The sequence below is a fragment of the Shewanella sp. 5S214 genome, assembly GCF_041439795.1.
GTDB lineage: Bacteria > Pseudomonadota > Gammaproteobacteria > Enterobacterales > Shewanellaceae > Shewanella > Shewanella vesiculosa.
This window is the reverse complement of the sequence record NZ_JBGOOV010000011.1, coordinates 57,672-115,342: the sequence shown is the minus strand read 5'-3', so window position 1 is coordinate 115,342 and position 57,671 is coordinate 57,672. Positions and strand designations below refer to the sequence as shown.

Below are 57,671 nucleotides of genomic sequence, written 5' to 3'. Positions count from 1 at the left end.
CAACATGGCATTAAAACCCTTCAATAAAAAAATTGGCCCAGATCCAGCAACATTAGCCTCGGCTCAAATTGCGGGTATGGTAGCAAACAACGCATCTGGTATGTGTTGTGGTACGGCTCAAAACAGTTATCAAACAATTAAGTCTGCCAAGTTAATGTTCGCCGATGGAACTGAACTCGATACGGGTTGCCCAGATTCTAAAGCGGCATTTAGTCAATCGCATTCAATGTTACTTGCAGCATTAACCGATTTAGCACAACTCACACAGAATAATCCAACCTTATCAGCCAGAATCCGTAAGAAGTTCTCAATTAAAAATACCACGGGTTATAGCATTAACGCACTGGTGGATTTTAGTGACCCATTCGATTTAATTAATCACTTAATTGTTGGCTCGGAAGGTACACTCGCGTTTGTCAATGAAGTGACTTATCACACAGTTGAAGAAGCGCAATTTAAGGCTTCTGCCATGGCAGTATTTTTTAATATGGAAGACGCCGCCAGAGCGGTTCCCCCTATTAAAGGCGATAGTGTTGCCGCAGCAGAATTGCTTGACTGGGCCTCAATTAAGTCGGTTACCGGAAAAACCGGTATGCCGAAGTGGTTAAGTGATTTACCTGAAGGTTCGGCTATTTTATTGATTGAGTGTCGCGCTAATGATCCACAAACATTAGTGAAATACACTGAAGATGTTATTCAAAAAATTGCCCATATTGACACCGAGCGCCCAACAGAATTTAGTAATGATCCAGTGGTATTTGGCCAGTATTGGGCAATGCGCTCAGGTTTATTCCCTATTATTGGTGGTGCAAGACCAAAAGGTACATCCGTCATTATTGAAGATGTAGCATTCGAATTACAGCATTTAGCCAGTGCAGCGTCAGACTTAACCGCCTTGTTCCATAAGCACGGTTACCCTGAAGGGGTAATTTATGGTCATGCCTTAGCCGGTAACTTCCACTTTATTATCACGCCTACATTTGCCTCACAAGATGACATCAATCGCTTCCAAGGCTTTATGAAAGATGTCGCTGACATGGTCATCAATAAGTACGACGGTTCGATGAAAGCAGAACATGGAACCGGTCGCGCTGTAGCCCCGTTTGTTGAAATGGAATGGGGTACTGACGCTTACACGTTAATGAAGCAAATCAAACAAATATTCGACCCAAGTAAACTGTTAAATCCAGGAGTTATCCTTAACGATGATAGCTTGGTACATGTTAAAAACATCAAACCTTGCCCTATTGTTGATGATTTCGTCGACAAATGTATTGAGTGTGGTTTTTGCGAGAAAACATGTCCGACTTCGGCACTCAACTTCTCTCCACGACAACGAATTGCGGTACTACGTGAAATTGAACGTTTAGAGCAATCTGGTGATAAAAAAGCCGCAGCCGAAATGCGTGCCAGTGCTAAATATGATGTTGTTGATACGTGTGCAGCATGTCAGTTATGTACTATTGCCTGCCCAGTAGATAACAGTATGGGTCAGTTAGTACGTAAACTGCGTACCCCCTACATCACTACCACAGAGCAAAAAGTACTCGACTTCCAAGCTAAACATTTTGGCGCAGTAAACCAAGTGATCAGTACTGGTTTCGATATTTTAGGCATTGTGCACAAAATAACCGGCGATAGCATTACTAACTCCTTGATGAAAGCAGGTCGCTTGATTTCCAAAGAAGTGCCATATTGGAACCCTGACTTCCCTAAAGGCGGTAAAGTTACAAAACCATCGGCTCACAAACCAGGTCAGAAAACAGTTTTATACTTCCCAGCATGCGGTGGCAGAACCTTTGGTCCAACACCAAAAGATCCTGATAACCGCACCTTACCTGAGGTCGTTATCACTTTGCTCGAACGGGCTGGCTACAATGTGATCATCCCAGAAAACACCCGCCATTTATGTTGCGGTCAGATGTGGGAATCAAAAGGTGATTTTAAAAACGCCGATGCTAAGCGTGATGAACTGATTGATGCACTGAGTAAACAGTCTGATAATGGCAAGGTGCCTATTATTGTTGATGCCTTGTCTTGTACCTATCGTACCTTAACCGGTAATCCTAAGGTCAAAATAACCGATTTAGTCGAGTTTATGCACGACGAGATGCTACCTAAGATGACCATAACCAAGAAATCTAATGTCACTTTACACCAAGGGTGTAGTGCCCGTAAGATGAAATTAGAACCTAAACAACAGGCAATTGCTGATGCGTGTGCTAACCACGTCGTGTTACCAGCAGACATTACTTGTTGTGGTTATGCTGGTGAGAAAGGGCTTTATAAGCCTGAAATTAATGCCAGCGCATTGCGTAACATTAAAAAGCTTATTCCTGCTGAAACTAAAGAAGGTTACTACGCCAACAGAATGTGTGAGGTAGGCTTAACCCAACACAGTGGTATTTCATACCGCCATTTAGCGTATTTACTAGAAGAATGTACCCGTTAAATTAACCGGCCATCAGAGTAAATAGCGAAAATAATAAGGGCATTGATATCATATCAATGCCCTTAATTTTTGTTACCATACTTAACGCTAATTTCCGAACTCAAGGTTAATTGGCGTCATGAAACAAACTATCCACCCCAATCAAGTTGTCCTATCAACGCTAATTTAATAAACGCTAATTTAATAAAGTTAGTTCAATAAACACGCCAGTAACTGTTGCTGCAACTTTTCATGTTCAAGTGGTATATCACTAATAATTTCTACCCGTGAGTCTAGAGTATCATCAAGCTCATTTAGCGCTAACGAGCCATCAACCATATTGACCCCTAATACTCCGTCGCTAGTGATCACTATCGCTTTTAACCTCAATACATTATCTATTTTAACCGTGTCAATCCAGGCCATAAAGCGCTCAAACTGAAAACAATGCACCGCGGAGAATATCCACCCACTGCTGTAGCAGCCCTCACCTTGATTGGTTTTGTGGATAAAGCCACTAGCAGAAACCTCAGCGGCATCAATATCACTCAGTGGTGGCTCGCTCGAAAACCAATTGTCTGCAAGCGATTTTCGGCCCAATAAGCGTTGTGCCGTTGTTGGACAATGATACTTTGTCGGAACATTTAAGTGCGCCAAAATCTGCTGGATCAAGTCAATATCAGTGAAGTGATTAGCGACTGTGATAAGTGGCGTGTGTTGTAAGTATAACTTGCTGAGGAATTGCTGCAGTTGCAGATGATCGTTTGCGGTGTAATGCTGTGCTTTGTTAGCAAGTAGCACATCTGCCAGCTGTAATTGCTGTGTAAACGTATCATGGTTTTGATAGCGTGGATCGCCAACTTTGCGGGCATCCACTAGGCAGATACTGGTTTGTAGCTTAATAACATGCTGATAATATTCAGATGTTAACAACTTAGCAATTTCGGCTGGATGACCTAACCCTGTGGGTTCTATGAGTAATCGATCCGGTTTTGTTTGTTGGATAAGCTTATTTATCGCCACTTGTGTTGGCAAGCCAGACACGCAACAAAGACAACCACCGGGTACTTCTTTTATCACCACAGCAGGCTGTTTTTTTGATGATTCAGATGCGTGATTATCACCGACAGTGGCATTTAACAATCCACCATCTATGCCTATTTCGCCAAACTCATTCACCAGCACAGCCCACACTTCATCTTTGGGTTTATGCGCTAATAACTGGCTAATGAGTGTGGTTTTACCCACGCCCAGAAAACCGGTAATGATATTGGTATTAATCGGTTTAGTGATCATTTTTTCGCTTTAGAATATTTACCTTTACGAGTCGGCTTAGCACCAGTTTGCGATGGCTTGCCCCGTTTATACTTAAGTACTTTTTTAGGTTTCTCAATCGCCACATCACGATATCTAGCTGGTAGTGGCGCCCCTTCTTCATATCCGACTGGCACCTGTAACGGTAAAGACTGTCCAATAAGCAGTTCAATTGCGGCAAGTAACTCAAGCTCTTGCGGGCTGACCAGCGAAATCGCTTCACCGCCTAATCCCGCACGGCCAGTGCGCCCTATACGATGAACATAATCTTCACATTCTTCAGGCAATTCAAAGTTAATCACTCTTGGTAACGCTTGAATATCAAGCCCTCGAGCGGCCAAGTCGGTAGCGATTAACACGCGTAATTGACCAGTTTTAAACTCTTCTAGGGCGCGGTTGCGTGCACCTTGACTTTTATCACCGTGAAATACCGATGACTTAATACCGTCTAGGCTTAACTCGCGATATAAATGATCGGCGGTTTCTTTGCGACTGGTAAACACCATCACTTGCTGCCAGTTATGCTTGCCAATCAATTCAGATAACAACTCGGCTTTACGACGGGTGTCGACTTGATACACCTGCTGGACAACATTAGCCGCTGTGGTTTGGGTTTCAACATGAACATATTCAGGATTGTTTAGCATTTTAGCTGCTAGGGTTTTAACTTCTTCAGAAAAAGTAGCAGAAAACATCATGGTTTGATGTTGTCTGGCAATTAAGCGCTTCACTTTTTCAATATCTTTCACAAAGCCAAGATCGAGCATACGGTCTGCTTCATCAATCACTAAATGAGTGACAAAAGATAAATCCAATTCATGTTGACCAATAATGTCAAACAAACGCCCTGGGGTAGCGACCAATATGTCGACACCTTGCTCTAATGCTTTGCGCTGAGGATTTATACTCGCGCCGCCATACACAGCTAAGCTAATCAGGTTAATAAATTGGCTGTATTTAACTAAATTTTGTTCAATCTGAATCGCTAACTCACGGGTCGGTGTCATGATTAATGCACGTAAACGATGTGATGATAGTAAATCCGCATCATCTTGCGTCATTAAATGGCTGAGTAACGGTAAAGCAAAAGCGGCTGTTTTTCCGGTACCGGTTTCGGCACTGGCCAACACATCTCGGCCATCTAGCGCTAGTGGGATCACAGCTTGTTGGACAGGAGTAGCAGTTTGATACCCAGATTGATTCACCGCATCTAATAATAGTGGCGATAACCCTAGCGACGTAAATGACATAACAGACTCAGTAAAAACAAATAAAAATAGGTCGCTATTGTATACTAATCTAAACACCATTAACTATTACATTAATGGTGTTAGCAACCATTTATCACGGTGGATGATGCAGGTGTTGAGTGTGTCGCGATGACATTAACGTGACATGACCTTAGTCAATTTGAGTTGTGTTACTTTATTAACTAAATACTTTTGCTCAAAATCGTGTCGACACAAGGCATGCGAGAAAATATATCCTTGAGCATAATCACAACCAGCAAGCTCCATTAACTGTCGTTGATTTTCAGTTTCAATACCTTCGGCAATCACTTCAATACCAAGCTTATGGGCCATGGCAATAATCGCTTCGCACAAATACTTTTCATTACTTTCTGCAGACAAACTATTGACTAAACCTTTGTCAATTTTAAGGTAATTAATGTTAAATTTCTTTAAATAGGCCAACGATGAATAACCTGAGCCAAAATCATCAAGCGAGATTTGTATACCAGCATCAGCATAAGCTAATAATTTAGCCTCAACATTAGGTTCAATTTCAAGCAATAAGCTTTCAATGATTTCAATGCAGATACTACTGGTCGGTAATGCGAGCGAATGCATGTAGTTGAGCCAGTCTTCAACCTGAGTCGACTCATCTTTAAACTGCACAGAAGACATATTAATACTGATTTGAACGTCTGCATTAAACTGTGCTTTCCATTTCTTTGCTTGCTCACAAGCCTGATAAAAGACCCAATTACCAATATCGACTACCATGCCAGTCTCTTCGGCAATAGAGATAAAGTCTGCCGGCGGAATAACGCCAACGGTAGGATGATGCCAACGAATTAACGCTTCAGCTTTGATCACCTGCTGACAACTTAAATCAACAATGGGTTGGTAATACAGTTCAAATTGCTGTTGAGTAATGGCAACTTTGAGATCCCGGATCAGTAGCATCCGCTTTTGGGCACTATCTTGCATTGCCGAGGTAAAATAATTAAATCGATTACGCCCAAGCTTTTTAGCTGAATACATAGCTTGATCGGCATTCTTTAACAATCCTTCCGTTGTTTTTGCGTCGTCAGGAAATAGAGTGATACCAATACTGGCGCTAATATAAGCCGTTTGCTCACCTAATAAATAAGGTTTTGACAGTTGTTTGAGTATTTGCTGTGCGACGCGATCGACACCATGAGTATCTTCAAGATTGGCCAGTACTATGGTAAATTCATCGCCACCAAGACGAGCAACAACATCAGTTTCTCGAATGCATTGCTTTAGACGAGCCGCCGTTTCAAGCAACAATACATCGCCCATATCATGGCCCAATGTGTCGTTAATCTCTTTAAAATAATCTAAATCTAAAAACATCAATGCAAAATGATTATGCTTACGGTCACTTAATAAAACCTCTTGATTCAAAAATGTTAGTAACATCCTCCGATTAGGTAATCCGGTGAGTGCATCATAATTGGCCTGGCGCCATATCAACTCTTGCGTTTGTTTTTTCTCAGTAACATCAGAAAATAACGCAACAAATCGATCTGCCTGCGACTTCTTGCTCACGATTGAATTAATCGTTAACAAGATAAGGTAACTTTCACCATTTTTACGCCGCATCCACACTTCACCATGCCAATGCCCCTGTTGGCTAAGCTGCTGTGTTAACTGCTGATAAAAGTGTTTAGGCTGCAGATCTGTTTCAAACATACTCAAATGCTGATTTTGTATATCTTCCTGAGTAAATCCTGTGATAAAAGAAAATGCCGGATTTGAATCAATAATAATGCCATTAGCAGTAAACACACTCATGGCTTCACTGGAGTTTTGATACACAGATGAGGCAATACTTAACGAATCTTCAACCTGTTTAATATCAGTAATATCACTATGAGTGCCAAACACTCTTAGAGGTTTACCTTTAGCATCAACATCAACAACGCTGCCGGTTTGTAAAATCCAGCGCCACACACCTTGAGAATCAATTAATTGATATTCCACACGCTGACTAATGCTGCGGCCTGTTATAATTTCATTAATACTGCGCAAAAACTTAAATTTATCTTTTGCATGTATTGCATCTATCCATCGCTCTGGCTGCAAATTAAGCTCGTCCATGGTACAGCCCAAAATCTCAGCACTGTATCGATTAGTGCTAATACGATGACTAACGACATCCCAGTCCCAGACGCCTAATTCACTACTATCGAGTACCAAAGCGAGTTGTTCTTTACTGTGTAATAAAGCTTGCTCCGCTTGCTTTCGTTCGGTGATGTCTAGAAAAGCTGCAATCACCAAAAAAGTATCGTCTTGAATATGACGACGACATGTAATGGTCATATGGGTATAAACAACCGAACCATCTTTGGCGATAAAACGTTTATCAATTTCGTATTCGTTGAGTTGGCCTTTAAGCATTTCCTCATAGAGTAATAAATCTTTATTCAAATCATCTGGATGAGTTAATGCTTGCCAGGTTAGCGATGTTAATTCTTTTTCGCTGTAACCAAACATACGACATAAATAAGGATTAACTCGCAGCCAATATTTATTTTTTGTACTAATGGAAATACCAATATTGCCAATATCAAATTGATTTTTAAATAGAAAATCGTCTTGAAGTTTAACTTGTATATCGTTTTTACTGGATACTATTTGGCTAAGAAAATGACCAATGATCAGCGTCAGTAACGGTAATACCGTCATGATAGGCAGTGACATAAGAGTGAAAATGGCTAACGCTTGTTCGGAAGGTAATAAAAATAACCAATTCAGTAATACCGCATGCACTGCTACACCGAAAAGGTAAAACTCAAGATAGCTAATTTGATCTAATTTATCCATCCGAAATCGGCGCCAAATTAGCCCTATCATAGCGCTGCTAATCAAGATAAATATGCCCACCGCGACCGCTTCACCGCCCAAGAAAAAGCGGTATAGCGCCATAATAATGATGGCGATAGCAGTAGGAATAGTACCAAAGAATAATCCACTTAAACTGATCGCTACTGAGCTTGCATTAAACAATATTGGCTGTTGTTCAACTAGTGGAAACATCATGATAATGATGCCAATAACACCGACAAGTGCACCAATATAAAATGGCCACAGGGCAGGATCCACTTTACGTTGATACAAAGGAGAGAGTGAGCAAACATAAACTAGCGCCAGAAGTAGCGCTGAATTTTCTAAAATTGAGAAAAAAACATTTAGATTCAACATCTATATATTTCCCTTATCTATCCTTAATAAGCACATTAGCATCCAAGCTATCTCGATCTAGTCATGTAAAAACAATCTAAAACCATGGTCCCTTCATGTTTTACCGTGAATCATTCTATATATAAACAAGATAATATTCATCTAAAATTTTCTGCAACTCTTGATATAAACAGTAAGAAAAATCAGATCAATAATTGTTTTTAATCGCCGTTAATCAGATTCAGATCACATAATATTGTTGGTGTTATTGCTACGTTTACCACAGAGAATATTCAATCTTATATAAAGGACAATCAATATGGCGACTAAATTTTTTATTCCAAGCGTCAACATTCTGGGTCAAGGTAGCGTAGATGAAGCCATTAAAGACATCAACGCATTTGGATTTACCAAAGCACTAATTGTTACCGACAAACCACTAGTGAGTATTGGTTTAGTGGCTAAGGTGACTAAAAAGCTCAATGCTAATGGGATTGAAGTGGTTATTTTTGATGGTGTTCAACCCAACCCTACTACAGGTAATGTTGCCGCTGGCCTTGAGCTATTAACAAGTCATAAGTGTGATTTTATTATTTCATTAGGCGGTGGCTCGCCTCATGATTGCGCTAAAGGCATAGCGCTTGTTGCCACTAATGGCGGCAACATTAAAGATTATGAAGGTGTAGATGTCTCAATTAAGGCACAAATGCCATTAGTGGCCATTAATACCACTGCCGGCACGGCAAGCGAAATGACCCGTTTTTGTATTATTACCGATGAAGCAAGGCACATTAAAATGGCCATTGTCGATAAAAATACCACCCCAATACTTTCTGTAAATGATCCAGAACTGATGCTTGAAAAGCCAGCATCACTGACAGCAGCCACAGGTATGGATGCATTAACGCATGCCATTGAAGCCTATGTTTCTATTGCTGCCAATCCGATCACCGATGCATGTGCAATAAAAGCCATTGAGCTTATTCAAGCTAACTTAATCAATGCTGTAAAACACGGCGATGACATCCAAGCTCGTGAAAATATGGCCTATGCCCAATTTCTCGCGGGTATGGCATTTAATAATGCCAGCCTAGGTTATGTCCATGCGATGGCACATCAACTGGGTGGTTTTTATGATTTACCACACGGCGTATGTAACGCATTGCTTCTGCCGCATGTTCAAACATATAACGCTCAAGTCGTACCTGCACGCTTAGCTGACGTAGCCAAAACAATGGGCATCGACATCACAGCAATGTCAGACGATCAAGGCGCTAAAGCAGCAATCGATGCCATTAAGCAACTGTCTACAGCAGTAAACATCCCTGCAAATTTAACTGAATTAGGTGTTAAAGCTGAAGACATTCCTACCCTAGCAGATAATGCCCTTAAGGATGCTTGTGGTTTTACAAATCCAAAACAGGCTACACACGCAGAAATTTGCCAAATTTTCACTAACGCGCTATAAAATTCAATAACAAAACATAAACCAATATAAAGGGATGAGTATGTCAACTTTAGCTAACTTATCTCTGAGGTCGAATTAAGGTTAATTCATTTAGTTAAGCAGCCCCAAGCCCGTATTTATTTACGGGCTTTTTTAGCTGGTGTTTAATGTAAAAAACCAACAATGACAACAGCTTATTTTTAATTTAGTAAAAAGTGATGCTTAGATCTAAGTTCTTGAAATAAGGATTGACCAATACAAAAAATAAGGTCTATGATGAAAACACTTAGATAGCGAATAGGTAGGTAAACAATGACAGCGATTACTCATATATATAATTACACCGTTCGATGCCCGCACTATAAAGAAAACGAACAAACGGCAACATGGCTCAACCATATCGAAGTAAACCAATCTTGTGAAATTGCTCTAGACCGTATCACTAAATGGCACAACCTCTCAGGCACCAAATCATTTGAACTAGACGATTTTGTGGTTCGAAAAGCCGATAATGAAGAAGCCTATTTTGCCATGCAAAGTAGCCGCCTTAAGCATGATGGCCATGCCCTTGTCACATTTAAAATCTATTTAGACAACTGCTGCCAAGATGCTTCTCCAAATCAAATAATGGAGCATTTAATCAATGATTATCAACAGCGTATCGCTAAAGTCGAGTAATACACTAAGTCTATTTACCATCAATATTAAGGAGCTATCATAGCTCCTTATTTTTTGCTGTTTATCTTCAGCTCAATCAACATAAACGCAACCCTACTGTGAGTAATAGAACAACTAAGCCGCATTGGCTCGCATACCGTGTGGAATAGGCAAACCATTTTCATTTACGTTAACAAATACCATTTTATCAATAAAGGCAATCGGTGCATGATTCACTTTATTGCGTATTTTACAACGCACAGTCACTGAACTTTGACCTAAACTCACTAACTCAAAACCAAACTCAATGATGTCACCAGTTTGTGCTGGCGCCATAAAACTAATTTCCGAGATAACTTTAGCGATGTGGAATTGACTGCGCATTTGGCAACTGGCAAAAATAGTCGCTTCCTCGTTGACCCAACTTAACAATTGACCACAGCATAAGCTTTTAGTGCTATTGAGATGGACAGGCATGATGATATGACGTGAGAAATATTTCATAGTGACCTCATTATCTAACTGATTAATTTTGCGTCGTTAGGCGCATACCCTTAAACAATTAGCAATGATTAAGCCAAGTATATTATTATATAAAAATCATATAGATAAAATATAACCTTAATAAATATATGATTAAAATGCCCAAAATAAATGCAACCACGCACCAAAAAAGGTAAAGGCCACGCTGAGTGTGACCTTTACCTGATAATGAACCGCAGATGATTAACGACTAATGATTAACGAATAATTTGCTTTAGCGTGTTCACAAAAACACTAATGTCATTCGCGCTGATGTCTTTATGAGTCACTAGGCGTAACTGCCTGTTAGGGCTAATGATAATACCTTTATTAGCGAGTTTTAGCGCAAGCGCTTTAGGATCAATATGTTCAGCCAATGTAGCAAAGACAATATTGGTCTGCACAGCGCTCACATCAACAGTAAATTCATCCATGTCTGCCAACAATAAAGCTAAAGTACTCGCGTTGTGATGATCATCCGCTAAACGGTCAACCTGCTCAGTTAACGCTAGCTTAGCCGCTGCCGCAATAATACCTGCTTGTCGCATTCCGCCACCGAGCATTTTACGCCAGCGTGTCGCTTTACTGATTAAGCGCTCATCACCCAACAGAATCGAGCCTATCGGTGCACACAAGCCTTTTGATAAACAAATCGATACAGAGTCAAAGTATTGAGTAATATCGGCGATACCAATGCCTTGTGCAACCGCAGCATTGGCCACACGAGCACCATCTAAATGAATTTTAAGACCGCGATTAAACGCCAAGCTTTGTGCTTGGGCTAAATAGTCTTGGCTTAATATCTTACCGCCAATAGTGTTTTCTAAACTCAATAATCGAGTTTGAGCAAAATGAACATCATCAGGCTTAATTGCGGCTTCAATATCTTGCAATAAAATGCTGCCATCGGCTTGATTATTCAGCGGCTGAGGTTGAATACTGCCTAATACTGCCGCTCCTCCACCTTCAAACTTATAGTTATGAGCTTGTTGACCGCAAAGATACTCATCGCCACGTTCACAATGGGACATTAAAGCTAATAAATTAGCTTGGGTACCAGAGCTCACAAACAAGGCACCATCAAAACCAAACATCTCGGCTGCCATGTCTTGTAAACTATTCACGGTCGGATCATCACCATAAACATCGTCACCAACTTCAGCATTCGACATAGCTAAGCGCATTGCTTGTGTCGGTTTAGTCACTGTATCACTTCGAAAATCAATCATACTGCGTCTCTATCCTCATTCACTCAGCCATTACTTAGCGAGTGACGATATTTCTGTTAATGCCGCTAAAGCTGCATCATAGTTTGGGTGCTCGCTGACTTCTGTTACTAGCTCTTGGTACTTTAAAATACCCTGAGGATCAATAATAAAAATAGAACGAGCCAATAAACCATGGTCTTTAATTAACAAACCATATTTATCACCAAAGTCACGCCATACTGAATCTGATAACACTTTAATTTTATCTACATTTTCAGTTTGGCAAAAACGCTTTTGGGCAAATGGTAAGTCTTCACTGATGGTTAGCATGACAACATCAGCATCATATTGAGAAAATTCTTTGTTAAACCGCTTGGTTTGCAACGCACATACGCCAGTGTCTAAGCTTGGTACAGCACTAATCAGTACTGTTTTGCCTTTAAAATCACTTAAGCTTACTGGGTTAAACTTATCATCAACCACTGTAAATGATGGTGCAGTCTTATTTAAGCTCGGCATCTTACCCTCTAAAGCAACCGGGTTACCGCCCATGGTAATCATGGTTTTTTCGCCAGCAAAACTGTGAGCGCTTATAACAGATGAGGATAATAGTGTGATCGCTGCAAAGGTTGAAAATAGCTTCATGGAAAAACTCCTTGTATAAAAAAACCAGCAAATGCTGGTTTTTAAAATATTAAATTGCCTGCAATATTATTTTGCTGGAACTTCTTTGACATGTAAATCCATTTGTGGAAATGGAATTTCAATTTCAGCTGCATCTAGTGCATTCTTGATTTGCTCAAGCAATTCAAAACGTACAGGCCAATAGTCTGATGTTTTAACCCATGGACGAACCACAAAGTTAATTGAACTGTCAGCGAGTTCTGCTAGGCCGATGGTATAAGCTGGATCTTTTAATACCAGTGGATTGTTATCAAGAATATCTGCTAATACTTTCTTGGTTTTAGCGATATCAGCAGTATACGAAACACCGATAATTAAATCGATACGACGCTTTTCTAATGCCGAGTAATTGGTAATCGTGCCGTTCATAATCGAAGAGTTAGGCGCGATGATAACTTTGTTATCACCAGTACGTAAACGGGTAGAGAAAATCGTTATCTCATCAACTACGCCAGCAACACCAGCCGCTTCAATAAAGTCACCAACACGACATGGGCGGAAAAGCACCATTAATACGCCTGATGCAAAGTTTGAAAGAGAACCTTGTAATGCTAAACCAACCGCTAAACCCGCAGCACCGATAACCGCAACGAGTGAAGCTGTTTGCACGCCAACCTGACCAAGTGTAGCGACAATTGTAAATACAAAGACTAACATCCACGCTAAGTTTGCCACAAACGAAACAACTGTTGCATCCACTTTGCGGCTTGTCAGTAATTTGGTTGTTATGCGTTTTGCTACACCGGAAAAATACTTACCGATGACAAAAATAACAATAGCAGCTAGCGCTTTAAGACCATAAGTCATCAAAAACTCAGGTGCCTGCTCCACTAAAGCATCTAAACCTTCTATGTTTTCCATTCCCTTCTCCCTTTAAATAGCAGTATTATTCTGCCGATATAATAAACTCTACACGTCGATTACGCTGCCGCCCTTCTACAGTGGCGTTATCAGCGACCGGATTTTTGTTACTCATTCCAACAATCCCAATCGACGTTGGCTGAAATTGGTATTCATTAACCAGCAAATTTTTAATCGTGGCAGCACGTTTAAGTGACAGCGCCTGGTTGACAGCATCACTACCAATACTATCGGTATGCCCTTCTAAACGGATGACAACCTCAGGGTGTTGCTCAATATATTGTTGCACTCTCACTAAGGTTGGTCGTTGAGTTAACAATACCTTTGATTTATCGAAATCAAAATATACTGGTTGAAGAATAGACCCAAAACAATCAACAGCCACAGAGAGATCTCGCTGTTGACGACATTGTTCAGCGATAAGAGCTGCATTATTAGTAACTGTTGCGCCTAGCTCCGCATCAAAAGCGCTATCATCTTCGGCATCTTCATCGACAATCAACAACTCAGTATCAATACAGCCATTTACCATAACAACACTATTAGCAGGTGTATCATTACATGCATCTTTTTTGTCTGGTACCCCGTCAAAATCAGTATCAACCCAAGCATGGGCTGTGAAGATAAAACACCCCATTAAGATCAATGTCAACGTACGAATGATAGCCATAAATACCCCTTCGACATGACATCGAAATATGTTAATGAGACGTATTTTACCTGTTTATAAGTTAAATTAAAAGACAACACTTTATAATCAATACCTTGCTAGATAGGCTTCACGCTAATGTCACTTAAGCATGATAAGGATATCGGCGCCAGCTTAGAAAACCTTATCAGCCTAGGTGCTATTATCGCGCAAGCTTAAAAACAATCCCTTAACATTCAAGCACGTTAACAGTCTACTTGGACACAATTGATAACAAGCTTAACCTCTCTGTTCCCCGCATTAACATTGACTTTGTCGCCTCTTAAAGGGTATATAAGGTTAGCTTTTTGATGTTTGGTCAGCTTTTAGCATCAAAATGACATTATTTATTATAAAAAATAGACAATAAAGTTGCTCAGTATTGCTTTATCACATTCAAATACCCGCTATTTCAGGTGTTCGTGGAAAAGTCAGTCATAGACAACTCTTGCAAACAATTATTTCTGTGACGATATTTTTCTCACAGGCAATCACAAGCTTAAGGTGGAAGACTTAATGAGTGACGCAAAACCTCAAGGTACATTGTTTGGGCACCCTAAGGGGTTGTTCTTACTTTTTACAACAGAACTATGGGAACGTTTTAGTTATTACGCCATGCGTGCAATTTTAGTACTTTATCTCGTCGATAAAGTGCAAAGCGATCAAGCAGGTGGCGGCTTAGGCTGGACCCAAGCAGACGCACTATCACTATATGGTACTTTTACTGGTTTAGTTTACTTGACACCATTAATTGGTGGCTGGCTAGCTGATAACGTATTAGGTCAACGTAAAGCCATTTATATTGGTGGCTTCTTAATGGCAGCAGGTCAATTTACACTTGCAGCACCGCATAGCTGGATGCCAGGCCTAGAAACCACTGTGTTTTATATTGGTTTAGGAACGCTAATTTTAGGTAACGGTCTATTTAAACCCAATATCTCTACCATGGTAGGTGATTTATATCCTGCTGGTGATCACCGTCGTGACGGTGCATTTACGATATTTTACATGGGGATCAACCTAGGTGCGGCCTTATCAGGCTTTATCGTTGCCTGGGCTTACACTTCATTTGGTCATGACGTTGTTATCGATGGTAAAGACGTGTTCATCAACAACTGGCAAGCAGGTTTCTTCTGCGCTGGTGTTGGTATGATTTTATCCTTAATTATTCAATTTTTCTTTGCTCAAAAATTACTTGGCGATATCGGTACTGAACCGGCTGCAAGAGTAGAACAAAGAAAAAATGAAGCCAAAGGTGAGATCAGAAGTGAGCCACTGACCAAGATTGAACGTGACCGCATTAAAGTGATTATGGTAATGGGTTTATTTACCATTATCTTCTGGGCGGGATTCGAGCAAGCTGGTGGCTTAATGAACTTGTTCACCAACAATTTCACCGACCGTATGATTGGCTCATGGGAAGTGCCTACCACTTATTTCCAATCACTCAATGCTATTTTCATTGTTGTTTTTGCTCCCGTGATTGCCTCAATTTGGATTCGTCTTGGTAAAAGTGAACCCAACTCACCAATTAAGTTTGCTATAGGCTTATTCTTATTGGCGATTGGTTTCCTATTTATGATGGGCGCTGTATTCGAAATGGGTGGCGACGCTTCGGTTAAATCAAGCATGTGGTGGTTAGTTGGAGCTTACTTCTTCCACACCATGGGAGAATTATGTTTATCACCTATTGGTTTATCAATGGTAACCAAACTGGCTCCACTGCGCATCGCTTCGTTAATGATGGGTGCATGGTTCCTATTTATCGCTGCAGCCAATAAAATTGGTGGCCTAGTCGGTTCATTGATTGGTCATGGCGGTGAAGTAGAAGAGCAGCTAGCAAACGCGATGGCTATTTTTGCTGGTATCGGTATTACTGCGGTTATTTCAGGTATTATTTTGTACTTCATGTCAAACAAATTGGTTGACTGGATGCACGGTGCTGAAAGTAAAAATGACACTGAAGAAGAAGTGTTAGAAGAAGAGATTGCAGTCACAGCTGAACACGAAGGTATTCAACGTTAATTCGTGTTGACGTAATTGTTACTCTTAATAATATCCCCTCCAAGTTTTCTTGTGAGGGGATTTTTTATATACCCACATCAAGGGCTGCTAGGATCTAGAGCGGACTTCGTCCTACTAAAATCGCTTCGCTATGCTGTTTGCTTTTATAGCCTCTAGCCGCGAAGCGTCCTAGCAGCGCAGCGCTCTAGGTTTCTAGTGTCTAGATAGCCTCTAACAATGATCAGCGACACGCTAACTGCATAAAGCCACCCGCTTTAATATCTGACTGATACACTAAGCCTGTAAATCGATTATCAAGCAATTGTTGTTTATGCTCATAAAAATGTGTACCAATACAAATCTGTTCATCTCTTAGTAAAGTTCTAACTTGCATACTGGGCTTATCCCACATCGCGCTACCAAGCGGCGCTGATTCGGGCAAAGCTAAGGGTGTGAGTATATTGCCATTGCGTAAATAACACCGCAGGCCCTTACCTGATTGGCCTATTGATAACAAATACTGGCTCAAATCGATACACACATAAATAATATCGGTATGAATATGTAACCCTGACTTAACCATACGTTCATTAAGATACGTCAGCATATTCTTGGGTTCAATTAAGGTATTACTTAGGCCATTTCTAAACAGCTTAAGTTTTTGATTGATAAAACTGCGGAGTAATACACAGCCAAAAGCAGCACTATTATCCTCTGGCGAAAAGTGGGCCATATACATAACTAAATGATGATCGCCAACCATAGTAGAGTCAATAAAATAGGCACTTATATCATTATTTTTAAACAGGCTATAATTGATATCCGCTTTAGGATAATAGATATGTGAAGCCGGAAATAATTGCTGCTGAACACTTTTGGCTGCTTGAGCATTTTGCTCAAGCAGCGATAAATTATCAGTGAGTTCTTGATATGAAAGCTCATTCATTTCTTGTAAATGAAATTGCCCAGACACATTCATAGGCGTCGCAGCTGACATTATCGCTTGAATGATAGCTTGTTCAATAATAAGTAAATCTGCAATCGGCTTAGTCAGATAATCACTGGCACCGATGCGCAATGCATCTACAACATCAGACATCACATCGTTACCAGAAATAACAATAGCAGGTATAGCAGGATTAATATCTTGCATTTGCTTAAGCATAGACAAGCCATCAAGGCCTGGCATGCTTAAATCTGCAATAACAATGTCAAAAATAGAATCAGAAAAAAGGGCTATACCTTCATAGCCATTACAAGCTTGAGTAACCCGAGCACCTTGTCCTTGCAAAAAACTAGCAACGACATGGCGAAATATCGGGTCATCTTCAACAAAGAGGATCTCGACATCAGTTAGCGCCATACAACAACCTCACAGACATTCACTGTCGAGGTGCCTGTATGCCTCGACTATTCTAGCTCATCTAAATACTCATCAAGTAACTCATCGTCTGCTTGACTTGATGGCACATCACCATCAAACACTTTGTAATCCATATGCTGTAAATAGGCATCTTTTACAAAAGCATAAGGATCGAGAGCATTGTCTAATAATCGTTCTTGATCAATGGCCTTAGAACGAGCATCTAAGCCTTTTAAGCCCCATTTTAATACTGATTGCCAAAAAGTTAACTCCGATAAGGGAAAGTATAGACCATCCACCCAATCAGAGGCTAATTCTCTTGTCACAATTGGACCATAAAATGGCGCCATAAAGTAAGGACCATTGGGCGTACCGTAATAACCTAAAACTTCGTTAAAGTCGTCCTGTTTACGGTGCATCCCCATCATGTCGGCTACATCTACCAAGCCCAATAAACCAATGGTGGTGTTAACGGTAAAACGCCCACCAGCATTAGCTGCCCATTTCCACTTTCCTTGCAGAGTATTATTGACTAGGGAGCTGGGCTCTTCTAAGTTATAAACAAAATTATTAACCCCAGTTCTTAGCGGATTAGGCACATAATCTTTATAGCCATGAGCGACTGGACGAATAATATATCTGTCTAAAAACAGATAATTAAAATCCCACATAGTGCGGTTAATCTCCTCAAATGGATCAAGAGGATCATTATATTTAATTTCAACCGCAGGTACTGGTGCAGCGACAACTTGAGGTGCTTCGGCTTGGGCATACATAGGTATGCTAATCACAAGCACCTGAAGTAATATCCATTTATACTTCATATAATTCTCTTTAAAATGACAAAAGGTCCTGCTCAATAAACTGCTAACTCTGTCTTTTTATTAAAGCAATTTTTGTTCCAGTCGATATAATTTAGCAAGCTAGTATTAGGCTAATATTTTACAATATTCAATAACTAGGCCTTGCTTGTACGTGTTTGTTAGCCGCAATTGGTCACCATATGGTCACAAAACCATAATGACTCGCCCAATAAAGGTAACAGAGGGCTAAGGATACTGCGCCTTTTTACAATATCAATCAAAAAATTGTAAATGAAGCTGATATTGTTCACTAACAGATTGATTGATTTCGATAGATAAACATGATTTTTTGATAGGATTTCTATGGCTGCGCCAACAACGCTGACTCCAAAAGCGGTCAATAACGTCACATTTAAACCTGCTGATGCGAGTCAGTCATCGGTGGCTGAACGAAAGCCAACTCAAAGTAGTAATGATGCTGTACCCACAAAAACATCAAATGATAAATCGGTTTCATCTTCGTCGACTTCAGCGCCTTCAAAATCAGATTTATCTTCGGTATTACTGCCTGTAAAAGTGTCGCAACCGCCAACAAGTGCACAACTCGATGTCACCATTGAAAATCAGCAGTATCAACTGAGTAAAACAGCTGAACTGCAAAAATTATTACAACAAACAGCACAAGTGGTCATCGCGAGCGACCAAGCCAAACTTGTGACTCGTGCCGTCGCCAGCGTTAATCAACCACAAGTTCGAGCCGAACTCATCAATAATTCCGTTGCACCAGTAACCCAGGTTCCTGGGTCTACAGTTTCAGCGCCCCCATTACCAGCACAAACGGTCTCCACCCAGCTAATACTTTTGGCGCAAGCCATTCAGCTGGCATTACCGCAAGCCCTTGAAGCACTGGCAAAACAAAATGGCGTATCAACACAACAGTTGGCAACATTGGCGACAAGGCCTCAGGGCTATCCTCTGCCTACGGCAGTAATAGACCAAGGACAACTGACGTTTGCCAGTGGCACAAGCATTACATTAGCGCCAAATTCCGCGTTAAGTTCAGGGCAATATTTAGCCAAAGTCGTGCTACAAAATCAGCAACTACAACTTGCACTAACGCCTGTAATAGCAGAACTCAGCGTTAATTTAACCAAACTGACCGCGCCTCAAATTACCGAGCCACTGCAAACGGCCAACATCATCATAACCAAAAATGAACCAGGGCAAATTCTTAGCCAGTTTCTAAAAAAACTCGAATCGACTCCGTTACCGACTAATATCACTGCGGCGAAAACAGATTCTAGTCAACCCAATGCCGCTCCTACAAAAACTGAAGGTAGTCAGCTCAATATCACTCCGGCAAAAACAGATGCTAGTCAACCCAATGTCGCTCCTGCAAAAACTGACGCTAATCAACTAAACATCAATGCCAGTTCTAGCAACCTTAGCCTAAAAACAGCTCAAGATAGCAATACAGTAAAAACGACGGCAGCGCTCACACAGCAACCATTGTCGTCACAGACAAACCAACAAGCTCAGCTAAGCAATACAACTGAACAAAGTATACTTAAAGCAAACTCTACGACGGTTAGTGCCAATCACGAGGCCACCAATAAGTTAACCAGCGACCCAGCTCCTATAGAAGTGCTGAATAAAGCCTTATCAAAAGCAGGGGCAATGCCGATAAAGCAGCAGCTAACACAACAAGTGGCTAATAATCTCGCCAGTGAACTGTTTAAACATTTACCCCAAATCAGTCCACACCCATTAAGTGCATTAAGCGACCCTGCCTTACTGAGCAGCGAGCTATACAGTTTAGCAGCACTTAACCTAGCGAACCCTCAGATAAGTCACTCAGGCGCTTCACAGCCCTCGGCGCTGTTTTCAGGCAGTGCAATTACCACCCTATTCCAGCTATTACTCGGGGTCAAAACCAAATCCACCGGTGCTGCGATCAGCGACAAACTTCAAGCCCATCTTGCACAATTACAACAACGAACCTTAAGTAAACTCAGCGCCAATTCAGGTTTATTAGCAGCGCTGGATAAATTAGGCGGTGCAGACTCTTTAGCACAATTAGCCAGCAGTATTGCGCTATATCAACACGCAAGTACTGATCCTAATCAAGCCATGACATGGTACTTTGCTTTGCCCTATTCTATTAATCAACGTGATGAGCAATTTGAGGGCAAATTCGAACAAGAAAATGATCAAGATAAAGACAAAAAAGCAGGCTGGAAGTTACAACTCAAATTTAACTTAGCACAAGGTTCATTATTAATTTGTGCTAATAAACAAGGCGATGTGCTGGATATTCAATTCAAAGGCAACAACCAAATGCTGCTCACAAAAGTAGAGCGCTTTAACCAAGCACTATCAGATAAAATCACTCAAATAGGCTTTACCCCAGGTAAGCTGACGACACAGCTAGCGCCAATTCCGGCGACCTTATTGCCAGGCGATCACTATTTAGTTAAAACAAGGGCATAACAGAGGGCACAATGACACAAGAACCGAAAAAAATACAACAGGCCGTTGCACTCAGTTTTGATGGTAAAAGCGCGCCCAAAATTACCGCTACGGGTAAGGATTTAGTTGCCGAAGAGATAATTTTGATTGCTAAAGAAGCAGGGATCCATATCCACCAGGACCCACATTTGAGTGAATTCTTACAACTTCTGGAACTAGGCGACGAAGTGCCTAAAGAACTGTACCTATTAATTGCAGAGTTAATCGCATTTGTTTATATGCTAGATGGAAAATTTCCTGAGCAATGGAATAATCTACATCAAAAAATTGTCGCTCAAGTGTAAAGTATTTTCTCGCTACTAAGCCGCAATACTGCTCAGTACTAAGCCACACGCTGTAACCTCTAACAGCTTATATTTAACCGCTTAGTATCTAAAAAGTCCTACTCATTCAGAGTCGCTTGTATTTGGCTACCTAATACTCTGTTTCTGCCACGGTCCTTGGCTATATACAATTGTTTATCAGCTTCTTCAATCAGGGTTGTACTCGACATATCATACTCAGGCACGACACTTGAAACGCCAGCACTAATGGTCACAAAAGCAGATATAGATGAGTTTATATGGGGGATTTTCAAAGACACAATACTGTCGACAATTTGCTGAGCCACATAAGTCCCGCCAATTAAATCGGTATTAGGTAAAATACAGATAAACTCTTCACCACCAAAACGTGCCACGAGATCATAAGGACGATTTACTGTGTCGTGTATCTTCTGCGCCACTAAACGTAAACACACATCTCCCTCGGTATGACCATAGGTATCATTAAAGTGCTTAAAGAAATCGATATCCAATAAAATAACGGTTAATGGCTGTTTTTCACGCGCACATTGCGACCAGCTTACCGGTAAAACTTGCTCAAACTGACGTCGATTGGCCACCCCCGTTAATCCATCGATTAACGCTATAGTGCGCAATAAATCGGTGTTTAATTTCAATCTAATCTGATTTTTAATTCGTGCTTTGGTAATAACGGGGTTAATGGGTTTATGAATAAAATCAACCGCCCCTAACTGAAAGCCCCTAACTTCTTTATCTTCATCAAAATGACCAGAGACAAAAATAACCGCCACCTCTTGTGTGTCGGGATCATTTTTTAAATGCGCACACACATCGAAGCCATTTAATATTGGCATTTCAATATCTAACAACACAAGGTCCGGGTTGACTTTTTTACACATCTCAATGGCTTGATTACCATCACGAGCCATATAAATGTCGTAATCATCTTGTAAGAGTTGATGCAATATCTTGATATTGACAACCTGATCATCAACTAACAGTATTTTACCTCTAACTGGCTCTGCGCCAGAAATATACTTATCTATGAACAAGTATCACTCCTTCAATATCGATTTTAATGTATCGACTGCATCCAAAAACTCAAGTTGACTGACTTGAGTTTTCAACCTTAACCACTGTTCATTAGGCACACCACTGCTAAGCAGCTGCTCAAGATAGTCTATGGCATCTAGATTTTGCTCTACTAACAACGCCATCAAACGATCTATCTTATCCAAATTTACGATTGCTGTGGGGAAAAAGCCCACTTTATCAACAATAGCAACGGTTGATTCTGCGCTTTCATCAGGAAAATACGAATCCAGCATACGAATACTATCGTCTATATGATCTTGCATTTCTGTTAAACAAGTCTCTGAATCAATGACTACTTTTTTATTTAAGTCGCTATTTGAATCAGCGGTCGCATTGTTTATATTTTTTTCTAGCGTGGCAGCAAAAGCAGCCAGTCGCTTAGCGCCCATATTACTCGCAGTTCCTTTGATTGTATGGGCAATACGACAAATAATCTCGCTATCTTGCTGTGCAAACGCTTGAGTCAGTAACAATAATTGTTGTTTCATTTCGGTGGCAAAATGATGTTTAACATCAATAAAAAATGCCAGTTCACCACCAAAACGACGTAAAATAGACTCAGGGTTTTCTATAATCAAATCATCATCGCTATCGTTAACCACGTCAAGCAAGCTCGCATCAAGATTATTTGCAGTTAAACGATATTGAGTAACATCGGCTTTATTTATCAACTTAAGCATACAAGGTATTAAAAGCGTCATGTCAATTGGCTTACCAATATGATCGTCCATACCTGCAGCCAGGCACAATGTTTTATCTGCCGCAGATGCGTTAGCCGTCATGGCTAAAATCGATAACTCATTAAACCGACCATCTGCACGAATAAGGCGCGTGGCTTCAAGTCCATCCATAACAGGCATCTGCATGTCCATAATCACAATATCAAATTGATTATTTGACTGAGTCACCCACTCTACTCCCTCTGTACCGTTTTTGGCCAATGTAACTTCAGCACCTTGAAGTCGCAATAACTCATCAATCACTTGACGGTTAAGTGCATTATCTTCAACCACTAAGACCTTAATGCCGTTTAAGGCCAAACTGCTAATCTTTCTCGTTTGAGGCGCGTTATCTTCGCCATTCATCGCTTGGTAAACAGCCTCAAGCATTAAATTGGCGGTGACAGGTTTTGTCAGCATACTGACAAAAGGCTGTTGGCTATAATGCTTAGTTTGTTCCATCACCTCTGCACCATAGGCGGTTAACATAATAATGGCTGGCGCAGTTGCTGGGGAAAACATAGCTTGAATATGATTAGCAGTTTCGATGCCATTACCGTCTGGCATATACCAATCCATAATAATCACATCGTAATTGTTATTGGCAGAGATACTTTCTCCAATAAGCTTAATCGCCTCATGGCTATTATGTGCTTCATTAACATCAGCACCGTGGGCGGCTAAGTTTTTTGCTACAAGCTTACGGCTCATCTTACTGTCATCAACAACCAGAATATGCTTATCCTGTAAATCGATAAAAATATCATTATTATCCAATTCAATGATATTAAAGCTCAAATCAAACCAGAAACGACTGCCCTCACCAAGACGGCTGGTTAATGCTAATTCTCCGCCCATTAAATCAACTAAACGTTTAGTAATCGCTAATCCTAATCCTGTGCCGCCAAATCGTCTTGACGTTGATGACTCTGCTTGTACAAAACCTTGGAAAATCTTAGTTTCTTGCTCTTTACTAATACCAATACCGGTATCTGTAACAGAGATGGTTAAGTTAACTTGCTTTTCATCAATAGTATTGCAACGCACACCGACGATGACATAGCCTTCAGCCGTAAATTTAATCGCATTACCCGCCAGATTTAACAGCACTTGGCGCAAACGAAGCTCATCGCCCTCAATAAGATAGGGAATACTTGGGTCTAAATCAAAAATCACTTCAACATTTTGGTTATGCACGTTGGTGGCTAGCATTACTGCTAATTCACGCATTAATGTTTCAAGTTCAAATGAGTGCAAATCAAGTTCTAACTTACCGGCATCAATTTTTGAAAAATCTAAAATATCATTTAACAATCCCAATAAAGATTTGGCAGCAATCTCAGCCTTACTAACATAATCAGCCTGTTGACGAGTCATTTCAGAATGCTGAATAAGCTGAAGCATACCTAACACAGCATTCATTGGGGTACGTATTTCATGACTCATATTAGCTAAGAAGGCAGATTTAGCCGCATTAGCCGCATCTGCGGACTGTTTGGCTAAACGTAACGTTTGCTCTAATTCGCGTTGCTCGGTAATGTCACGATTAATCCCAACAATGCGCACTGCCGCGCCTGATTTGTCGAAACTAATTTGTCCTCCTGCCTGAATATAGCGTACCTGATCCGAGCTGGTAATAATTCTAAACAAGGGGGCATAAGGGATGTTGAAAGTAATCGAATCTTGTAGGGCCTTTTCAGCCATTTCAATGTCATCAGGATGAAGTCTGTTACGCCAATGCTGATAATTTACTCCTTGGCCTCTGATGTCTAATGAATAATCATAAATACTAAACATACGATCATTCCACTGTAGCTCGTTGGTTTTTATGTCAAAGTTCCAGATCCCTAACTCTGCCACTTCAGCCGCTTTGGATAACTGATAGCTAGCAGATAACAACTCTTCTTGTTGCTTCAGCATAGTATCAATATTAACTGCAACGCCTAAGTAACCAATGATCTCCCCACGATTATCACGCATAGCCGATACCGACAATGAGACTTGGCATTCAGAGCCATCTTTACGAATATAGGTCCAGGTACGCGTTTCAGGCCCTTTGACTCTTGGCTTGTAAGTAAACACATCAAAAGCACTGATGTCTTCACCAAACTCTTCCGTTAATTCGACACTGCGCTGGCTAACTTCAGCTGCAAGATGCAGCATTGCAGGGCTTTGCTTACCAACAACCTCTTCAGCCTGATATCCTAACAATAATTCTGCACCACGATTAAACATGCTAATCATACCGTCATTATCCGTTGAAATAATGGCAATTTCTGATGCAGCAGCAAGCACATTTGTGAGTAAAGAACTAAGAGTATCTTTTTCTAATTGAGTGTTTTTACGTTCAGTAATATCAATTCTCAACGCCAAACAGCGCTCAAGCTCACCCTTATCATCCATTATTGGCGCAATAACAGTATCAAACCATTTAGCGTTACCTTGGCTATCATGATTACAAACTTCATCATGCCAAGTCTGACCTGCATGAATGGTTTGCCACATTTTTTTCCAAAATGCATCGTCATGTTGATTCGATTTTACAATTGAATGTTTGTGACCAATCATCTGCTCTCGAGTCAAACCAGATATCGAACAAAAATAATCATTTACCGCTAAAATAGTGCCATTTTTATCGGTTTCAGAATAAAGTAACTGCTGATTAATGTTATCAAGTAGGGTCTTATTTTCTGACAGAGCTTGTTGTAACGCGTGGGTTCGCTCAGTTACTTTTCGTTCAAGGCTGGCATTAACACTTAAAATTTGCTTTTCAGCATGCTGTTGTATCGTGATGTCTCTAATGGTCTGACTGACACCAATAATTTTGCCGAACTCATTGTAAATAGCCAAAGAGGTCATCGATGTAGACAATAGCTGATTATCTTTGCGTTTGTGTTGACCAGTAAAATTTAACAATGATTTGCCGTTCAATACCTGATTAAATTTTTCAATTTCAGCGGCATAATCATCACTAGGAACAATAAATGAGGTTTTTTTAAGGCCTACGACTTCCTGCTTTTCATAACCAAAAATGGTTACCGCGCCCTCATTCCAACTGGTGATAACCCCATCACAATCTAAACTAATAATCGCATCTAGCGAATGCTCTAAAATGTTAGCCCGTCTTTCATTGTCTTCCAAAATAAGGCGTTTACGTCCTAACGCAAAGCTGTAAAAGCCAATCAGGCCCCCCAACAATAAACTGACAATTACACCGTAAGTAAAAACAATATTAGGCGAAGTTAAATGTAACCCACTGACAAATTCAGGGTAAGCCACTAAAGATATTTGCCATTTACGGCCAAATATCTCACGATCGACGACAACAGAAAAAGACGATAACGGGCTCGCATCATCAATATGGGTCTCATAAAACATGACATTTTTTTGATTATCAGTCACATCATTAATCAATATCTTGGTCGTTTTGCGCGATAAATTGATTTGGTCAAACACTTCATTGGCCACTAATGGCGCATAACTCCAACCATAAGCATTTTGCTCCCTCAACTCGGCAGTTGCTGGTATAAAACCTGTGCGGTAGATAGGCATCAAAATAAGAAAGGCTTGTAACGGATGGCCTGTAGCTTGTACTAAGGTTATCGGCCCAGTTAAGCGTACTTCACCGGTTAAATACGCTTGTTGGGCGGCATTCTTGCGGTTTGGCTCAGAGGCAATATCTAAACCGATCGCCGCAAGGTTGCGCTCAACGGGTTCGATATAGTCAATCAAATAACGTTCATCATTATGAGGGGTTAACTGACGAACACTGTAATCGGGCCAGTCATCAAGTTTCGCTTTGACGACAAAAGAAGCCTCATCAGCTGCGGGCACACGTCGGATATAACCAAAGCCTCGCGCCCCTGGGAATTCAGTTTCAATATCACGGGTTAAGCTGTATTTTCTAAAGATTTTACGAGAAATTCGGTCTTCGCCTGAAGTCGCAACAGCGCCTCGAGCACCTCGCAAACCATATTGATACAATACAATACGATCAATAATCGTATTAGCAACTTGCTCTGACAACTCATCAAGTGCTTTAGTAATGATAGTACTATTTTGATTCTTAACGCTAACAGCAGTCACAAAACTAATGGTTAACCCGAAAGCAAATATTCCAATACCCAATTTAAGCGCATTTTTATAACTAGATAGTCTGACCATTTTATTATTAGTTAAGAGTCACAGAGCTTAACTTTGGACGATAAAAGAGTTTTTTACAACTAGACATTGAAATATATCGTGTTTTGAAATTTGATGACTAATCTAGACCTCTATGCGAATAGTGCGCTGCGCTTCTAGGGCGGACTACGTCCTGCTAGGGACAGCTGCGCTGTTAAGACGTTATAGAACCGAGTCAGCTAGAATCTAGTCATCTAGGATTTTGCTTTTATAGCATCTAGCAGCGAAGCGCTCTCGTCATCTAGGTTCCAATTCAAAGTTATCAAGCTTTAACGCCCAACTGTCGTGTCAGTTAACGCATCAAATTGAATGATATAGTAGCGACCATCACTTTTGTCTTGCTGGTTATTCACCGCTGGAGACTGATGTAATTTATTCACAGTGACTAACAACTTACCATCGGCCGTAGTTGAAAAGCCATCAGACCAACTGAACTTATCATCATCTTGATGCAAGATATGATATTGACGCTCGGTGTCGATATACCCCACGGCATTATTGCCTATGTCGGTGACATAAATATTGCCGCCATTATCAATGGTGATCCCGTCGCTAATAGGTTTATTGGCATAGAACTCAACTTTACTGCGCAACATATTAGGCGACAATTTGGCATCAAGCAGATATTGAGTGTGTACCCGATATAACTTTTCACCACTTAAGGCACCAAAGTAAACCCACTCATTAGCTGGATCTATGGTTATTGCATCAACTCCAATGCGGATCGGTTCACCGCCAATAGACAAGGTGTTGCCATTAATCACAGTATCAACATCTTCTGGGCGGGTATAAATACTGCCATCGAGCACTCGTTTTGCTGAGCCAGTCGTTAAGTTAACCACGATTATTCCTGCATTACTGCCACCAGCGGGATCTGTGATGTATACCGCTTCATGCTTTCTATCTACCGCGAGATCATTTAAAAATGAGTTTTCAGGCAATACAGGAGCCTTTAAAGTAATCATTTTGTATAAGCTGTTTTGTTGAATATCCCAACCAATAAGTCGGCCAACCCCTTCAGCAGACGCCGTTTCGAGCATCCATAAAATCCCCTGTTCATCAACGACTACACCCAAAACAGGATTAAGATGCTGATTAAACTCAGTATCAGGATAATTGACTATCGAACCGTCTTTGTTAAGCTCCACTATTCTCGAATCTACACCGTAAAAGTGATGATTACTCATAAACACCCGGCCATTAGCTGATACTGCAACATTGCCGGGTGGATGTTGCTTATCTAACTCACGAAAAACTGAAAATTCGCCTGCGCGAGTAGTGAATGTAATAACACTAAGTAGTGCCAACAATGACACAACAAAGACTTGCCTTAACATAATTAGGATTCCTTAAAGGGCAGATTGATACCGTCATCATGTAACGGACTTAAGCTAGCCAAGATAATCTGCATAAACTCTTTTCTGAACAGGCATTCAAGATAGACATTTTCCACTGAAGACACAAGCAGTTTTTGAACAATCATTCAAGTAGTGATATTATCAACCAAGAAATGGTTGAGGAACGATGTCATGGCTAAGAAAAATTTTGCAAGAGAAGACGTATTAGACAAGGTGATTACCTTGTTTTGGCAAAATGGCTATGCCGCAACAAGTATTCAGCAAATAACCAAAGCCACTGGATTAAAGCCCGGCAGTTTATATTATGAATTTGAGAGTAAAGAAGGTTTATTCCAAGCTGCGCTAGCGCGTTATGCCACCTTTTCCGTTGAAGCGATACACTTATCGATGGCCAATGCCAGCAGCGTAAACAATGCAATTAAGCAGATGTTAAATACTCTAATTGAACAATCAAAGTCATGTGATTATTGCGGCTGCTTTTTGATAAAAACCCAGCTAGAGCTGGCATCACAAGGGAATCAACTTTATCAATTTGCCAGCGCCCAACTGACTAAAATTGAACATATTTACCTTGATTACCTCAGTGAATATTATCCCCAGATACAAGCAAAAGCCTACGCAGCCCAGTTAATGACGGTAATATTTGGCATTCGTATTTATGGTTACCAAGCCGAATCTGCCACAACTCAAATCAACACTATTAACGCCCTGCTGCCCTGGTTAGCAACGCTATCCGAAGACGATAACAGCTAATAATAAGCAGTGAAAATGACCCGCGAATAAACTCAAAAGCAACCACGCTTAAGTGCTGAGTGGTTGCGCGTTGAGATTGTGTAGGTAATCAACCTAATTCGTCATAGCTTACTGTCACTTTTAAGCATCAACAGAAGCATGATTGGCAAGATATATGGATGCGATAGCGTCGGGTAACATTGGCTTGTACAGATAAAACCCCTGAGCTAAATCGCATTTATAGGTCTTAATGTAATCCAGCATAAACTGGCCCTCTACCCCTTCTGCGATAACTTTTAAACCAAGATTATGACCAATATCGATAATGGTCTTGGCAATGGCTGCCGATGAACTGCTGCTCTCAACGTATTGTAAAAAAGCTTTATCAATTTTCAGATAATGCAACGGTAAAAACTGTAGGTAACTAAATGATGAATAACCTTTACCGAAATCATCAAGCGCGAAAGTAATGCCATACTGATTAAGCCTAAGCATAATGTCTTTGACATTGAATTTATCTTCCATAAAAATCGATTCCGTTAATTCAATAATCAGATATTTACCTTCTAATTGATGATGATTTAAGCAATCAATGAGGTGTGCAATGAGTGCTTCATTTTGAAACTCAATACAGCTTAAATTAATGGAAATAGCTAACTCAGTGATACCTGCATCTCGCCAGGTTGCTAACTGTAAACAGGCTTTAGAAATCACCACACAACCAATATCAATAATTAACCCAGTTTGCTCTGCGATTGTAATAAACACATCGGGTGGTACAACAGTGCCATCTTGCTGCGTCCAGCGGCATAGTGCCTCAACGCTGACAATCTTCATTGTGCGTAAATCAACTTTAGGTTGATACACTAAATGCAGGGCATTATCTTCAATGGCCTTACGCAGCTCTTGCTCAATAGCAAGTTGGGTTAAAGCTTCTTTCTCAAGCGCCTGACTGTAAAAATGGAAGCTATTTTTACCTAATGACTTTGACTCATACATGGCTAAATCCGCCTTGCGGATCAGTGCATTAGCATTGTCATCATCATTAGGAAACAGTGATATGCCGATACTCGATGTCACAACGAACTGACGCGAACCGATAGTAAAAGGCTGTTTAATCAGTGCTAACAAGTCTTGGCAGACCTGTTTTATGGTCATTTCTGACTCGATTTGTTCTAATACAATAATAAACTCATCACCGCCTTGGCGGGATAAAGTATCAAATTCACGCAAGCGTGTTTGCAGTCGTCTTACCACTTCTTTCAACAATAAATCACCAGCGTCATGACCTTCTGTATCATTAATCTTTTTAAAGTCATCTAAATCTAAAAATAATACCGCAAGCTTTTTATGTTCTCTTTTACTGGTGGCAATCGAATGACTAATTCTGTCCAATAACAATGCACGATTTGGTAACCCGGTAAGCGAATCATGAAAAGCATGATATTCAATTGTCGCCTCATACTGCTTTTGCGTTGTCACATCGCGAAAGCACCACACTCGACCATAAATTTGATCGTCTTGAATTTGTGGGAGAGACCTAAAGTCAAAGAAGCGTTTATCGAGCAACTCAATGGTGCCACTTAAGTATTGAAATGGGTCTCGGTTGAGATTATCAATAATCGACAACATATGATTTTTATCTTTGAAAATGCCAAGAAGATCCTCCCAATGTGACTCTAATGTAAAACCGAGTTCGTCAATAAAATCCTGCCCCATAGTATTAAATGACATCAGCTCGCCATTTAATCCATAGACAAATAAAATTTCACCGGTGGAATTAACAGTAGCATTTAATAAGCCAATAGAATGTTCAAGCTTGTCTTGAACCTGTTTCATCATGGCTAGCTGGTCTTTCAAGGTTTGGTTACGATCGTTTAACTCATTGGAAATAAGATATAAAGAACGCTCTAACATTTTTACGCTTTGATCATGTTGCGTATAAGCATCGGATATTGAATTCAAAAGAGCATCATTTTCTGAAATAAATAACTCGTCTCTTGGGTTACGCTTAAGCTGGCGTAATAGCAGTTTATGCATGGTTAATATCACTATTTCTCAGAAAGTAACGTCACAGCCATGGTCTGATTATGTAAACCACACCGACCAATAGATTGAATAGGCGATATTTCACCATACGAGTAAAAGCCTGAAATAGCGCATTTTGCTGGTAAGCCTTCTTTAATAATTTCTAATTCCTCTTCAACATGCTGCCCTAAAACCAATCTGCGACCGACACAACTGATTAATATGGCTAATTCTGGCGGCGTTCCTTTAAAACACGCTCCAGCTTGATCTGCCGCAAGTTGAGCACCATCGAGTAAGTCCTCATAATTAGAATGCATTAACTGGCAGGTTGCACCTTCGGGCATGTTACCAGCGAACAACATACTTTTTTGTAATTCATCAATTGATAATATGGTCCGAACTACATGTTCTTGCTCACCGTGTTGTTGTAACGCCAACGGGTATAACAAAGCAGATGCAGGTAAATCACTGGCAAACTCACCTAAAAATTCTTTATACAAATCTAATGCTGGTCGACCATCAAGTTCATAAAGTACATTATTTGTCGATTTAGTGATCAGGCGCTTAGGCCCAAATGGACGCCACCCACCTAAACTGCCACAACCAACAGATAACCGTTCACCATACAGTCCAACCAGCACAATCAGGCCACTTTCTATGCGTTTATTGTGCCATACCGTGGTTTGGCTAAAACGCTCACCATCGCCAGCTAAGCCACCCGTTGCTATGACGCCTTGAGGCAAGTATTGCTGTAAACCATCAACCAGTTCAGAACCATTCACTAAATGGCCATCAGAAATAACTAAAACATGTTTGAGTCCTTCAAGAGGTAATTGGCTTACCAACTGCTTTGCCAATTCAGCGCAATGCGCAAATTGATTTATCGAATGGCTGACGACGTGCACTTGGGTGTGCTCAAAATCAATCGCAGTAACACATATACTGTTGTCGTACAGACAATCATCTTGGATTTCACCACTAGTGCTGCAGCCGACTATCTGTGCATTTGGGAAAGCGCTTGATAGCTCATCATTGAGCTTATTGTCTAACATGAGCTCAGGCGAACCAAAGGCCAACACCAGATTGATGTCAGCATGTTGCGGCAAGGGAGTAACCCAGTGACTATCTTGATATACCGTTTGAAAAGTGTGCATTTAGTTGTCCCTCACTAAAAGGTTATCTCATATGTTGTAATTGAAATATTACCGCAAGCAATAATGATAAAGAATGGCTGAAGAGAATATTCAATGAGCATGTATTAGAGGAAACCTAGTTAATTATCATGTTTTTATCCGTATGACCACACAATATAAATACACCTTAATTAACAATTAAGGTACACTTTAATTACAAGGTGTCTTAAGATAAATAACCCGTTAGCGCAATCCAAATGCATACCCATTGATCATAACCTTGTATTGTTTCAGCATCCCCAAAATGGTTTGCGACTGAACTGATAATTCAATGAGATTAAGGATTAACAATTGCTTGCATCCATCAATGATCAAAGTAAAAGTAACGGTAACCTACTGCATGCTAGGGTGATTAAGTTATTTTCATTGGTAGGAGCCTCTATCACAGGCGGTATGTGCTTACTTAGCTTATTGGGTAACAACAACACCTTAACCCTCATCCTCCTTGTTGCCTGTACCACCTATCTAATCGCCTTGTTTTCGTTAAAAAAATTCAATATTAAAGTCAGTGCGATTATCATCATTTACTCACTGTATTTATTAATGTTCTACTTAGTCTTTAGTGGCGGAGTCGCACAAACGGGTCCTTTATGGATTTTTATTGTGGCACCCGTTTCAGTTTATGTTTTAGGCTTTCGTTTAGGCTTAATTAACCTGGCTATATTTCTCTGCATCGTCTGCATCATCATGTTTTTACCGCAGCATCTTGTTGCACATGAAGCTTATACCCCAGAATTTAAACTTCGCCTGATACTGTCATTTTTAACCATGACATTTTTATCTGCATTATACGAATATTCAAGCATGCAGTTTTACCGCAATGTGCTCGAATTAAGCGCCAAATACCAACAATTAGCCATGAGCGACCCGCTGACAAAACTCGCTAACAGACGCAATGCATCTGCGGTATTACAGCAAGAAAAAGCACGTATTGATCGTAATCATGAACCGCTCTCAGTATTGCTGTGCGATCTCGACCATTTTAAAAGCGTCAACGACAAATATGGCCATAACGCAGGTGATATGGTGCTAATGGAATTAGCCAAAGTATTTACGGACAATGTCAGGCAACAGGACTGCATTGCTCGTTGGGGCGGTGAAGAGTTTCTGGTGATATTGCCACAAACATCGGCAGAGCAAGCAGGTATCATCGCTGAAAAAATTCGCCTCAGTGTGCAAAACCACACCATCCACTTTCTCAAACATCAAATCCAGGTCACCATCAGTATCGGCATATCTCAGCTCACTGAAGATGAAACTATCGATGAACTGATCAACAATGCTGATAAGTGCCTCTATCAAGCGAAAACGCTAGGAAGAAATAGAGTCCATCCGTAACATGATAGCAATATAGCATCTAGGGTGTGACTGGTATCAATCTGAATAGCTTACTCGCGCAGTGAATTACCCGCGACTTCCCTTCACTCTGATCACGAGGCGTTTCTCGACAAATTAGATAAAAATAGCCCCGCAATGCGAGGCTATTTTACACTTACTTTTACTGCTGCTCTTTTGTCTCCGGGTAAAGACTATTCCACCACTCAGGCTCATCTTTTAACTTTAAGTCAAACCAGGCCATAGTAGTATTCCACCAGTCAAAACGTGCTTGGCGCGTATTGATGTGATGGTCTTGGCCATTAAACTCAACTAATTCAACTTCTTTGCCTAATAGTTTAAGTGCAGTGTACATATAATGGCTTTCACCCACTGGCACGTTAGTATCGGCATTGCCATGGATCAGCAATAGCGGCGTGGTGATCTTGTCGGCATGATATAACGGACTGTGCTCAACGTAGAGCTCAGGGTTATTCCACGGAAAACTACCACGGCTGGCGACACCAGAATAGCCATAACCCCACCAGCCATGTCCCCAATAAGATGATAAATTACTGATCCCAGCATGCGACATTGACGCGGCAAAAATATCCGTTTTGGTGGCTAAATACAGAGTCATAAAGCCACCGTACGATGCGCCCATATTCCCCACGCGTTTAGGGTCGACATAGCTATGCGCCTTTAAAAACGCTTTAGTGCCTTCAATAATGTCATCTGCGCTGTATTTGCCCCATGCATTCACATGACGGCCGCTGAATGCTTGACCATAACCGATGGCCCCATTAGGTTGCAGCACATACACCACATACCCTTCGGCCGCCCATAAATTAAATGGCCAACGCCCAGTAAAGTGGCGACCGACCGGAGAAGTCCCGCCATAGTAATACACTAATGCAGGATATTTTTTACTGGCATCAAAGTCTGCGGGTAAATACACTCGACCATCAATATTGTGACCATGCTGATTAGTGAAATCAAAATCTTCAATCTCGCCCAAACGGGTATTGGCATAGTTTAGCTGTTGACTATCAAACAACATCTGTTTGCGACTTGAGTTCAAGGTCATTTTATAGGCTTTTTGTGGCACGGTAGCAGACGTGCCTGCAACAACTATGGTTGGGCTTGATTGCTCAATGGCGACACTAAAGCTGTCGACCATATCCACGCCGCTATCTATTTTAGTAAAACGGCGGTTACTTTTATCAAATAGATACAGTGGTGCGCGATCGCCTTCGGTTACCGTCAATATCAGATCATCATTTTCAAGCTTAGTCATACTGCCAATCGCAGGATCAAAGTCTTTACTTAACGCACTGACATTACCGTTAGCATCACGCCAATATAATTGCCCATCATAATCATTCACTTCAATGCTGGGGTCTTGTATTCCTGTGCCGTCCATAAAACGCGGCCCAGCAGTGATATACATACCATCATCGGCATATATCGCACCGTTAAAGCTTCGGTATTCACCTATCACAGTTTCTGTTAAGTCATTTAAGCTCAACTCTATCAGTTGGGTTAATGAATGCGCAGGCTCAGAATAATCAACCGGAGATCGCGTCAGTAGCACAGTATTCTTATCAAGATTACTGTCAACTAAGTCTGTGCTGGTTGAGTTATCGGTTAACTGACGAATAAAACCGGAAGCCACATCTAATTGATATATTTGGCTATTATCACGCCAATAACTCCAGCGGTCTTCTAATGCACGAAAGCGTTTTGAGGTCGCTTTCTCATCGGCCTTAAACGGTTTTTGCCAACTAAATAACAGGCTGTCAGCGTACCACTGCAAACCCGACACATTATCAACATCAGTGGCGGCAACATTAATGGTTAAATCTGCCACATTGAGTAATTGAATTTGTTTATTGGCCACAAAGGCTAACTGTTTACTGTCGTTCGACCACACTGCGCTGCTTGGGCGATTATCTTGCCAGCGATACATCACACTGTTGTCCGATAATTTACGTAACTCGGTCACTTGAATAGCCGAGTCACCCTGGCTAGCTTGATATTCAATGGTCGATTGCAGTAGATACTTACCATTTGGGGATAAGGTTAAGCCACTGATAACTTTTGAGTCGAACAATTGCTGCGCAGACACCCGCTGTGATTTCTGGGCCGAAAAGTCGAGGGTATCAACCTCACTTTTGCCCTGCCAATCAAGGCTAAATGGCACATCTTGCATTTGGCCATCAGCCAACACCAGCAGCTGATAGTCAGCATTAGCCAGCTCAAGTTCGACTTTATCAGCAGATTTAAGCAACTGCCCATTCAAATACACTTGCGGATTTTCAAGCCCTTTGACGGTTAACGTACCTTGGGTAAATCGCTGAGTCGATAACGGCAACTTATAGGCTAACCAACCTTCTCCTTCAATCTTTGCAGAGGCTGCTTGCCAAGTGAGTTGTTGATTAAATACTTGAACCGTTTTTGCCTGGGTTTGTCCAGACTTAGCAACTAAGTTAGCGACTAGGTTAGCTCGCAGCGCATCTGCACGAGCACTTTTTGATAATGGCGTTGCCGACGGTTGATTAACTGGGCCTAAGCGTTGAATGTATTTGGCATCTATATCTGCCCCGTGAGCCATGCCAGATAGAGCAATGGCTAAACTGGTTAATACCAGAGTAAAAGCTTTCATGAAGAGTCCTTGTTATCGTTTCCATTGTTAATTGTTAGTATTTTTATTTGCCACAGTGTGACAAAAATGGCTAATAAATGCATCTAGTTTTGTCACCCGCTATCTAGCTTCTAAGCAGACAAAAGACCTAACATCTAAACAGTCAGTAGCCCTAGCGTCTAAGGCCAGCATTACTGCTATTTAGAAAGTGGACTGAGCTTGTCGTCGCCTAAGGTACTCGCTTCATAGATAACCAGCAGCTAGCAAAACAACGGGTCGGCTGCTAAGTTAACAATGACTCACTTAGCATTAAAGGACTAACATGCAGATCATTCACCACGGAGCGGTAAACGGCGTAACAGGATCATGTCACCAACTGGATGTGAATCACCACAGCAAGCATATCAGCAGCTATCTTATCGATTGTGGTTTATTTCAAGGGGCAGAAACCGCCGGGCAAAGTTCAGCAGAACAGCTACAAATCACTTTTGATATCAACAATATCAAAGCGCTGATTATTACTCATTGCCATATCGACCACGTCGGGCGTATTCCTTACTTACTCGCAGCAGGATTTAACCAACCGATTTATGCCACAACAGCAACTGCGGCATTATTACCTTTGGTCATAGAAGATGCTTTAAAAGTCGGCGTCACTCGCGATACCACACTTATACAAGCTTGTATTAATAGACTCAACAAACTGCTTGTTGCAGTAGATTACGGTCAGTGGATAGCATTACCAATAAACCATGAGATATCATCACCTTCAAGATCGACGTCAACAACCGCAGTTACCAATACATTAGAAAACCCACCAAGGTACACCAAAGCCAAACTTAAATTTAAACCCGCAGGACATATACTCGGCTCAGCTTATGTGGAAATAGACTTAAGTGGCCCCAAGGCCAGCTCGACATCTAACGCTAAAACCAGTGCAAAGACAAGCCATAGAGTGGTGTTTTCCGGTGACTTAGGCGCTAGCTATGCACCATTACTTGCTAGCCCCAAAAGCCCATACAGAGCAGATACCTTGGTGATTGAATCGACCTATGGAGATAAAAATCATCAAGGCCGTAAAGATCGTAGCAAGCAGCTTAAAAACATTATTGAAAAAGCCGTAAAAGATAATGGCGTTGTGCTCATTCCCGCCTTCAGCATCGGCAGAACTCAAGAGTTACTCTACGAATTTGAACACATCATTTATCGCAATAAAAACAACTCGACATGGCAAGACATCGACATTATCGTCGACTCACCTATGGCGGCTAACTTTACCCAAAAGTATCGTCAATTCAAAATGCTATGGGATAACGAAGCCAAACGAAAACTAGCTCAAGGACGCCATCCACTCGACTTTAATCAGCTAACGACTATCGACAGCCATCAAGACCATCTCGCGGTGATCAATTATTTAGATTCAGTCAATAAACCCACCATTATCATCGCGGCATCAGGCATGTGCACAGGAGGACGGATCAGCAACTACCTCGCCCGCTTTTTATCAAAACCAACCACAGATGTTCTGTTTGTCGGCTATCAAGCTAAAGGCACCACAGGCCGAGACATACAAACCTACGGCCCACAAGGCGGATACGTTTATATCAACGAACTAAAAATTGATATTAAAGCCACTATTCACACCATCAGTGGTTACTCCGCCCACGCCGACCAACACAACCTCATCAATTTCGTCAAACGCATGCATCACAAACCCAGCCACATCAGAATCGTCCACGGCGACGAAGAAGCCAAACAGGCACTAGCACAGGAATATAGAAAACTCATACCCACGGCAGATATTGTTATCGGTAAGGAATAATAAAGCCTAGAGCGCTGCTAGATGCGACAAAATCTTAGCAACAGCCTAGAGCGCTGCGCTGCTAGTACGCTACGCGGCTAGATTCTATAAAAGCAAATCGCACAGCGAAGCTGTCCCTAGCAGGACGAAGTCCGTTCTAGAAGCGAAGCGCACTATCCGCATAGCGACCTAGAATCTTAGCAGCGAAGCGACACGAAAATAATGGAGAAAATATGAGGTTTGAAAAGGTTGATAATTGGCGCTTCGAAGATCAGATAACTCGTTCAGGCTTATCTGCTCGATGAAAATATTATCGGTAAAAGTACATAAGCAAGGGTTGAACGATGCTATGCATTAGAGAGGTAAACCAGATGGATAGTGGCTATAGCGAAGAAGATATTAAAAAGCAGAGTAACAAAGCCAATATACAGTTGATATAAATAGCCAGAGGTTAGTTTGTAACATTAGTGACTGAGTGAATAATCATGCTAATGGCTCAGTTAACAGCTCTTTTAAACATGGTAAACCAATAAAGGCTGCTAAATGTTATAAACACTGTGCGTGCTTGAGCAATATACTTTGATGAGCATCTTTATTTGATAATAAAGGTGGCTTATCTAACGGCCATTTAATGCCAATAGCGGGATCATTCCAGGCAATACTCACTTCAGATTCAGGGCAATAGTAATCAGTACATTTATAAATAAATTCAGCCTGGTCGCTTGTGACATAAAAACCATGCGCAAAGCCTTCAGGGATCCACAATTGACGTTTATTGGCGGCAGACAAATAAACACCGCTCCATTGACCAAAGGTAGGTGAGCCTTTACGAATATCGACGCTCACATCAAACACTTCACCGCTCACGACACGTACCAGTTTTGCTTGAGTGTGTTTTGTTTGATAATGTAAACCGCGTAATATTCCCTTGTTTGACTTTGAATGGTTATCCTGGACAAAAATGGTAGGCTTGCCTGTCACGAGTTGTTCAAACTGTTGCTGACTCCAAGTCTCCATAAAAAAACCACGATCATCACCAAACACTGTTGGCTCTATTATCTTCACATCTGGAATTTTTGTAGGAATGACTTTCATCGTGAATACTCTTCAATTCTGACTAACGCTGCTTGCCAATCACTTTGAACGATACCAAACTCTTGCTTAATTTTATGACAATTTAACCGTGAGTTTGCCGGGCGCTTTGCGGGGGTTGGATAATCTGGAGTTGTTATCGGGTTAACTTGAATTGATTGCTTCAACACACCTTGCGCTAACGCCAGTTCGAATATCTTTTCAGCAAAAGCATGCCAGCTTACATAAGGAAAACCTGAATAATGATATAGCCCATAAGCTTGATTACCATCAGCCAGCTGTTTCGAGATTGTCACTATCGCTTTAGCAATATCACCGGCATAGGTTGGGCCACCAAACTGATCAGCTACAACATCTAAGGTATCTGTGGTTTTAGTAAGGCGCAGCATGGTGTTGACAAAATTATGGCCTTGCTCAGAAAATGCCCACCCGGTCCTTAATATAATATGCCGCGAATACGCTCGTTCAACGGCTTGTTCACCAGCGAGTTTACTTCGGCCATACTCACTTTGAGGTTCGGTGTTATCAGACTCAACATACGCGGCAAGACTATCGCCAGCAAAAACATAATCGGTCGAAATATGAATAATAGTGGCATTGATATTATTCGCGGCAACGGCAAGGTTATAGGGGCCATCACGATTAATAGCATAAGCCAACTCGCGCTCTTGTTCGGCTTTATCAACCGCAGTATAGGCAGCAGCATTGATAATGATATTCGGAATGAACTCAGCAACAACCTTATTGACATTAATAGAGTCTGTAATATCAAGCTGATCACGATCTAATGCCAACAAGGTGATATCAGGCATAGTGCTAAGTTGCTCAACTAAGCACCTAGCAATTTGGCCATTTTTACCTGTGACCAATATTCTCATGCTTAAGCCTCGTTAATTAAACGATCTAAATATTGACCATAATGATTATTCATTATCGGTACCGCTATTTCAGTAAGTTGCTCTGAGCTTAACCAACCATTACGCCAAGCTATTTCTTCTAAACAAGCAATTTTTAGCCCTTGCACATTCTCAATGGTCTGCACAAAAGAAGAGGCCTCGTGTAAACTTTCATGGGTGCCAGTATCTAACCAAGCAAAGCCACGGCCAAGTAACTCAACATTCAAATTACCTTGATTTAAATACATTTCGTTTAGCGTCGTTATTTCTAACTCTCCACGGAGTGATGGCTTAACTTGCTTTGCCATATCAACAACCTTGTTATCATAGAAATATAAGCCTGTAACAGCATAATTTGATTTAGGCTTGGTAGGTTTTTCCTCAATCGATATGGCTTTCATATTTTCATCAAATTCAACTACACCAAATCTTTCTGGATCTTTGACTTGATAGCCAAAAATAGTTGCTCCGTGTGTTTTATTAGCTGCACTCTTAAGTGTTTTACTAAAGGATTGACCATAGAAAATATTATCACCCAAGACTAAACAAACACTGTCTTTACCGATAAATGCTTCACCGATCAAAAATGCTTGAGCGAGTCCATCTGGTGAAGGTTGCACTGCATATGTTAGTTTGATACCAAAATCAGCACCATCACCGAGTAAACGTTTGAAATTTTCGCTGTCTTCTGGCGTGGTAATTATCAATATGTCGCTTATTCCTGCAAGCATTAATGTTGACAAGGGATAATAGATCATGGGTTTATCGTAAACAGGCAATAACTGTTTTGATACACTTCGCGTAAGTGGGTATAAACGACTCCCAGAACCGCCCGCTAAAATAATTCCTTTCATAAATGTCCTGTTCTCGGTTCTCGGTTCTCGGTTCTCGGTTCTCGGTTCTCGGTTCTAGCAAAAAAGTTAAAAAATACATCAAGCATCTATGCATAAACGTTCGTGTTGGTATGAACCATCCTGTACATGTTGGCACCAAGCTGGGTTTATTAAATACCACTCAATGGTTTTACGTAAGCCTGTCTCAAATGTTTCTTGTGGTTGCCAGTTGAGTTCATTGCTCATTTTACTTGCATCAATGGCATAACGACGGTCATGACCAGGACGGTCTGTCACATAAGTGATTTGCTCAGCGTATAAAGTGCCTTTAGGCACTAGGATGTCTAAAATACTGCAAATAGCCTTTACCACTTCAATATTTCGTTTTTCATTGTGACCACCTATATTATAGGTTTCACCTACTTTTCCTGCAGTGAGTACTTTGTAGAGTGCCCGAGCATGGTCTTCGACAAACAACCAATCACGAATTTGATCACCTTTACCATAAATGGGCAATAATTTACCGTCTAACGCATTCATAATAACTAATGGGATCAACTTCTCTGGAAACTGGTATGGACCATAGTTGTTAGAGCAGTTAGTCACAACGGTTGGTAATCCGTACGTACGTAACCACGATCTAACTAGGTGATCACTTGATGCTTTAGATGCTGAATAAGGGCTACTTGGCGCATAAGCAGTGCCTTCCGTAAATAAAGGTAACTCTTGATTTATCGCTAGGCCTTCTTGCTCATCCGGGTGAGGTAAATCGCCGTATACTTCATCTGTAGAGATATGATGAAAGCGAAATGCTTTCTTGGCATCGACTGATAAGGAATTCCAATATTCTCTCGTCGCTTCAAGAAGTGTATATGTACCCACAATGTTGGTTTGAATAAAGTCTGTTGGTCCGGTAATTGACCGATCAACGTGAGACTCTGCCGCTAAGTGCATCACTGCATCAGGTTTGTGTTGTGTAAACACTCTATCTAATTCTGCACGGTCACAAATATCGACTTGTTCGAACACATATCGATCACTTGACGCTATATTCGCTAACGATTCAAGATTACCAGCATAGGTCAATTTATCAACATTAATGACGCTATCTTGAGTGTTATTGATGATATGGCGTACTAATGCTGAGCCAATAAAACCTGCACCACCGGTGACTAAAATATTCATTTTTATACTTGTGTTTCCAAAGTATCTGAAATTGTCTAAAAGTAGGTTCTACTTAGATTTAATCATCAATAACAGCGACTATTACTTTCAATCTAATGACGCATCTTAAATAATTTCACTCAACTTTTAGGCAGCTTTATCTTCACTGTATCGAGTAAGTATTAAATTTACTGCTTTGATAAACCTCAACATAGCAGTTAGATAAATTTAGGTTCGCCACGTTTAGACTGTGGCGAACAAGCTAGTCTTCAGGTCATTACCTAAACGTTATGCCCGAACTGCTTTTGCTATATGTTCAGCTTGGGCTTGCGACATTTCAATATCGGTTGATTCAACCATTACGCGGATAAGAGGCTCGGTACCCGACTTTCTCAGTAGCACACGGCCGTTATCAGCGAGTACGGCTTCGGCTTCTATCAAAGCTTGCTTTACGGCTGCTGACGCTAAGATTTCATCAGCATTGTTAGCGGTTAAGCGGACATTAAGCAGTACTTGCGGTAACTTTTTCATACCCGATACTATCTCAGCTAATGACTGGCCAGATTGTAATACCGCTTGTAATACTAATAATGACGCCACAACAGCATCACCAGTAGAGGCATGGTCAAGGTGCAAAATATGACCAGAACCTTCGCCACCAATGCGCCAGCCAGTGGCTGTTAATTGCTCAACCACATAACGGTCGCCCACTTTGGCACGCTTAAATGGAATATCCATTTCTTTTAACGCGATCTCGAGACCAAGGTTTGACATTAATGTGCCAACAATACCGCCACTTAATGTGCCTTGCTGCTTGGCTGTTTTAGCCAGAATATATAAAATTTGGTCACCATCCACTACGTGGCCATTATGGTCAACAAACATCACTCGGTCAGCATCACCGTCCATCGCAATACCTAAGTCAGCTTCGTGCACCATGACTGCAGTTTGCAAGCTGTCTAAATGTGTCGCGCCGCAATGGTCGTTAATATTGGTGCCATTAGGTTTGTCATTAATACTAATGACTTCAGCACCTAACTCACGGTATACATTGGGTGCAATATGATAAGCAGCGCCATTGGCACTATCGACGACAATTTTAAGGCCAGCTAAAGTTAAGTCTTTAGCAAAAACACCTTTGCAAAACTCAATATAACGACCAGCAGCATCAGTAATACGGCGTACTTTACCTAACAATTCAGATGAAACACATTCCATCGCATTATGATTAAGGGCTTGATCTAACAATGCTTCAATTTCAAGCTCTTGCTCGTCATTAAGCTTAGTGCCAGAATTTGAGAAAAACTTAATGCCATTATCATAAAAAGGATTATGGGATGCACTGATCACTACCCCGGCATCTGCTCGAAAGGTTGACGCTAAATATGCCACTGCAGGCGTAGGCATAGGGCCAATTAAAGCTACATTCACACCAGCAGCAGACAAACCAGCCTCAATAGCAGACTCCAACATATAACCACTGCTACGAGTATCTTTACCAATCAATACTTCCTGGGTGCCGGTGGATGCTAATACTTTACCGGCAGCCCAACCTAACTTCATAGCAAAATCAGGCGTAATAGGAAATGTCCCCACCTTTCCACGGACACCATCGGTGCCAAAATACTTACGAGACATAAAAACTCCAATATAAAAAATTTAAGTACCTAGTCTTGCTAGGTTCTAGGAATTCGCAGGCTCGCCAGAGAGCGGAGAGCGTCCTGCTAGGATCGCTTCGCTTCTAGGGACAGCTTCGCTGCTAACATTGAGTCACAGTACGACTAGTCTGTTGATTGTATAGCATCTAACAACCGCAGGTGCCCTATTCCTAACATCTAGCAGTGTAGCGTCCTAGCAGGCGCTCTAGGCTTTTAGCCAATTCCAAAAAGCAAAAAACCAACTAAACGATAGTTGGTTTAAAAGCACATGATAATTAAGTGTTACTGTTCAAGCAGAATCTTTTCAACGCTTTTTTTGAAATCTGCACCCAATTTAGCATCGCGCAGTCCATACTCAACAAAAGCGTTCATGTATCCCAGTTTATCGCCACAATCATGCGATTTACCAGTCATGTTAAAGGCTTCAACGGTATCTTGTTCAATCAGCATATCAATCGCGTCAGTTAGCTGAATCTCGTCTCCTGCACCAGCAGGTGTTTTAGCCAGTAATCGCCAGATCTTTTCTGATAATACATAACGGCCAACAACAGCTAGATTAGACGGGGCTTCACCAACAGCAGGTTTTTCAACCATCCTCTTGATTTTAGCAGAATCACCAGGAGTTATCTCAACACCATTACAATCGGCTATGCCGTATTTATTGACGTCAGATTCAGGTACAGGAGCCACCATAATTTGGCTAGCAAATGTAGCTTTGTAACGCGCTATCATTGCGGCTAGGTTTTCAGTTTTTTGATTAGCAGTATATTCATCTAACACAACATCAGGAAGCACAACCGCAAATGGGTTATTACCGATACAAGGGTAAGCACATAATACCGCATGACCTAAGCCTTTGGCTTCGCCTTGACGCACATGCATAATGGTCACATCTTTAGGACAAATCGCTTGGACCTCTTCAAGAAGCTGACGTTTTACGCGTTTTTCTAAAGTTGATTCAAGCTCATAGGATTTATCAAAGTGGTTTTCAATCGCATTTTTACTGGCATGAGTGACGAGCACAATTTCTTTAACACCGGCAGCCACACACTCATTGACGATATATTGAATTAATGGTTTATCAACTAAAGGCAACATCTCTTTCGGAATGGCTTTGGTTGCCGGTAACATTCGCGTACCTAAACCCGCTACAGGAATAACAACTTTCATAATAATACTCACCTATTTAATTTGATAAAAGTTTTTAAACCAACAAACAAACTCAGCAACTCCCTCTTTAACCCCTACTTTTGGTTTATAACCAGTTGCAGTAAATAAATTTTCAACTTCAGCGTAGGTTTGATATACATCACCGGGTTGCATTTCCCTAAAGTTTTTCTTTGCTTCAATACCTAATTCATCTTCAATAGCTTCTACAAAACCCATCAAATTGATTGGTGAACCATGCCCTATATTATATATAGCATAGGGAGCTGAACTCGTAGCCGGGGAACCTCTCTCAACTGTCCACGAATTATCTCTACTTGGAATGACATCAGCAATTCGTATTACCCCCTCAACAATATCAACTACATGAGTAAAATCACGCCACATATCACCATTATTATTGATATCTATGGTTTCACTATTTAAAATCTTTTTAGTGAAAATATAAGGAGCCATATCGGGGCGGCCCCAACTGCCATAAACGGTAAAAAAACGAAGTCCAGTGGTTGGAATATTATAAAGGTGAGAATAACTATGGGCCATTAACTCGTTAGACTTTTTCGTAGCAGCATAAAGTGAAACTGGATGATCAACACTATCTTCTGTGGAAAATGGCGTCTTAGCATTTAAACCGTATACTGAACTAGAGGAAGCATATACGAGGTGCTTTACATTGGTGTTACGGCATCCTTCTAATATGTTTAAATGACCTACTAAATTAGAATCTACATAAGCATGTGGATTTTCAATAGAATAACGAACACCAGCTTGAGCCGCTAAATGAATGACGCGGTCGAATTGCTCAATTTCAAATAGAGAACTAACTGCATCGCGGTCAGATATATCCATAACTTTTAATTGAAAATTGTCATGTTCTATACGCTTTAATCGAGCATGCTTTAAATTAACATCATAGTAATCATTTAAGTTATCTATACCAACAACCTGGTGTCCTAAATAAGTTAATTTTTCTGCGACAGCACTGCCGATAAAACCAGCAGCACCAGTAACTAAGTATTTCATAAAAATCTCAATATATTAATAAAAGCAATTAACTCTTAATCAGAACCAAATATATCACGAGTGTAGACTTTATCTACTACATCACGGATTTCATTAACCATACGGTTAGATACAATCACATCACAGCTTGCTTTAAACTCAGTTAGATCTTTAATTACTCTAGAGTGAAAAAACTCATCTTCATCAAATACAGGCTCATAGACAACGACTTCAACGCCTTTTGCCTTAATTCGTTTCATAATTCCTTGAATACTAGAGGCTCTAAAGTTATCAGAACCAGTCTTCATAATTAAACGGTATATACCAACACGCTTAGGATTACGTTTTAAAATTGAATCAGCTATAAAGTCTTTTCGAGTAGAGTTAGCGTCAACAATTGCTCCTATAATACTGTTCGGCACATCAGCATAGTTAGCACGTAATTGCTTAGTATCTTTTGGTAAACAATACCCTCCATAGCCAAAAGAAGGGTTATTATAGTGGTTACCAATACGAGGGTCTAAACTCACACCTTCGATAATTTGCTTTGCATCTAAACCATGAGACTCGGCATATGTATCAAGCTCGTTAAAATACGCCACGCGCATAGCAAGGTAAGTATTTGAGAATAATTTAACCGCTTCAGCTTCGGTTGAATCAGTAAACAACACATCAATATCTTTTTTAATTGCACCTTGCACTAATAAATCAGCAAAAATTTTAGCTCGATGAGAACGTTCACCGACAATAATACGCGACGGATACAAGTTGTCGTGTAGTGCCTTACCTTCACGTAAAAACTCAGGCGAAAAGATGATATTGTCGGTATTAAACTTCTCACGTACACTTTTGGTGTAGCCAACGGGTACAGTAGACTTAATCACCATCACCGCATTCGGGTTAATGGTTATGACATCTTTAATGACCGCCTCTACAGAGTCTGTATTAAAATAATTAGTTTGTGCGTCATAATCGGTTGGCGTCGCAATAATAACAAAATCAGCATTTATATAAGCAATTACTATGTCCAGCGTAGCAGTAAAATTCAAAGATTTTTTTGTTAAAAAATCGGATATTTCAGTATCTATTATTGGAGATTGGTTACTATTCAACAACTCTATTTTTTCACTTACAATATCAATTGCAACAACTTCATGATGTTGAGCAAGAAGCATTGAATTTGATAAACCTACATAACCTGTACCAGCAACTGCAATTTTCATTATTACATCTCTTCTAACGAGTAATTATTTAGGCTTTACTGCATCACCTGAACCACTACCGGTGACGGTCATGATGATATATTTAAAATAATTATTAAAGTTAAAGTTATCAATCATCTCCTTATCAGTTTTTGCAAGTAAAGCAGGCGTTGACATATCAATGTTCTGGACTTGAGCTAAACCAGTCATACCTGGTAATTCACTATAGATCCCTAGACTATCTCTTTCATAAATCAATTCGAATTGGTTAGGCAAATTAGGACGTGGACCGACTAAACTCATATCACCACATAACACATTAAATAACTGTGGTAATTCATCTATTTTGGTTTTTCGCAATAAAAAACCCAACTTGGTTATATTTTCGTCACTAACAAAATGACTAGCAGTACTTACTGTATCTATTTTCATTGTTCGAAACTTTATCAATTTAAACACACGCTTATTTCGTCCAACACGGTCCTGAATAAAAATAGGTGAACCTGTATCAAAAAAACAAAATATTATTACTGCTGTCAATAATGGAGATATGAAGACTATAGCAAAAAAAGCTATAATAAAATCAAAAAACCTAGACATTTTCCTAATATCATGAAAAACCAAGAAAGTACCTACTTCAAAGATATAAAGACTGTGCAAATTAACATATAAAATTACAATGCAAAAAAAGATCAAAAAATTTAACTAAGACTAAAGCAACCAATCAGATATTATAAAAATATATAAACCAAAGGGAAACATTCAGCAGATAGATAACATTTAGACTACTACCCTTAAAGTAGAACCTTTTCAAAAAACTGACATTAAGATTAATTTAAAATAAATATATTAAAACCATTTAACTCACGTTAATATCAAAAAAAAACACTAAACGCATCGAATACAAAAATAAATGTTTCAAAAAACCACATTCACCTCGCATTGAAGGTCATAAATCATCCTCTTGATGAAACATAGAAAAATCTATTTAAATAAAACCTATTAGAATAACATCTATTTTAGATTTTATAGATTTTTTAAGAAAATTAGATGTAAAATTCACAAAAAAAATCATTATGAAAAATATCCGTACTGAATAAGTAAAATATTACATCGACTTAATGGATGTTAATAATCTCTATGTACTTGCTAAGTATAACATTCTCTTCTAATAAATTTGCGTGAGCAATATCATATTCAAGTGAAACCCATTTCCCGTTCAGCACTGAGTATTTAAAATCTAATTTAGCCAAACCAAAACCAATATAATCACGCTTTGAAATAATTATATTCATTTTTGATACAATAGCATCTACAAGTGTATGGGGGACACCTTCTCCATAACCATAAGGTTGAAAAAAATAAGAACTTGACTTAAATATGTCATCCTGTGGGATAAAACCTAATCCAATTACTTGGGTAGATGAATCAAATATACTTGATACAGAAAAATCATCACAACCAATGACTTGGAACCTTACTTTGTCAGAAACAGTCCCTGCATAATCTATTATAGCCTTTGAAATAATCGGCAATTTATCGTTTCTAGAAACCACTATAATATCAAGACTAGAACAACCTACTTCTCTTATAGAACCACCAGACCCTGGTACCCAATATATAGAGCTACTTGAAAATTTACGATAATACCTGAAATCGTAATAATTTTGAAAAATTATCCTTTTTTTCCAATTTATTCTAAATAGAATCAATAAAAAAAATCTGAAGGACTTGCGCCCTCGATGCCTACCCATTCCATTAACTAGAACAACTCCATATTTCCAGAAGAACAAGAGTGAAAAAACATTAGATTTCATATTAGATGAAAATACTTTTTTACTTTTCCACATCTGATAAATTAGTACAAAAAAATTTTTCCATCCATCGAACAAACCTATCGATATGCATTGAAGCCCTTTTTCTTCTAACTTAAGCATTAAACGCTTCCGGTACCTTAAGTTATACAATGACTTATCATTTAAAAACAACATATTAAAATCCGATTATAATAAAAAATACATAACGAAATGCTACATATATTCAGCTATACTTAAAAACGATAATCGTAAGAATTCTTTCAACACTAAGTGTGTTAACAAAATGTTTAATTAGGTAATATTAATTTCTTTGGCTTCTCTTTTCTGATAGAAGATAACATTATCACCTACATCTTTAGTTACTATAGATCCTGCCCCTATAACACTATTAGAGCCTATATTGACTCCTTTAAGAATTATAACATTACTACCGATCCAAGTATTTATTCCAATAGAAATTGGTTCAACTTTGAATTTACTGGGAGATACACCGTTGTCAAAAGAAAACTCATGATCATGATCATAAACTTTCACATTTTCACCAAATAGACATCCATCACCAATGGAAATCCGCCCCCTGCAATTTAAAGAACAATTCCTATTAAAAAAAACTTTATCACCGATTGTTAGAACACCACCTTGTACATTCAAAAATGAATAACGTCTAGCATGAACTGTTCCAACAAAGTTAACAACACCTTCACGCTCGACAATTATTTCACCATCAACAAATACCTTAAGACTGTTTAACTTGAGACTTCTGCCATATAATAATTTATTATAAAACAACAATGCCAACATCTTTAAAATCAATAAAAATTTCTTAATGAACATTTAGTTTACCAACCTTAATATTTGATCTTTATATAGGGCATAATCAAATACCCGCAAGGCTGTAGTTTTAGACTTACTGGACATGTTGTTGTAGTTAAAATTATCGGATTGCAATATTTTTAATAATTTAGCATGTAAATCTTCACTCTTTACACCTTCAAATATGAAACCATTTACACTATCATTAATAATACTACCCAAATCTCCAGTGTTATTTGTAATTACGGGCGTACCACAAGACATACTTTCAACAACTTTGGTAGAAAAACCAGCTTTTGAAATAATATTATCAGGCCTTAATAGAATAGAAAAATGGGAATTTGATACTAATGCTATAGAATCATGATAATCTAACTGACCATAGAAAAAAATATTACTTGAATTTTCCCCATGAACTCCGGCTATATGTAATTCAAAACTAGGTAATACTTTTACAATATCTACAATCTCTTTCAATTTGTCTTTATGACCTGGATTTCCAGTATAAACTAACTTAATTGTTTTTTTAATGTCATAAACAAATGATTCACTCTTTGATGGCATGTCAGCTACTGATAAAGTGGGAGGAATACGCGAAACTATTGTTTTCTTAAAGTAATATGACTCAAGATAAGTACTAATGCAAATAACAGCATCACATCTTGGAATTAAAAATCTCATTGCATACTCTATATTCCAATAATATGGTTTTAAATAACCAAGCATACTAGCTGGCGCATACCATTCAACACAATCAAAAATCAATTTTATTTTGTGTTTCTTACAATATGGAAGCAACCTCAATAAGTAAGGGGAATAGCCACTATATAGAATAATTGCATCAGGCTTTAACTTTAGATTATCAATGTACTTAATTGAACCACTACCTATTGTAAAATATTTGTAAATTTTCTTGAAAATATTATCTTCTTTTTTTGGCCTCTCTCCTACACTAGTCACATTAACGCCAAATTGGTAATTATCTCCAATAGTACTTTTACCATCGATTACATGAACGTTAACGCCATTGTCTTTAAGTGCGTAAATATTCCCCAAAATTCTTCTAGCAGCTGCACCACCATTGGGGAAATTAAAAGGACCAATATAAAAAACGTTAATACTCATATCGTTTCCATACAACTCGTTTAACATAATCGGTATAAGAATGAATAATTCTAACTATTTTATCCGACACATTCGGCATACTGTAATCTGAAACAAGACGTAAAAGGCGTTCATCTCCCTTTGATTGCGATTCTAGTATTTGAAGTGCTTGCATTACACGATCAACGTTAAAACCTACCATCATAACAGAAGTTTCTTCCATACCCTCAGGTCGCTCGTGAGTCTCACGTATATTCAATGCTGGAAAATTCATAATCGAAGATTCTTCATTAATAGTGCCACTGTCAGAAAGCACGGCTTTTGCATTTTTTTGCAGATGATTATAATCATGAAAACCAAGTGGCTTTAATAACTGAATATTCTGATGAAACTCAATTCCTTGCGCTTCAATTCGTTTACGAGTTCGAGGATGAGTTGATACAATAACAGGAAGATTATAGTGTTCAGCAACAGTATTTAGTGTTTTTGCTAATTTTGCTAATTGTTTAACAGAATCAACATTTTCTTCACGATGGGCACTAACAACAAAAAATTGACCTTTTTGTAAATTCAAACGAATAAGTACATCTGAATTATCTATTTGAGGCATATAGTAATTCAACACTTCAAACATCGGGCTACCTGTTTTTATAATACGATCAGCAGGCAATCCTTCAGCTAGTAAATAATCTCGAGCAATCGTGCTGTAGGTTAGATTTATATCCGCAGTGTGATCTACTATTCGACGGTTAGTCTCTTCTGGTACACGTAGATCAAAGCAACGATTACCTGCTTCCATATGGAAAATGGGAACTTTGCGGCGTTTAGCTGGTATTACAGAAAGACAAGAATTTGTATCCCCCAAGACTAACATAGCCTCGGGTTTAGCTTCCTCGAGTACTTGGTCAACTTTAATAATCACTTGTCCAATGGTTTCTGCAGCATTCTTACCAGCTGCATTTAAAAAATAATCTGGTTTACGAACACCAAGATCATCAAAAAATACCTGGTTGAGTTCGAAATCATAATTTTGACCAGTATGTACTAAAATATGGTCACAGTGCTCGTCTAATTTAGCTAATACACGGGACAAACGAATAATCTCAGGACGTGTACCAACCACTGACATCACTTTTAATTTTTTCATTTTACTATCTCTTATATCATTATAATGGTCTAGCAAAAGTATCCGGAGCTCCACGATCAAAGATCTCATTAGCCCATAACATGACGATCATCTCTTCAGCACCTATATTTGTAATATCATGCGACCACCCAGGTACAGTTTCAACGATTCGAGGTAAATCACTTTCAGTTTTCAATTCATAGCACTCACCAGTTGCAATGTGTTCAAACTTGAACAAGGCTTTTCCTTTCACTACGAGAAATTTCTCATTTTTTGTATGATGGTAATGTCCACCACGAGTAACGCCTGGGTGAGCTGTAAAAAAAGAAAATTGACCGGCATCTTTAGTTTTTAACATTTCGCTAAAAACACCACGCTCATCACCATAACTAGGAATGTTATAACTAAATTGAGTAGGAGACATATAACTTAAATAGGTTGAATAAAGGGCTCTACAGAAACCCGTACCAACATTTTCAGTAACTAAACTATCTCGGCTATTTTTGAAACCAGCAAGTAAGTCAGCAACGTAACCTACTGTAGTTGGATATTCGGGTAATACACTATTAAAACCACTGTTTATAGAACCGCTTAAAAGTGAGATTAGGCTATGACATACATCATCTATATAAACCAAAGTGACTGAGGCTGATGGGTCATTTATAGTTATATCTAAATTATTTAGCGTGTTATAGCAAAAAGTAGCAACAAATGAGTTGTAGTTTGGACGACACCATTTTCCAAAAACATTTGGAAATCGATATATATAGTAAGAAGCCCCTGTAAATTTACCATATTCTTCAACAGTTTTTTCTGCTAATAATTTACTTTTACCGTAAGGATTATCATGTTCAGCCTGCGTAGAAGAGCTGATTATAATTGGTACAAGTCTTCCATAACTCTTTAATTGCTCAACAATATAAGTTGTAAGATCTGAATTACCTTGTTCAAATTCAGCTTCATTCTTCGGACGATTAACACCGGCTAAATGATAAACAAAATCTGCTTCACCAAGAAACTTGGAAAGTTCTTCTCTTGTCGTATTACGATCGACTTCAATAATATCTTGATAACCGTGCTCCCGTAGCATTATGCAAAGGTTTTTTCCAATAAAGCCTTTTGCACCAGTGACAACAATCTTCATTTAAACCCCCTCTGGTACAATTAAACTACCTGCTTCGATATCAGGAATAAAATCAAGCTTATGCAGCAACTTAACCATACCATTAACATCTAAACGTACTGTGTTATGTGAGTTATAATCTTCAATTAGACTTAAGTCTTGTTCACCTTCTTCAACATATTGAGAATAATTCAAGTCCCTATTATCTGACGGAATTCGATAATAATCACCTTGATCTTCAGCAACAAACATCTCTTCACGACTACACAACGCTTCATAAAGTTTTTCACCGTGACGAGTACCAATAATATTTACTTGGTGATCCGGCTTTGAAGTAATTGCTTTTAGCGCTTTAACTAGCACATCAATAGTTGCAGCAGGTGCTTTTTGAACAAATATATCTCCATTTACACCATGAGTGAATGCATGCAAAACAAGATCAACCGCATCATTTAGCGTCATCATAAAGCGAGTCATATTTGGATCAGTTATTGTTATTGCATTACCGTTAATTATCTGTCGCAAAAATAGCGGAATAACTGAACCACGAGAAGCCATAACGTTACCATAACGCGTAGCACTAATAACTGTTTTATTAGGATCTACGTTGCGTGACTTTGCAACAATGACCTTTTCCATCATCGCTTTTGAGATCCCCATGGCATTAATTGGATAAACAGCTTTATCGGTACTTAAACAGACAATTCTCTTAACTTCATTTTGGATAGCAGCTTCGAGGACATTCTCTGTACCTAAAACATTTGTTTTCACCGCTTCCATTGGATGAAATTCGCAAGAAGGAACTTGTTTCAACGCAGCAGCATGATATATGTAATCAACACCTCTAGATGCATTTAAAATACTTTGATAGTCACGAACATCTCCAATATAAAACTTTAACTTCGAGCTATTATATTTTTTTCGCATATCGTCTTGCTTTTTCTCATCGCGAGAAAATATTCGAATTTCTTTTACATTAGTTTCAAGGAAACGATCTAGTACTGCATTACCAAAAGATCCTGTTCCACCGGTGATAAGAAGTACTTTCCCACAAAAAATATCTAACATAAACTAAACCTCCAATTTCTTACAAAAACATATAGCTTTACTTGCAACTAGCAAAGCAACAATAACCATTGAAATAACTGTTGATAACATCACAGCATCAAATTTTAAATAAACATTAAGATAGCCACTAAAAAAAATGATTAAAAACTTAATAAAAGATGCGAATAACAAAACTTTTGCTTGAAACCATATGACGTCAAATGAGTTTAATAACGCAGTAAACACATACATCAAACACATTGAAATAGATAAAATCGAAAAATAAAAAACTGAAGTACTGTCTACTAACTTAGTTCCATCTCCCAGCCAAAAATCGAATACATATTGAAGAAAAAAACCAATTATCACGAGTGAAAATAACATTGGTATCAATAAATAATAAAGATAAAAAATCAGCTTCCTGACAGATTCGAAATCTTTATTTACATATTGAAAACGAATAGCAGACCAAAATGGAACAGTAATAGAAGAAAAGCTTACAAAAACTAATGAATAGACTCTAAAGTAATACTGATAATCTACAACTAGTTCTTCTAAACCCAAAAAGCCATAAAAAACATCATTCATTGTAATCAATATAATTAAACAAATTTGTGTTATGAAAAATGAGAAAGAGGACCTAGTATAATCGAAAACGTTTAATGCTGAAAAAAAACATTTGTAGATTTTTATTTTATACTTTGTAATAACAAAAAACAAACAAGAGAAATAGCTAAAAAAAGTTGTCAGAAGCAATATATACAAAAGTATATTATCTTGACCAAATGGCAAAACAACAACAAATTTAAAAATCAACAAATATAGCAAAATAAATATCTGTGGGATAATTAGAACAAATGCACTTAACCAGTTTCTTTGTTTAGCCTGTAAGATTGGAATTGATACTTTGAAAGGTGATAATGCTATAATAAAAAGTAAAGTTAAGTTAAAGTTACTATCTTCAATTTCAGAAAGAAAATTTAAAACATTATAATGCTTTATTATTAATAATATAAAAACAACAATTAAGGTGACAAATAAATTTGCTACCATTGCTTTTGCTATATTCAGCCCCCAACCTTCTTTTGTTGATAAAAGGTCATTTTTGAGCCGACTACTTAAACCAAAGTCAAATGCAATAAGAATAGATAATAAGGTGAAAAATATGAGCCAGCGTCCGAATTCAAGCTTATCACTTTCAAAATAAAATAAATAAAGTGGAACAACTAAAAAATTAATAGACATGGATAATGCCTTGACAAAAAGCATACCTATAACATTATTTGAAAGTAACTTATTCATTCTTAATAAACTTCTTGATATTAGAACTGGAAACAATATAAAACATAATCAAATATTGACTTATAAAAAACAAATGCAATTCTTTATTTATTATCAAAAAATAAACCAATGTAACAATAGCAGCTTGTATAATGAAAGTTCTAGTTAAATAAAGAAATAATAAAGCAGGAAAAACAAAAATAAAAGACATAATTCCAAAACATGCAAAGTAAGTTAAAGAGGTTGAAGTTAAGCTAATTTTGGCTATCTTTGTATACTCATTAAGAGCACCATCCAACCCCAAGCCGAAATAAGGATTTAAATAAAAAATATGAAGAAGATTAATTGGAGAAGTCATTCGTTCAGATTCGGTGTCACTTGGATTAATAACTTTATTGATGCTCCTCATAGGATCTATACCATGAGAGTTAATCACATCGATTACCATATAAATAGCACCAGCAAAAACAATAAAACCAACTAATATAGAAAACAATGACTTAGCACTTACCCTAAACCGAATTATGATTGATATGATATATAGAAAAAATAATATAATTCCTGCACTAGATAAAGTTGTTATTAACGCAGTTACAAATATGAATATTCTCGTCTTTCGTTCATTATTATAAAAAAAAAGCTCCATATAAAGAGCAATAATTAAGAATGAAGCATAAATACCTGGTTCCCAAAATATTGAGTTGTTTCTAAACTGCATAAACCCATCAAAATAAGAATATACACCTGAATAATGGTATACTACATCATTTGAGTTTATAATTTTTAAAGATGGAACACTAACCCCCATTAAGTTAACACTGAAATATAATACCAAACTAACTATGGCCAATACAAATATTATATTTAAAGATGAGCTAATTGATTTTTCAATAGTATAGTTAGTACAGTACACAAAAGAGAAGCACAAAATTATGATCATTTTAACAGCACTATTTATAGAGTTAACCTCATTATTTACAAAGGAACTTAAAACAGTTACCACTAATGTTAAAAATAAAAAAATTAATAAACTAAAACTTACTTGCTTTTTCCTTAGTATTATATCTCCGAGCATCAACAATATTGAACAAGCGGCAAATGCATACATATAAATACCTAATGTAGTAGATAATAATACATAACCGCTTGTAAGAAAAATAATGAACGTATTTATATATATCATAAATTGGTATTGCACACCTAAATTTACTTTCTACTTCTCTTGAAATATTTAACAAATGTTGAAAGCTTGGTTTTTACTGTTCCTATGTTGTCATTTGGGTCTACAAAAAACACTCTCTTTATAAATCTACCTAAATTCCTTTTTAATCTAAGACTGAAAGGATATAAGATAACAGCTTCATTTTCAGACTCAAAATGATAGTTAATATCTTTTTCTGATGGAGATGTGAGAGGGAAATTAATTTCATAATTATCAACGCCACAAAAACGGGCAGTCATAGGTTTGTCCATACTATCACCACCATGTTCAGAATGATGATCTACACCAATATTTTTAATTAAATTGACTTTAGGTGCAATTCCTAAAACTTTCCTACTTCTTATCGAATAACACATCTGACGGTCCCATGAAACAAGCTTAGGATTTCTATTTAGATTTATTTTAGCTTGCCGAACAGTATGAATCTCCTGGTCAAATAGTCTTTTATCTATATATGTGGACTTCATTAAATCCACAGTTGCATCATTCAATGTTATGAGATCGCCATCATATATTCTTGTGAACTTTGCAGACCATGAAGCCCAACCACATGGAAGTAAATGACGTGTATAATAATAATCTTCTTTGCCTATGTAACTAGAATCACCTAAATAATTTGTTCCACAAATCCAAGCAATATCATCATCACCTTCATATTTAGAAATCATTTCTTCACAATATTTAAAAAATGTAGTTGAAGGATAATTATCATCTTCTAAAAATATAGCAGCCTTTTCTCTTTCAAAAACTCTTAATGCCCCCTTACCTATTCTATCGTATACACCTTTATTAGTTTCTGCGAAGTCTTGTATTACTTCACAATCCCAATC

General features: G+C 39.1%; 43 protein-coding genes (2 of these 43 cut by a window edge). 9 read left to right on the top strand and 34 right to left on the bottom strand.

Going from position 1 to position 57,671, the window contains the following annotated elements:
* A protein-coding gene (locus tag ACED29_RS09635; protein ID WP_182754548.1) for an FAD-binding and (Fe-S)-binding domain-containing protein crosses the window boundary here: on the top strand, positions 1-2,452 show its 3' portion. It extends 353 nt beyond the left edge of the window; only the last 2,452 of its 2,805 coding nucleotides appear in the window; its start codon lies off the left edge, out of view; it ends in the stop codon at positions 2,450-2,452.
* 189 nt (positions 2,453-2,641) lie between these two features.
* Here the strand turns inward: ACED29_RS09635 and ACED29_RS09630 are convergent, their stop codons facing one another.
* The 3 genes from ACED29_RS09630 to ACED29_RS09620 form a co-directional block, all read right to left on the bottom strand.
* The gene (locus tag ACED29_RS09630) at positions 2,642-3,727 is read right to left on the bottom strand and encodes a GTP-binding protein (RefSeq protein ID WP_371697561.1); all 1,086 of its coding nucleotides are present in this window, start codon (positions 3,725-3,727) and stop codon (positions 2,642-2,644) included.
* Positions 3,724-4,995 carry a DEAD/DEAH box helicase gene (locus ACED29_RS09625; RefSeq protein ID WP_371697560.1) on the bottom strand — a complete coding sequence of 424 codons (1,272 nt, stop codon included), beginning with the start codon at positions 4,993-4,995 and terminating at the stop codon, positions 3,724-3,726. Before ACED29_RS09625 ends, ACED29_RS09630 begins: the two co-directional genes overlap by 4 nt.
* A 135-nt stretch (positions 4,996-5,130) precedes the next feature.
* Positions 5,131-8,196 carry an EAL domain-containing protein gene (locus tag ACED29_RS09620; RefSeq protein WP_371697571.1) on the bottom strand — a complete coding sequence of 1,022 codons (3,066 nt, stop codon included), beginning with the start codon at positions 8,194-8,196 and terminating at the stop codon, positions 5,131-5,133.
* Between the two features lie 301 nt (positions 8,197-8,497).
* Between ACED29_RS09620 and yiaY the strand changes: the two genes are divergently transcribed.
* On the top strand, positions 8,498-9,646 hold the full coding sequence (yiaY, locus tag ACED29_RS09615) for an L-threonine dehydrogenase (RefSeq protein WP_371697559.1): 1,149 nt from the start codon (positions 8,498-8,500) through the stop codon (positions 9,644-9,646).
* Between the two features lie 291 nt (positions 9,647-9,937).
* A complete protein-coding gene (locus ACED29_RS09610) occupies positions 9,938-10,303 on the top strand; it encodes a cytoplasmic protein (RefSeq protein ID WP_124017942.1) in 366 nt (121 codons plus the stop codon).
* Between the two features lie 114 nt (positions 10,304-10,417).
* Here ACED29_RS09610 and ACED29_RS09605 read toward each other — a convergent pair whose 3' ends face one another.
* The 5 genes from ACED29_RS09605 to ACED29_RS09585 all read right to left on the bottom strand — a co-directional run bounded on the left by ACED29_RS09605 (position 10,418) and on the right by ACED29_RS09585 (position 14,227).
* Positions 10,418-10,786, bottom strand: coding sequence for an acyl-CoA thioesterase (locus ACED29_RS09605; protein WP_124017941.1), 369 nt, complete (start codon positions 10,784-10,786; stop codon positions 10,418-10,420).
* 236 nt (positions 10,787-11,022) lie between these two features.
* Entirely contained in the window at positions 11,023-12,033 is a 1,011-nt protein-coding gene (ltaE, locus tag ACED29_RS09600; RefSeq protein ID WP_182754544.1) for a low-specificity L-threonine aldolase, read from the bottom strand.
* A gap of 30 nt (positions 12,034-12,063) precedes the next feature.
* The gene (tpx, locus tag ACED29_RS09595) at positions 12,064-12,657 is read right to left on the bottom strand and encodes a thiol peroxidase (RefSeq protein ID WP_124017939.1); all 594 of its coding nucleotides are present in this window, start codon (positions 12,655-12,657) and stop codon (positions 12,064-12,066) included.
* Positions 12,658-12,723: 66 nt separating this feature from the next.
* Positions 12,724-13,557 (bottom strand): mechanosensitive ion channel family protein, encoded by an 834-nt coding sequence (locus tag ACED29_RS09590; protein WP_124017938.1) that lies wholly within the window; start codon positions 13,555-13,557, stop codon positions 12,724-12,726.
* A gap of 25 nt (positions 13,558-13,582) precedes the next feature.
* Positions 13,583-14,227 carry an OmpA family protein gene (locus ACED29_RS09585; RefSeq protein ID WP_371697558.1) on the bottom strand — a complete coding sequence of 215 codons (645 nt, stop codon included), beginning with the start codon at positions 14,225-14,227 and terminating at the stop codon, positions 13,583-13,585.
* 534 nt (positions 14,228-14,761) lie between these two features.
* Here ACED29_RS09585 and ACED29_RS09580 point away from each other — a divergent pair.
* A complete protein-coding gene (locus ACED29_RS09580; protein WP_124017936.1) occupies positions 14,762-16,270 on the top strand; it encodes a peptide MFS transporter in 1,509 nt (502 codons plus the stop codon).
* Between the two features lie 220 nt (positions 16,271-16,490).
* Here ACED29_RS09580 and ACED29_RS09575 read toward each other — a convergent pair whose 3' ends face one another.
* Together ACED29_RS09575 and ACED29_RS09570 are read right to left on the bottom strand one after the other, a co-directional pair.
* Positions 16,491-17,612, bottom strand: coding sequence for a response regulator (locus tag ACED29_RS09575; protein WP_371697557.1), 1,122 nt, complete (start codon positions 17,610-17,612; stop codon positions 16,491-16,493).
* A gap of 47 nt (positions 17,613-17,659) precedes the next feature.
* Entirely contained in the window at positions 17,660-18,388 is a 729-nt protein-coding gene (locus ACED29_RS09570) for a VacJ family lipoprotein (protein WP_371697570.1), read from the bottom strand.
* A 390-nt stretch (positions 18,389-18,778) separates the two neighbouring features.
* Between ACED29_RS09570 and ACED29_RS09565 the strand changes: the two genes are divergently transcribed.
* Both ACED29_RS09565 and ACED29_RS09560 read left to right on the top strand, forming a co-directional pair.
* Positions 18,779-20,905, top strand: a complete 2,127-nt coding sequence (locus ACED29_RS09565) for a flagellar hook-length control protein FliK (protein WP_371697556.1) — start codon at positions 18,779-18,781, stop codon at positions 20,903-20,905.
* Between the two features lie 11 nt (positions 20,906-20,916).
* Positions 20,917-21,228 carry an EscU/YscU/HrcU family type III secretion system export apparatus switch protein gene (locus ACED29_RS09560; protein WP_182698129.1) on the top strand — a complete coding sequence of 104 codons (312 nt, stop codon included), beginning with the start codon at positions 20,917-20,919 and terminating at the stop codon, positions 21,226-21,228.
* Between the two features lie 98 nt (positions 21,229-21,326).
* Here ACED29_RS09560 and ACED29_RS09555 read toward each other — a convergent pair whose 3' ends face one another.
* From ACED29_RS09555 to ACED29_RS09545, 3 genes are all read right to left on the bottom strand, one after another.
* Positions 21,327-22,280, bottom strand: coding sequence for a diguanylate cyclase (locus ACED29_RS09555; protein WP_182723252.1), 954 nt, complete (start codon positions 22,278-22,280; stop codon positions 21,327-21,329).
* Positions 22,281-22,283: 3 nt separating this feature from the next.
* Positions 22,284-27,206: a PAS domain S-box protein gene (locus tag ACED29_RS09550; protein ID WP_371697555.1), complete on the bottom strand. Its 4,923-nt coding sequence runs from the start codon at positions 27,204-27,206 to the stop codon at positions 22,284-22,286.
* Between the two features lie 287 nt (positions 27,207-27,493).
* Positions 27,494-28,561, bottom strand: coding sequence for an L-dopachrome tautomerase-related protein (locus ACED29_RS09545; protein WP_371697554.1), 1,068 nt, complete (start codon positions 28,559-28,561; stop codon positions 27,494-27,496).
* A gap of 192 nt (positions 28,562-28,753) precedes the next feature.
* On the opposite strand from ACED29_RS09545, the gene ACED29_RS09540 reads away from it, so the two are divergent.
* Positions 28,754-29,335 carry a TetR/AcrR family transcriptional regulator gene (locus ACED29_RS09540; RefSeq protein ID WP_182754531.1) on the top strand — a complete coding sequence of 194 codons (582 nt, stop codon included), beginning with the start codon at positions 28,754-28,756 and terminating at the stop codon, positions 29,333-29,335.
* Positions 29,336-29,455: 120 nt separating this feature from the next.
* On the opposite strand, the gene ACED29_RS09535 is transcribed toward ACED29_RS09540, so the two are convergent.
* Both ACED29_RS09535 and ACED29_RS09530 read right to left on the bottom strand, forming a co-directional pair.
* The gene (locus tag ACED29_RS09535; protein WP_371697553.1) at positions 29,456-31,354 is read right to left on the bottom strand and encodes a putative bifunctional diguanylate cyclase/phosphodiesterase; all 1,899 of its coding nucleotides are present in this window, start codon (positions 31,352-31,354) and stop codon (positions 29,456-29,458) included.
* 11 nt (positions 31,355-31,365) lie between these two features.
* Complete coding sequence (locus ACED29_RS09530) at positions 31,366-32,496, bottom strand: FIST signal transduction protein (protein ID WP_371697552.1); 1,131 nt, start codon at positions 32,494-32,496, stop codon at positions 31,366-31,368.
* 330 nt (positions 32,497-32,826) lie between these two features.
* Between ACED29_RS09530 and ACED29_RS09525 the strand changes: the two genes are divergently transcribed.
* Positions 32,827-33,873: a diguanylate cyclase gene (locus ACED29_RS09525; protein WP_182698136.1), complete on the top strand. Its 1,047-nt coding sequence runs from the start codon at positions 32,827-32,829 to the stop codon at positions 33,871-33,873.
* Positions 33,874-34,033: 160 nt separating this feature from the next.
* On the opposite strand, the gene ACED29_RS09520 is transcribed toward ACED29_RS09525, so the two are convergent.
* The gene (locus tag ACED29_RS09520; RefSeq protein ID WP_371697551.1) at positions 34,034-36,514 is read right to left on the bottom strand and encodes a prolyl oligopeptidase family serine peptidase; all 2,481 of its coding nucleotides are present in this window, start codon (positions 36,512-36,514) and stop codon (positions 34,034-34,036) included.
* A 301-nt stretch (positions 36,515-36,815) separates the two neighbouring features.
* On the opposite strand from ACED29_RS09520, the gene ACED29_RS09515 reads away from it, so the two are divergent.
* Complete coding sequence (locus tag ACED29_RS09515; RefSeq protein ID WP_371697550.1) at positions 36,816-38,315, top strand: MBL fold metallo-hydrolase RNA specificity domain-containing protein; 1,500 nt, start codon at positions 36,816-36,818, stop codon at positions 38,313-38,315.
* 525 nt (positions 38,316-38,840) lie between these two features.
* Here ACED29_RS09515 and rfbC read toward each other — a convergent pair.
* The 18 genes from rfbC to ACED29_RS09425 all read right to left on the bottom strand — a co-directional run.
* Complete coding sequence (gene rfbC / locus ACED29_RS09510) at positions 38,841-39,389, bottom strand: dTDP-4-dehydrorhamnose 3,5-epimerase (protein WP_182754521.1); 549 nt, start codon at positions 39,387-39,389, stop codon at positions 38,841-38,843.
* Entirely contained in the window at positions 39,386-40,264 is an 879-nt protein-coding gene (rfbD, locus tag ACED29_RS09505; RefSeq protein WP_371697549.1) for a dTDP-4-dehydrorhamnose reductase, read from the bottom strand. The genes rfbC and rfbD overlap by 4 nt, the downstream gene beginning before the upstream one ends.
* Before the next feature lie 2 nt (positions 40,265-40,266).
* Positions 40,267-41,136: a glucose-1-phosphate thymidylyltransferase RfbA gene (rfbA, locus tag ACED29_RS09500; RefSeq protein ID WP_371697548.1), complete on the bottom strand. Its 870-nt coding sequence runs from the start codon at positions 41,134-41,136 to the stop codon at positions 40,267-40,269.
* 78 nt (positions 41,137-41,214) lie between these two features.
* Positions 41,215-42,300, bottom strand: coding sequence for a dTDP-glucose 4,6-dehydratase (gene rfbB, locus ACED29_RS09495; protein WP_371697547.1), 1,086 nt, complete (start codon positions 42,298-42,300; stop codon positions 41,215-41,217).
* A 267-nt stretch (positions 42,301-42,567) separates the two neighbouring features.
* Complete coding sequence (gene glmM, locus ACED29_RS09490; protein ID WP_371697546.1) at positions 42,568-43,917, bottom strand: phosphoglucosamine mutase; 1,350 nt, start codon at positions 43,915-43,917, stop codon at positions 42,568-42,570.
* Positions 43,918-44,219: 302 nt separating this feature from the next.
* Positions 44,220-45,107: a UTP--glucose-1-phosphate uridylyltransferase GalU gene (gene galU / locus ACED29_RS09485; protein ID WP_371697545.1), complete on the bottom strand. Its 888-nt coding sequence runs from the start codon at positions 45,105-45,107 to the stop codon at positions 44,220-44,222.
* Between the two features lie 12 nt (positions 45,108-45,119).
* A complete protein-coding gene (locus ACED29_RS09480) occupies positions 45,120-46,127 on the bottom strand; it encodes an NAD-dependent epimerase (protein WP_371697544.1) in 1,008 nt (335 codons plus the stop codon).
* A gap of 35 nt (positions 46,128-46,162) precedes the next feature.
* Positions 46,163-47,329, bottom strand: coding sequence for a nucleotide sugar dehydrogenase (locus tag ACED29_RS09475; protein ID WP_371697543.1), 1,167 nt, complete (start codon positions 47,327-47,329; stop codon positions 46,163-46,165).
* A gap of 24 nt (positions 47,330-47,353) precedes the next feature.
* A complete protein-coding gene (locus ACED29_RS09470; RefSeq protein ID WP_371697569.1) occupies positions 47,354-47,908 on the bottom strand; it encodes a sugar transferase in 555 nt (184 codons plus the stop codon).
* A gap of 518 nt (positions 47,909-48,426) precedes the next feature.
* Positions 48,427-49,245: a hypothetical protein gene (locus ACED29_RS09465; RefSeq protein ID WP_371697542.1), complete on the bottom strand. Its 819-nt coding sequence runs from the start codon at positions 49,243-49,245 to the stop codon at positions 48,427-48,429.
* A 171-nt stretch (positions 49,246-49,416) separates the two neighbouring features.
* Positions 49,417-49,959: an acyltransferase gene (locus ACED29_RS09460; RefSeq protein ID WP_371697541.1), complete on the bottom strand. Its 543-nt coding sequence runs from the start codon at positions 49,957-49,959 to the stop codon at positions 49,417-49,419.
* Positions 49,960-51,063, bottom strand: coding sequence for a glycosyltransferase (locus ACED29_RS09455; protein WP_371697540.1), 1,104 nt, complete (start codon positions 51,061-51,063; stop codon positions 49,960-49,962).
* Entirely contained in the window at positions 51,053-52,189 is a 1,137-nt protein-coding gene (gene wecB, locus ACED29_RS09450) for a non-hydrolyzing UDP-N-acetylglucosamine 2-epimerase (RefSeq protein ID WP_371697539.1), read from the bottom strand. Before wecB ends, ACED29_RS09455 begins: the two co-directional genes overlap by 11 nt.
* Before the next feature lie 19 nt (positions 52,190-52,208).
* On the bottom strand, positions 52,209-53,312 hold the full coding sequence (locus tag ACED29_RS09445; RefSeq protein WP_371697538.1) for an NAD-dependent epimerase/dehydratase family protein: 1,104 nt from the start codon (positions 53,310-53,312) through the stop codon (positions 52,209-52,211).
* On the bottom strand, positions 53,313-54,359 hold the full coding sequence (locus ACED29_RS09440) for a polysaccharide biosynthesis protein (RefSeq protein WP_371697537.1): 1,047 nt from the start codon (positions 54,357-54,359) through the stop codon (positions 53,313-53,315).
* A gap of 3 nt (positions 54,360-54,362) precedes the next feature.
* Positions 54,363-55,640, bottom strand: a complete 1,278-nt coding sequence (locus ACED29_RS09435; protein WP_371697536.1) for a hypothetical protein — start codon at positions 55,638-55,640, stop codon at positions 54,363-54,365.
* Complete coding sequence (locus tag ACED29_RS09430; protein WP_371697535.1) at positions 55,633-56,727, bottom strand: hypothetical protein; 1,095 nt, start codon at positions 56,725-56,727, stop codon at positions 55,633-55,635. Before ACED29_RS09430 ends, ACED29_RS09435 begins: the two co-directional genes overlap by 8 nt.
* 98 nt (positions 56,728-56,825) lie before the next feature.
* Positions 56,826-57,671, bottom strand: partial view of a hypothetical protein gene (locus ACED29_RS09425; protein ID WP_371697534.1) — the 3' portion only. Its footprint extends 177 nt past the window's final position; only the last 846 of its 1,023 coding nucleotides appear in the window; the start codon falls outside the window, past its right edge; the stop codon is at positions 56,826-56,828.

Coding starts and splice junctions, on each gene's coding strand:
- ACED29_RS09520 (WP_371697551.1), bottom strand. CDS start 36,514: ATGAAAGCTTTTACTCTGGTATTAACCAGTTTAGCCATTGCTCTATCT.
- ACED29_RS09440 (WP_371697537.1), bottom strand. CDS start 54,359: ATGTTAGATATTTTTTGTGGGAAAGTACTTCTTATCACCGGTGGAACA.
- ACED29_RS09610 (WP_124017942.1), top strand. CDS start 9,938: ATGACAGCGATTACTCATATATATAATTACACCGTTCGATGCCCGCAC.
- ACED29_RS09515 (WP_371697550.1), top strand. CDS start 36,816: ATGCAGATCATTCACCACGGAGCGGTAAACGGCGTAACAGGATCATGT.
- ACED29_RS09565 (WP_371697556.1), top strand. CDS start 18,779: ATGGCTGCGCCAACAACGCTGACTCCAAAAGCGGTCAATAACGTCACA.
- ACED29_RS09475 (WP_371697543.1), bottom strand. CDS start 47,329: ATGAAAATTGCAGTTGCTGGTACAGGTTATGTAGGTTTATCAAATTCA.
- ACED29_RS09560 (WP_182698129.1), top strand. CDS start 20,917: ATGACACAAGAACCGAAAAAAATACAACAGGCCGTTGCACTCAGTTTT.
- rfbC (WP_182754521.1), bottom strand. CDS start 39,389: ATGAAAGTCATTCCTACAAAAATTCCAGATGTGAAGATAATAGAGCCA.
- ACED29_RS09535 (WP_371697553.1), bottom strand. CDS start 31,354: ATGCATAAACTGCTATTACGCCAGCTTAAGCGTAACCCAAGAGACGAG.
- ACED29_RS09550 (WP_371697555.1), bottom strand. CDS start 27,206: ATGGTCAGACTATCTAGTTATAAAAATGCGCTTAAATTGGGTATTGGA.
- ltaE (WP_182754544.1), bottom strand. CDS start 12,033: ATGATTGATTTTCGAAGTGATACAGTGACTAAACCGACACAAGCAATG.
- ACED29_RS09545 (WP_371697554.1), bottom strand. CDS start 28,561: ATGTTAAGGCAAGTCTTTGTTGTGTCATTGTTGGCACTACTTAGTGTT.
- ACED29_RS09435 (WP_371697536.1), bottom strand. CDS start 55,640: ATGAATAAGTTACTTTCAAATAATGTTATAGGTATGCTTTTTGTCAAG.
- ACED29_RS09575 (WP_371697557.1), bottom strand. CDS start 17,612: ATGGCGCTAACTGATGTCGAGATCCTCTTTGTTGAAGATGACCCGATA.
- ACED29_RS09580 (WP_124017936.1), top strand. CDS start 14,762: ATGAGTGACGCAAAACCTCAAGGTACATTGTTTGGGCACCCTAAGGGG.
- ACED29_RS09460 (WP_371697541.1), bottom strand. CDS start 49,959: ATGTTCATTAAGAAATTTTTATTGATTTTAAAGATGTTGGCATTGTTG.
- ACED29_RS09430 (WP_371697535.1), bottom strand. CDS start 56,727: ATGTATGCATTTGCCGCTTGTTCAATATTGTTGATGCTCGGAGATATA.
- ACED29_RS09540 (WP_182754531.1), top strand. CDS start 28,754: ATGGCTAAGAAAAATTTTGCAAGAGAAGACGTATTAGACAAGGTGATT.
- ACED29_RS09570 (WP_371697570.1), bottom strand. CDS start 18,388: ATGTATGCCCAAGCCGAAGCACCTCAAGTTGTCGCTGCACCAGTACCT.
- ACED29_RS09470 (WP_371697569.1), bottom strand. CDS start 47,908: ATGTCTAGGTTTTTTGATTTTATTATAGCTTTTTTTGCTATAGTCTTC.
- ACED29_RS09445 (WP_371697538.1), bottom strand. CDS start 53,312: ATGAAGATTGTTGTCACTGGTGCAAAAGGCTTTATTGGAAAAAACCTT.
- ACED29_RS09590 (WP_124017938.1), bottom strand. CDS start 13,557: ATGGAAAACATAGAAGGTTTAGATGCTTTAGTGGAGCAGGCACCTGAG.
- ACED29_RS09605 (WP_124017941.1), bottom strand. CDS start 10,786: ATGAAATATTTCTCACGTCATATCATCATGCCTGTCCATCTCAATAGC.
- tpx (WP_124017939.1), bottom strand. CDS start 12,657: ATGAAGCTATTTTCAACCTTTGCAGCGATCACACTATTATCCTCATCT.
- glmM (WP_371697546.1), bottom strand. CDS start 43,917: ATGTCTCGTAAGTATTTTGGCACCGATGGTGTCCGTGGAAAGGTGGGG.
- ACED29_RS09625 (WP_371697560.1), bottom strand. CDS start 4,995: ATGTCATTTACGTCGCTAGGGTTATCGCCACTATTATTAGATGCGGTG.
- rfbB (WP_371697547.1), bottom strand. CDS start 42,300: ATGAATATTTTAGTCACCGGTGGTGCAGGTTTTATTGGCTCAGCATTA.
- ACED29_RS09530 (WP_371697552.1), bottom strand. CDS start 32,496: ATGCACACTTTTCAAACGGTATATCAAGATAGTCACTGGGTTACTCCC.
- ACED29_RS09630 (WP_371697561.1), bottom strand. CDS start 3,727: ATGATCACTAAACCGATTAATACCAATATCATTACCGGTTTTCTGGGC.
- ACED29_RS09480 (WP_371697544.1), bottom strand. CDS start 46,127: ATGAAATACTTAGTTACTGGTGCTGCTGGTTTTATCGGCAGTGCTGTC.
- ACED29_RS09465 (WP_371697542.1), bottom strand. CDS start 49,245: ATGCTTAAGTTAGAAGAAAAAGGGCTTCAATGCATATCGATAGGTTTG.
- ACED29_RS09585 (WP_371697558.1), bottom strand. CDS start 14,227: ATGGCTATCATTCGTACGTTGACATTGATCTTAATGGGGTGTTTTATC.
- galU (WP_371697545.1), bottom strand. CDS start 45,107: ATGAAAGTTGTTATTCCTGTAGCGGGTTTAGGTACGCGAATGTTACCG.
- rfbA (WP_371697548.1), bottom strand. CDS start 41,136: ATGAAAGGAATTATTTTAGCGGGCGGTTCTGGGAGTCGTTTATACCCA.
- yiaY (WP_371697559.1), top strand. CDS start 8,498: ATGGCGACTAAATTTTTTATTCCAAGCGTCAACATTCTGGGTCAAGGT.
- ACED29_RS09455 (WP_371697540.1), bottom strand. CDS start 51,063: ATGAGTATTAACGTTTTTTATATTGGTCCTTTTAATTTCCCCAATGGT.
- rfbD (WP_371697549.1), bottom strand. CDS start 40,264: ATGAGAATATTGGTCACAGGTAAAAATGGCCAAATTGCTAGGTGCTTA.
- wecB (WP_371697539.1), bottom strand. CDS start 52,189: ATGAAAAAATTAAAAGTGATGTCAGTGGTTGGTACACGTCCTGAGATT.